At 70.6% G+C, this 41,009-nt stretch carries 33 protein-coding genes (1 of these 33 only partly in view); 25 read left to right on the top strand and 8 right to left on the bottom strand.

Translation table 11 applies throughout. The features are described 5' to 3' along the window. Positions 1 to 106: 106 nt before the first annotated feature. On the bottom strand, positions 107 to 1,225 hold the full coding sequence (locus tag QCD68_RS00405) for a polyprenyl synthetase family protein (protein ID WP_290157567.1): 1,119 nt from the start codon (positions 1,223 to 1,225) through the stop codon (positions 107 to 109). An 84-nt stretch (positions 1,226 to 1,309) separates the two neighbouring features. On the opposite strand from QCD68_RS00405, the gene QCD68_RS00400 reads away from it, so the two are divergent. The 21 genes from QCD68_RS00400 to dnaE all read left to right on the top strand — a co-directional run bounded on the left by QCD68_RS00400 (position 1,310) and on the right by dnaE (position 26,248). Further along, entirely contained in the window at positions 1,310 to 1,708 is a 399-nt protein-coding gene (locus QCD68_RS00400; RefSeq protein WP_301221607.1) for a DUF3040 domain-containing protein, read from the top strand. A 353-nt stretch (positions 1,709 to 2,061) separates the two neighbouring features. Then, positions 2,062 to 2,493, top strand: coding sequence for a division/cell wall cluster transcriptional repressor MraZ (gene mraZ, locus QCD68_RS00395; protein ID WP_111075069.1), 432 nt, complete (start codon positions 2,062 to 2,064; stop codon positions 2,491 to 2,493). 104 nt (positions 2,494 to 2,597) lie between these two features. Beyond that, entirely contained in the window at positions 2,598 to 3,551 is a 954-nt protein-coding gene (gene rsmH / locus QCD68_RS00390) for a 16S rRNA (cytosine(1402)-N(4))-methyltransferase RsmH (RefSeq protein ID WP_301221606.1), read from the top strand. A 1-nt stretch (position 3,552) separates the two neighbouring features. Further along, positions 3,553 to 4,260, top strand: coding sequence for a hypothetical protein (locus QCD68_RS00385; protein WP_301221605.1), 708 nt, complete (start codon positions 3,553 to 3,555; stop codon positions 4,258 to 4,260). A 34-nt stretch (positions 4,261 to 4,294) separates the two neighbouring features. Then, complete coding sequence (locus QCD68_RS00380; protein ID WP_111075072.1) at positions 4,295 to 6,064, top strand: peptidoglycan D,D-transpeptidase FtsI family protein; 1,770 nt, start codon at positions 4,295 to 4,297, stop codon at positions 6,062 to 6,064. A 35-nt stretch (positions 6,065 to 6,099) separates the two neighbouring features. Next, positions 6,100 to 7,722, top strand: coding sequence for a Mur ligase family protein (locus QCD68_RS00375; RefSeq protein WP_301221604.1), 1,623 nt, complete (start codon positions 6,100 to 6,102; stop codon positions 7,720 to 7,722). Further along, positions 7,719 to 9,185, top strand: a complete 1,467-nt coding sequence (locus tag QCD68_RS00370) for a UDP-N-acetylmuramoyl-tripeptide--D-alanyl-D-alanine ligase (RefSeq protein WP_301221603.1) — start codon at positions 7,719 to 7,721, stop codon at positions 9,183 to 9,185. Before QCD68_RS00375 ends, QCD68_RS00370 begins: the two co-directional genes overlap by 4 nt. Then, positions 9,182 to 10,285, top strand: coding sequence for a phospho-N-acetylmuramoyl-pentapeptide-transferase (gene mraY / locus QCD68_RS00365; protein ID WP_221849881.1), 1,104 nt, complete (start codon positions 9,182 to 9,184; stop codon positions 10,283 to 10,285). The genes QCD68_RS00370 and mraY overlap by 4 nt, the downstream gene beginning before the upstream one ends. Next, positions 10,282 to 11,811 carry a UDP-N-acetylmuramoyl-L-alanine--D-glutamate ligase gene (murD, locus tag QCD68_RS00360; protein ID WP_301221602.1) on the top strand — a complete coding sequence of 510 codons (1,530 nt, stop codon included), beginning with the start codon at positions 10,282 to 10,284 and terminating at the stop codon, positions 11,809 to 11,811. Before mraY ends, murD begins: the two co-directional genes overlap by 4 nt. Beyond that, on the top strand, positions 11,774 to 13,093 hold the full coding sequence (gene ftsW / locus QCD68_RS00355) for a putative lipid II flippase FtsW (protein WP_221849883.1): 1,320 nt from the start codon (positions 11,774 to 11,776) through the stop codon (positions 13,091 to 13,093). The genes murD and ftsW overlap by 38 nt, the downstream gene beginning before the upstream one ends. Next, positions 13,090 to 14,271: an undecaprenyldiphospho-muramoylpentapeptide beta-N-acetylglucosaminyltransferase gene (murG, locus tag QCD68_RS00350; protein WP_253462666.1), complete on the top strand. Its 1,182-nt coding sequence runs from the start codon at positions 13,090 to 13,092 to the stop codon at positions 14,269 to 14,271. Before ftsW ends, murG begins: the two co-directional genes overlap by 4 nt. Beyond that, positions 14,268 to 15,695, top strand: a complete 1,428-nt coding sequence (gene murC / locus QCD68_RS00345) for a UDP-N-acetylmuramate--L-alanine ligase (protein ID WP_301221601.1) — start codon at positions 14,268 to 14,270, stop codon at positions 15,693 to 15,695. The genes murG and murC overlap by 4 nt, the downstream gene beginning before the upstream one ends. Continuing rightward, entirely contained in the window at positions 15,692 to 16,981 is a 1,290-nt protein-coding gene (locus QCD68_RS00340; RefSeq protein ID WP_301221600.1) for an FtsQ-type POTRA domain-containing protein, read from the top strand. The genes murC and QCD68_RS00340 overlap by 4 nt, the downstream gene beginning before the upstream one ends. Before the next feature lie 175 nt (positions 16,982 to 17,156). Then, positions 17,157 to 18,323 carry a cell division protein FtsZ gene (ftsZ, locus tag QCD68_RS00335; RefSeq protein WP_110903099.1) on the top strand — a complete coding sequence of 389 codons (1,167 nt, stop codon included), beginning with the start codon at positions 17,157 to 17,159 and terminating at the stop codon, positions 18,321 to 18,323. Between the two features lie 9 nt (positions 18,324 to 18,332). Further along, entirely contained in the window at positions 18,333 to 19,055 is a 723-nt protein-coding gene (locus QCD68_RS00330; protein ID WP_301221599.1) for a YggS family pyridoxal phosphate-dependent enzyme, read from the top strand. Positions 19,056 to 19,097: 42 nt separating this feature from the next. Beyond that, entirely contained in the window at positions 19,098 to 19,676 is a 579-nt protein-coding gene (locus QCD68_RS00325) for a cell division protein SepF (protein WP_111075081.1), read from the top strand. Between the two features lie 118 nt (positions 19,677 to 19,794). Next, positions 19,795 to 20,091 (top strand): YggT family protein, encoded by a 297-nt coding sequence (locus QCD68_RS00320; protein WP_258376718.1) that lies wholly within the window; start codon positions 19,795 to 19,797, stop codon positions 20,089 to 20,091. Positions 20,092 to 20,308: 217 nt separating this feature from the next. Further along, positions 20,309 to 20,989: a DivIVA domain-containing protein gene (locus tag QCD68_RS00315; RefSeq protein ID WP_111075083.1), complete on the top strand. Its 681-nt coding sequence runs from the start codon at positions 20,309 to 20,311 to the stop codon at positions 20,987 to 20,989. A gap of 2 nt (positions 20,990 to 20,991) precedes the next feature. Then, complete coding sequence (lspA, locus tag QCD68_RS00310) at positions 20,992 to 21,681, top strand: signal peptidase II (protein WP_301221598.1); 690 nt, start codon at positions 20,992 to 20,994, stop codon at positions 21,679 to 21,681. Continuing rightward, positions 21,678 to 22,601, top strand: coding sequence for an RluA family pseudouridine synthase (locus tag QCD68_RS00305; RefSeq protein ID WP_253462675.1), 924 nt, complete (start codon positions 21,678 to 21,680; stop codon positions 22,599 to 22,601). The genes lspA and QCD68_RS00305 overlap by 4 nt, the downstream gene beginning before the upstream one ends. 164 nt (positions 22,602 to 22,765) lie before the next feature. Beyond that, entirely contained in the window at positions 22,766 to 26,248 is a 3,483-nt protein-coding gene (gene dnaE / locus QCD68_RS00300) for a DNA polymerase III subunit alpha (protein WP_441005159.1), read from the top strand. Between the two features lie 171 nt (positions 26,249 to 26,419). On the opposite strand, the gene QCD68_RS00295 is transcribed toward dnaE, so the two are convergent. Genes QCD68_RS00295 through QCD68_RS00285 form a run of 3 tightly spaced genes read right to left on the bottom strand, consistent with a single transcriptional unit; the run spans position 26,420 to position 30,688 of the window. Further along, on the bottom strand, positions 26,420 to 27,874 hold the full coding sequence (locus tag QCD68_RS00295; protein WP_301221596.1) for a glycosyltransferase family 39 protein: 1,455 nt from the start codon (positions 27,872 to 27,874) through the stop codon (positions 26,420 to 26,422). Further along, a complete protein-coding gene (locus QCD68_RS00290) occupies positions 27,867 to 29,321 on the bottom strand; it encodes a glycosyltransferase family 2 protein (protein WP_111075087.1) in 1,455 nt (484 codons plus the stop codon). The genes QCD68_RS00295 and QCD68_RS00290 overlap by 8 nt, the downstream gene beginning before the upstream one ends. Then, complete coding sequence (locus tag QCD68_RS00285; protein ID WP_301221595.1) at positions 29,318 to 30,688, bottom strand: glycosyltransferase; 1,371 nt, start codon at positions 30,686 to 30,688, stop codon at positions 29,318 to 29,320. Before QCD68_RS00285 ends, QCD68_RS00290 begins: the two co-directional genes overlap by 4 nt. Positions 30,689 to 30,864: 176 nt before the next feature. Here QCD68_RS00285 and QCD68_RS00280 point away from each other — a divergent pair, with 176 nt between their 5' ends. Genes QCD68_RS00280 through QCD68_RS00265 form a run of 4 tightly spaced genes read left to right on the top strand, consistent with a single transcriptional unit; the run spans position 30,865 to position 36,819 of the window. Further along, the gene (locus QCD68_RS00280; RefSeq protein ID WP_221850030.1) at positions 30,865 to 31,686 is read left to right on the top strand and encodes an ABC transporter permease; all 822 of its coding nucleotides are present in this window, start codon (positions 30,865 to 30,867) and stop codon (positions 31,684 to 31,686) included. After that, on the top strand, positions 31,683 to 32,411 hold the full coding sequence (locus QCD68_RS00275) for an ABC transporter ATP-binding protein (RefSeq protein ID WP_220039211.1): 729 nt from the start codon (positions 31,683 to 31,685) through the stop codon (positions 32,409 to 32,411). The genes QCD68_RS00280 and QCD68_RS00275 overlap by 4 nt, the downstream gene beginning before the upstream one ends. After that, entirely contained in the window at positions 32,411 to 35,119 is a 2,709-nt protein-coding gene (locus QCD68_RS00270; protein ID WP_301221594.1) for a bifunctional glycosyltransferase/CDP-glycerol:glycerophosphate glycerophosphotransferase, read from the top strand. Before QCD68_RS00275 ends, QCD68_RS00270 begins: the two co-directional genes overlap by 1 nt. Before the next feature lie 41 nt (positions 35,120 to 35,160). After that, positions 35,161 to 36,819 (top strand): glycosyltransferase family 2 protein, encoded by a 1,659-nt coding sequence (locus QCD68_RS00265; RefSeq protein ID WP_301221593.1) that lies wholly within the window; start codon positions 35,161 to 35,163, stop codon positions 36,817 to 36,819. Between the two features lie 42 nt (positions 36,820 to 36,861). On the opposite strand, the gene QCD68_RS00260 is transcribed toward QCD68_RS00265, so the two are convergent. The 4 genes from QCD68_RS00260 to QCD68_RS00245 form a co-directional block, all read right to left on the bottom strand. Further along, positions 36,862 to 37,965 carry a glycosyltransferase gene (locus tag QCD68_RS00260; RefSeq protein WP_301221592.1) on the bottom strand — a complete coding sequence of 368 codons (1,104 nt, stop codon included), beginning with the start codon at positions 37,963 to 37,965 and terminating at the stop codon, positions 36,862 to 36,864. 22 nt (positions 37,966 to 37,987) lie between these two features. Further along, positions 37,988 to 38,143: a hypothetical protein gene (locus tag QCD68_RS00255; protein ID WP_301221591.1), complete on the bottom strand. Its 156-nt coding sequence runs from the start codon at positions 38,141 to 38,143 to the stop codon at positions 37,988 to 37,990. Positions 38,144 to 38,248: 105 nt separating this feature from the next. Continuing rightward, a complete protein-coding gene (locus tag QCD68_RS00250) occupies positions 38,249 to 40,828 on the bottom strand; it encodes a glycosyltransferase family 2 protein (protein ID WP_301221590.1) in 2,580 nt (859 codons plus the stop codon). Continuing rightward, positions 40,828 to 41,009, bottom strand: partial view of a glycosyltransferase gene (locus tag QCD68_RS00245; protein ID WP_301221589.1) — the 3' portion only. The gene runs 1,258 nt beyond the window's last position; 182 of the gene's 1,440 nt are visible here — the last part of the coding sequence; the start codon falls outside the window, past its right edge; it ends in the stop codon at positions 40,828 to 40,830. Before QCD68_RS00245 ends, QCD68_RS00250 begins: the two co-directional genes overlap by 1 nt.

The raw sequence follows: 41,009 nt of genomic DNA, 5'->3' as shown, positions 1-41,009 counted from the left end.
GCGCGCCCCCGCCGCCCCGGGGGGGGGGGGCGGCCCCCCCCCCCCCCCCCCGGGCCCCCCGGCCCCCCGGCGCCCGGGGCCCCCCCGTCCGTCGGGGTGCGCTGGGTCAGGCGGACCGGCGGCTGACCGTGTCCGCGAGCGATGCGAGCTGCTCGCGCGCCGACGGCGTCAGCGGCGACGCGTCGAGTGCGGCCTTCGCGCGCTGCACGTGCCGCTCGATGGAACGCTCGACCGCGCTGACCGCACCGGAGTCGGTGAGGGTCGCCCGGAGCATCTGCACCTGGTCGTCGTCGAGGTCCGGGTCGCCGAGCAGCTCGTCGAGCAGCTGGCGGGCGCCGACCGGCAGGGACTTGCGGGCCGTGGCGACGAGGACGGTGCGCTTGCCCTCGCGGAGGTCGTCACCGGCGGGCTTGCCCGTCACCTCGGGGTCACCGAACACGCCGAGCATGTCGTCGCGCAGCTGGTACGCCACGCCGAGGGGCAGGCCGAACGACCGCAGGCCGTCGAGCTGGCTGGCACTGGCACCGGCGATGAGCGCCCCGATGAGCAGCGGCGCCTCGACCGAGTACTTGGCCGACTTGAAGACGATGACGCGCTGGGCCCGGACGAGCTGTTCGGCGTCGTCGACGGTCGGCCAGGCGGTCTCCTCGTGGATGTCGAGGTACTGGCCTGCGGTCACCTCGAGGCGCATCGTGTGGAACTCCTGGCGGACGACGCGGGCGCGCACCGGGTCGAGGAGTGCCAGGGCCTCGTCGAAGAGGGAGTCGCTGAGCGAGAGGAGCATGTCGCCGAGCAGCAGCGCGGCGTTGGTGCCGTAGAGGGCGCGGTCGCCGACCCAACCGGAGTCGGCGTGCTGCGACTCGAAGCGGCGGTGCGCTGCCGGACGCCCGCGACGGGTGTCGGAGCGGTCCATGATGTCGTCGTGCACCAGGGCGGCGGCGTGGAAGACCTCGAGCGCGGCGGCGGCGGTGACGATCGCTTCGGCGGTGGTCTGCCGGGCGCCTTCCGACAGCGGGTCGAACGAGCCCGAACGGCCCGCCACCGACTGCCAGCCCCAGTAGCAGAACAGCGCCCGGAAGCGTTTCCCGCCGGACAACAGGTCTCGTGCGAACGTGTCGAAGGAGACCAGGTCGGGACTGATCGCCGCGAGGCGGTCGCGCTGCTCGTCGAGAGCCCGATCGATCCGCGCCGAGACGAGGTCCACTAATCGCGTACTCTCAGCCACGGTCCTTACCTTAGTGGGTGGTCCGGTCGTAAGATCGATCCACCCCTTCCACCGCGTCGATCCCAGGAACAAGAGGGAACCAAGATGCCACTCTCGGAGCAAGAGCAGCGCCTCCTCGAAGAGATGGAGCGGAGCCTCTACCAGAACGACTCCGACTTCGTGGCGCGCGTCACTCGCCGCCAGGGCCGTCCGACGTACACCGCGATCACGATCGGTGTCCTGATCGGACTCGTCGGCGTCGGCGTGATCGTCCTCGGGCTCGTCATCAAGCAGCCCCTGATCGGTGTGCTGGGCTTCGTCGTCATGCTGGCCGGGGTGCTCTTCGCCCTGCGGCCCGGAGGTCGGACCCCCACCGCGCGACCGGCACGCGGCGCCTCCGCCCGACCTGCCCGCGGCGGCCCCCGCCCGGCACGCGGTTCCGGTGGCGGCTCCTTCATCGACCGGATGAACGAGCGCTGGGACAAGCGCAACCAGCAGGACTAGCTCCTCCACATCCCTCCACGGGGTCGGCCTTCCCAGGCCGGCCCCGTTTTTCGTGCCCCCGGCGCCCCCCGGGGCGCCCCCGGGGCGGCAAAACACCGGTGTTCGTCGGTCGCGCCGCTCCATGACGCGGCGTGACCGACGAACACCGGTGTTCCGCGCGCCCGGATCCCTCCACTGCGCTCCACCGGGACGGGAGGGCCGTGGTTGTGCGGATCGGGCGGCCCACGGCGGGGTGTGGGTGCCCCCAGAAGGGGTGCCGGAGGCTGAGAGTGGGGCAACAGAGCAGCGAAGTGGAGGGAAGTGGAGTAGCGTGGGGCGAGACGAAGACCGGTGGAGCTGACGGGAGGCCCCGAGTGCTGCTCGGTACCCATGCCCCGAAGCTCGACGAGAAGGGTCGCGTGATCCTGCCCGCCAAGTTCCGGGACGAACTCTCCGGTGGTCTCGTCATGACCCGCGGCCAGGAGCGGTGCGTGGTCGTCTTCAGCGCCAGGACCTTCGAGGAACTCCACGAGCGGATCCGCCAGGCGCCGATGACGTCGAAGCGCACCCGCGACTACATGCGCCTGTTCCTCTCCGGAGCGAGCGCCGAACAACCCGACAAGCAGAACCGCGTCACCATCCCGCAGAACCTCCGCGAGTACGCGGGGCTCGAGCGGGACCTGACGGTCATCGGCAGCGGTGACCGCGCCGAGATCTGGTCGACCAGTGCCTGGGAGACCTACTACGCGGAGACCGAAGAGGCCTTCGCCGAGAACGACGAGGAGGTGATCCCGGGGATCTTCTGATCCGTGGATCGAGACTCCCAGCCGTCCGCCCTGACACACCTTCCCCGGTGTCAGGTCGCATGGATGGGGATCCGGACCCACGGCCCAGGAGTCCAGGGGCGCACATGGCAGCACCGGAGAAGTTCCCGCACACCCCCGTCATGCTCGAGCGGATCGTCGACCTCTTCACGCCGACGCTCGGGGGCCCGGGCAAGGTCGTCGTCGACGCCACGCTCGGCATGGGCGGCCACTCCGCCGGTCTCCTCGAGCGCTTCCCGGAACTGACCCTCGTCGGGCTCGACCGCGACACCGACGCCCTCGGCATCGCGGGGGAGCGGCTCGCCCGCTTCGGCGACCGCGTGCACCTCGTGCACACCGTCTACGACGAACTGCCCGAGGCGCTCGACGGCCTGGGCATCGACGCGGTCGACGGCGTGCTGTTCGACCTCGGTGTCTCCTCGCTGCAGCTGGACCGGGCCGAGCGCGGGTTCGCCTACAGCCAGGACGCGCCGCTCGACATGCGGATGGACCGGACGCAGGGCATCACCGCCGCCGAGGTCCTCGCCGACTACGACGAGCGCGAACTCCGTCGGATCTTCCAGCGCTACGGCGAGGAGAAGCTCGCCGGCCGGTACGCGAAGGCGATCGTCGAGCGTCGGACCGAGCGACCGTTCACGATGTCCGGCGACCTGGTCCAGGTGCTCCACGACGCCACCCCGGTCGCGATCCAGCGGCAGGGTCACCCGGCCAAGCGGGTCTTCCAGGCGCTCCGCATCGAGGTCAACACCGAACTCAGCGTCCTCGAGCGGGCGATCCCGGCCGCGCTCGACCGCATCCGGGTCGGCGGCCGCCTGGTCGTCGAGTCGTACCAGTCCCTCGAGGACCGCATCGTCAAGCGGGCGCTGGTCGAACGGACCACCTCGAGCGCCCCGGCCGACCTGCCGGTGGAACTTCCCGAACACGCGCCGACCTTCGCGCTCGTCGTCAAGGGCGCCGAACAGGCCGACGACGCCGAACGCGCCGCCAACCCCCGAGCTACCCCCGTGCGCCTGCGCGCGGCCGAGCGGATCCGGAAGTGACATGAGCACGAACCTCGCACTCGTCGACCCTGTCGTCGCCCCGTCGCGCGCGCCGCGTCCCGACTCCGTCCGCCCCGAGCGACAGCGTCCCGAACTCGTCGAGGTCACCCCGACCAAGGCGCAGCGCCGTGCGCGGCCCCGGGTGGCGTACGCCATCGTCGCGATCGCCGCCCTCGGCCTGCTGCTGCTGGCCCAGCTCGGCATCAGCATGGCGCTCAGCCAGGGCGCGTACACGCTCAGCTCCCTGAAGACCGAGCAGACCGGGCTCACCCGCACCCAGGCGTCTCTGTCCGAGGGCCTCAAGGTGCTCGAGTCGCCGCAGAACCTGGCCCGCAACGCCCAAGCGCTCGGCATGATCGCGAACTCGACCCCGGTGTACCTCGACCCGAAGACCGGCACCGTCTACGGCACGCCGACCCCGGCCACCCCCGAAGAGGCGACCGGCAACACCGCGAACCAGGTCCCGAACTCGCTGCTCGGCGACGTCCCGCTCGCCGCCAAGCCGGGCGACACCGCGACGAGCAAGGAAAACGGCCCGGCCACTCCGGCCGCCGCTGCACCGGCACCGGCCGCAGCAGCGCCTGCTGCCGCTGCGCCCGCCGCCGCCGACACTGAGAAGGCGGGGACGGCCAGCGCGTCGGACCAGCCTTCGGCGAAGTCCTCCGTAGAGTCCGACGCGAACCAGCTCCAGGCACCCACGACCCGGTGACCGAGGGCTCAGCACCACCCCGGGAAGGCCGCTCGTGACGAAGACGCTCCGCAACCGACGACTGCGCTACAGCGTCGTGATGATCGCCGTGATCGCGCTCGTCGCGGTGTTCGTGGTCCGGCTGGTCGACATCCAGGTCGTACAGGCCGACGAGCTGTCGCAGGCCGCCGAGTCGAAGCGCAGCATCCCGGTCACGCTCTACGGCACGCGCGGGACGATCGTCGACCGTGACGGCACCGCGCTGGCCGAGAGCGTGGTCCGCTACAACATCACGACCTCGCCGCGCCTGGTGAAGTCGTTCGAGGGCAAGCTCGGCGGCACCCGCGTCAAGGACGTCTCGGTCGACCAGGCCCTCAGCGCGATCGCAAAGGCCTCCGGCGGCGACGTCGCCACCATGCAGAAGAACATCGCGGCCGACCCGAAGTCCGACTTCGCGTACCTGGTCAAGGGCATCGACGTCGCGCACTACGAGGCCGTCCGTGCCCTGCAGGTCCCGTGGCTCTACCCGGAGCAGCAGGCTGCCCGGTCCTACCCGACCGGCGCGGCCACCGGCAACGTGACCGGTTTCATGGGGACCGACGGTGCCCAGGCCGGCCTCGAGCTGGCGTACCAGAAGTGCCTGGCCGGCACGAACGGCTCCGAGACCTACGAGCGCGGTGAGGACGGCGTGCAGCTGCCGGGCAGCACCGTGACGCAGAAGCGCGCGAAGGACGGTGGGACGCTCGTCACCACGATCGACAGCGACCTGCAGTACATGGCGTCGCAGGACATCGCGGACGCCGCCCAGCAGCTCAAGGCCGAGTCCGCCACCGCCACCGTGGTGAACGCCAAGACCGGCGAGGTCCTGGCCGTCGCGGACTACCCGACCGTGGACCCGAACGACGTCGACGCGACGAAGGACCCCGGGGCCTACGGTTCCCGCGCCCTGACCGCCGCCTACGAGCCCGGTTCGACGATCAAGGCCGCGATCGCCGCCGCCCTCATCGACAAGGGCCTGGCGAGCCCGACGACCCAGGCGGTCGTGCCGTACTCGCGCACCTTCCCCTGGGGCGGGACGATCCATGACTCCGAGTTGCACCCGACCGAGAACCTGACGCTCACCGGCATCCTCCGGGACTCCTCGAACGTCGGCATCACCGAGCTCGGTTCCAAGCTGACGACCCAGCAGCGGTACGACGTGATGCGCGAGTTCGGCCTGTTCGAGCCCGAGCCCGCGATCGACTACCCGGGTCAGCCGACGATGAACTACGGCGCGAGCCCCCAGTGGGACAAGCAGACCGACATCAACTCGATGTTCGGCCAGGGCATCTCGACCACCGCCATGCAGGTCTCGAGCATCTACCAGACGCTCGCGAACCAGGGCGTCCGGATCCCGCTGCACATGGTGAAGGGCTGCCAGACCGAGGACGGCAAGACGATCGACGCGCCCGACGTGCAGAGCAAGCGCGTCGTGTCGGCCGCGGCGGCCACCCAGACGGTCGACATGCTGCAGAGCGTGGTGACCGGCGGGACCCTGGTCGGCATGAAGCCGATCTCGGGCTACAACATCGCCGCGAAGACCGGAACGGCCGAGGTCGCCGACGGCGCCAAGGGCTACGGCGCGGACCGTATCATCTCGGTGGCCGGAATGGCACCCGCCGAAGACCCCCAGTATGTTGTCACGGTGACGTTCACGAAGCCGCAGACCACCAAGTGGTCGAGCGGAGCGGCTCCGGCGTTCCGCACACTCATGTCCCAGGTGCTCGAGAAGTACCGAGTCGCCCCCTCCACGACACAGGCGCGGACCTACCCGTCGACCTGGTAGGACGACCCGTCCACGTGGAGAGGAAGAAGGAGCACTTGTCAGCACGGATCCCCCCGGTCCTCCGGCCCGAACACCCGACCCCGCGGCCGGTCGCCGAACTCGCGAACGCCTTCGGGCTCCGGGTCGTCGGCTCGCTCGACGGCGTCGAGACGACCGGCGTCACCCTGAGCGCCGCCGAGGTGCAGCCCGGTGACCTCTTCGTCGGCGTCCACGGCGCGAACCGCCACGGCGCCGAGTTCGCCGCCGACGCCGCCGAGCGCGGTGCCGTCGCCGTCCTCACCGACGCCGACGGTGTGGCCGTCGCCGAGCGGTCCGGCCTGCCGGTCCTGGTCGTCGACAGCCCGCGGGCAGCGCTCGGGGACGTCTCCGCGTGGGTCTACCGCACCAACCCGGACGAGGCCGAGCTGCCGCAGCTCTTCGCCGTCACCGGGACGAACGGCAAGACCAGCACCTCGTACATCCTCGAGGGCATCCTCAAGCAGCTCGGCCTGGTCACCGGTCTGAGCTCGACCGCCGAGCGGCACATCGGCTCGCTCAGCGTCACCAGCCGACTCACCACGCCCGAGGCCAGCGAGATGCACGCGCTCCTCGCCCGGATGCGCGAGAGCGAGGTCCGCGCCGTCGCCGTCGAGGTCAGCGCCCAGGCCCTCAGCCGGCACCGCGTCGACGGCATCGTCTTCGACGTCGTCGCGTTCACGAACCTCAGCCACGACCACCTCGACGACTACGCCGACATGGAGGAGTACTTCCAGGCGAAGCTGCCGCTGTTCCAGCCGGAGCACGGTCGTCGTGGTGTCGTCTCGCTCGACACCGACTGGGGCCACCGCGTCGTCCAGGACTCCCGGATCCCGGTGACGACCATCACGGTGCACCCCGAGGTCGAGGCCGAGTGGCACGTCGACATCGTCGAGGCGCACGCCGCGTACACCGAGTTCCGCCTGACCGGACCGGAGGGCCGCGAGCTCACCACCCGCGTCCCGCTGATCGGCTGGCACATGGCCGCCAACGCCGCCCTCGCCATCGTCATGCTCGTCGAGGGCGGGTTCGAGCTCGGCGCGATCTCGCACGCGCTCGAGACGAACCACCGCACCTACGCCGACGAGCGCGACGGCACCGTCGTCAGCGCAATCGAGTGCTACCTGCCCGGTCGCACCGAGCGCGTGTCCGGCCACGCCGGCCCGAGCGTCTACGTCGACTTCGGTCACAGCCCCGACGCCTTCCTCAACACCCTCGCGGCGGTGCGCCAGTTCACGCCCGGCAAGGTCGTCATGCTGTTCGGCGCCGACGGCGACCGCGACACGACGAAGCGGGCGGACATGGCCCGGGTCGCGGCCGAGGGGTCCGACATCCTCGTCGTCACCGACCACCACCCGCGCTTCGAGGACGCCGCGTCGATCCGGAAGACCCTGGTCGACGCCGCCCGTGCCGCGTTCCCGGAGCACGAGATCCACGAGGTGAGCCCGCCCGAGGCCGCCATCCGCGCCGCCGTGGCCCTGGTCGGCGAGGGGGACTCGATCCTCTGGGCCGGCCCCGGCCACCAGGACTACCGCGACATCCAGGGTGTCCGGACGCCGTACTCGGCCCGCGACGAGGCCCGTGCTGCGCTCCGCGAGGCCGGCTGGGAACCGAACACCGGCCCGGCGGAGGACGCCCGATGATCGCCCTGACCCTCGCCGAGATCGCCACCGCGGTCGACGGCGAGCTCGTCCGCGGTGCCGCCGACACGACCGTCGACGGTCCCGTGGAGACCGACTCGCGGCTCGTCGGCCCCGGCAGCGTCTTCTTCGCCCTGCTCGGCGAGGAGACCGACGGACACCGCTTCGTGCCGTCCGCCGCAACCGCCGGCGCCGGCCTGGTCGTCACCGAGCGTGCCGTCGACCTGCCGGAGGACTCCGCCACCGCCCAGATCGTCGTCGCGGACGGGTACGCCGCGCTGGCCGCCCTCGCGCACGAGGTCGTCGCACGCGTCCGTGCCGCCGGGTCCCTCCGCGTGGTCGGCATCACCGGCTCGAACGGCAAGACGAGCACGAAGAACATGCTCCGGACGATCCTCTCCCGCGCCGGCGAGACCGTGGCGCCCGAGGGCTCGTTCAACAACCACGTCGGCGCCCCGGTCTCGATGCTCCGGATCACGGCCGACACCCGCTTCCTCGTCGTCGAGATGGGCGCGAGCGGCATCGGCCACATCGCGAAGCTCGTCCGCATCGCCGAGCCGGACGTCGGCGTCGTGCTCAAGGTCGGGCTCGCCCACGCCGGCGAGTTCGGCGGGATCGACGCCACCGAGCGCGCGAAGTCCGAGATGGTCACCGACCTGCCGGCCACCGCGACCGCCCTCCTCAACGTCGACGACGACCGCGTCGCGCGGATGCGCGAGCGCACCGACGCCCGCGTGGTCGGCTTCGGCACGTCCGCCGGGGCGGACTACCGCATCAGCGGGGTCACCACGGACCGCGAGGGCACCCGCTTCACGCTCACCGCGCCTCCCGTCGGCGAGACCGCTCCGGCGCCCGACGACGTGACGGGAGGCCCGTCCGACGGCCTCGAGACCGTCGACGTCCGCCTCGCCATCCTCGGCGAGCACCACGCCATGAACGCGGCCGCCGCCCTGACGGTGGCGCACCTCTGGGGTGTGCCGCTCGCCGACGGCGCCGAGGCGCTCGCGTCGATGACGCGCGCCGAGCGCTGGCGCATGGAGCTGCTGCAGGGCCCGGACGGCGTCACCGTCATCAACGACGCGTACAACGCCTCGCCCGACTCGACCGCCGCCGCGCTGCGGACGCTCGCGCAGGTCGTCCGCCCGGGGGAGCGCACCGTCGCCGTCCTCGGCGAGATGGCCGAGCTCGGCGAGTTCTCGGTGGAGGAGCACGACACCATCGGTCGGCTCGTCGTCCGCCTGAACATCGGTCAGCTCGTGGTCGTCGGTCGCGGCGCCATGCCCATCCACCAGGCCGCCACCCTCGAAGGATCGTGGGACGGCGAGTCCGTGTTCATCGAGGACGTCGACGACGCCGTCCGTGCCCTCCAGGAACTCGTGCGTCCGGGTGACGTCGTCCTGGTCAAGTCCTCGAAGTCGGCCGGGCTGCGGTTCCTCGGCGACCGCCTCGGAGGTGTCCCCGAATGATCGCGCTCCTCGTCGCCGGCGCTGTGTCGCTGGTGTTCACACTGCTGCTCACGCCGCTGTTCATCAAGCTGTTCCACCGACTCGGGTGGGGCCAGTTCATCCGTGACGACGGCCCGCAGTCGCACCACACCAAGCGTGGCACCGCCACCATGGGCGGCATCGTCCTGATCCTCGGTGCGGTCCTCGGGTACTTCGTGGGACACCTGGTCGGCCGTGACCCGCTCACGCTGTCCGGGCTGCTCGTCCTGTTCCTCATGGTCGGGCTCGGCGTCGTCGGGTTCGTCGACGACTTCCTCAAGGTCCGGCGCCAGCGGAGCCTCGGGCTCGGCGGCTGGGCGAAGGTGCTCGGGCAGGTCATCGTCGGCGTGGTCTTCGCGACCATCGCCCTCGTCGTCCCCGCCGGCAGTGGCAAGCCCCCGGCGTCCACGATGATCTCGGCGATCCGGGACATCCCGTGGCTCGACTTCATGGCGCTCGGCACCGTCATCGGGACGATCCTGTTCCTGGCGTGGATCGTGCTGCTCACGGTCTCGACGTCGAACGGCGTCAACGTCGCCGACGGACTCGACGGCCTGGCCACCGGGTCGAGCATCCTGGCGATCGGCTCCTACGTCATCATCGGGTTCTGGCAGTCGAACCAGATCTGCGGTGGCGTCCGGATCGACGAGACCACGAAGCACGCCTGCTACACCGTCACCGACCCGCTCGACCTGGCCGTCGTCGCGGCCGCGGTCTGCGGTGGGCTGATCGGCTTCCTCTGGTACAACACGTCGCCGGCGCAGATCTTCCTCGGCGACACCGGGTCCCTCGGGCTCGGCGGTGCCCTGGCTGGTCTCGCGATCCTCAGCCGCACCGAGCTGCTGCTCGTCCTGATCGGTGGCCTGTTCTTCATCGTCACCGGCTCGGTCATCCTGCAGCGGGCGTACTTCAAGATCACGCACGGCAAGCGCATCTTCCGGATGAGCCCCCTGCACCACCACTTCGAGCTCAAGGGCTGGGCCGAGGTGACCGTCGTCGTCCGGTTCTGGATCATCGCGGGGCTCTGCGTCGCGGCCGGGGTCGGGCTGTTCTACCTGGAATGGATCGCACGAGTCCAATGAGCGAACGCCTGAACGGTCTCGACAGCTGGTACTCCGAGGGCTGGAAGGGGCTGCGGGTCGCCGTGCTCGGCCTCGGCGCCACCGGGTTCTCGGTGGCGGACACCCTCGCCGAGCTCGGCAGCGACGTCGTCGTGTACTCGACCGACGCCCCGGCCGACAGCGTGGAACTGCTCGACGTGATCGGTGCCCGCTTCGTGCAGACGCCGCTCGACACGGTGCCCGCCGCGCTCGTCGAGCAGGCACCCGACCTGGTCGTCGTGTCCCCGGGCCTCCCGCCGCACAACGCGACCGTCGTCTGGGCGCACGAGCACGGCCCCGTCTGGGGCGACGTCGAACTCGCCTGGCGGGTCCGCGACAAGGTCGTGAAGGGCCCGGTCGCCGCGCCCTGGGTGACGATCACCGGCACGAACGGCAAGACCACGACCACGCAGCTGACCACCGCGATGTACGCCGCGACCGGGCTGCGTGCCGTGGCCTGCGGCAACATCGGCGTGCCGGTGCTCGACGTGGTCCGCGACCCGGAGGGCTTCGACGTCCTGGTCGTCGAGCTCTCCAGCCACCAGTTGCACTCGATGGCGACGGAGGGCACGGGTGCCGTCGTGCCGCTCGCCTCGGCCTGCCTCAACATCGCCGACGACCACCTGGAGTGGCACGGTTCCGCCGAGGCCTACCGCGCTGCGAAGGCCAAGGTCTACGAACGCACCGTGCTGGCGTGCGTCTACAACACGGCCGACGACGCCACGCGTCGCATGGTCGAGGAGGCCGACGTCGTCGAGGGATGCCGCGCGGTGGGCTTCTCGCTCGGCCTGCCCGCTCCCGGCGACGTCGGGCTCGTCGAGGACGTGCTCTGTGACCGCGCCTTCACCGAGGACCGCCGCAACAGCGCGCTCGAGCTCGCCACCGTCGCAGACCTCGAGACGGCCGGGCTCGACAGCCCGCACATGACCGCCAACGTGCTGGCCGCGGCGGCGCTCGCCCGCGCCGGCTCGGTCCCGCCCAGCGCGATCCGCTCGGCGGTGCAGGCGTTCCGTGCCGACCACCACCGCACCGAGGCGGTCGCCAGCGCCGACGGCATCGCCTGGGTCGACGACTCGAAGGCGACGAACCCGCACGCGGCGACCGCCTCGCTGTCCGCCTTCGAGTCCGTGGTGTGGATCGTCGGCGGGCTCTTCAAGGGCGTCGACATCGACGGCCTGGTCGAGCGCTTCGGGCCCGGGGTCCGTGGCGTCGTCGTGATCGGCACCGACCGGACCCCCGTCCTGGAGGCATTCGCACGACACGCGCCCGCGGTCCCGGTCCTGCAGGTGGAAGCGCTGGACACTGAGCAGGTCATGCCCGAGGCGGTCCGGCATGCCGCATCGGTCGCGAGACCGGGCGACACGGTCCTCCTCGCCCCGGCCGCCGCGTCCTTCGACCAGTTCGGTTCCTACGCCGACCGGGGCGAACGTTTCGCGGCAGCGGTCCACGAGCACCTGGGAGGCGACGCCGATGGCGACACCGACGGATCTGCCGGCGAACGGGCGTAGCGCCCGGGCACGTGCCGGCGCAGCGGGAGCCGCGGCCAGCGCCCGCGTGGGTTCCGGCGTCGACGGTGCCCGCCGCCGCTCGAACGGCGCGGTTGTGGCCGTCAAGAACGTCTTCGTGGCCGAGTCCACGACGTTCTACACGATCCTCGGCGTCACGCTCTTCCTCGTCGTCTTCGGTGTCGTGATGGTCCTGTCGTCGTCGAGCGTCGAGGAGTACCGCTACAAGCACGGCTTCTTCGGTGCCTTCGCCAAGCAGGGCCTGTACGCGCTGATCGGTGTTCCGCTGATGCTCGTGGTCAGCCGCCTCTCCGCCGAGTTCTGGCGCCGCTGGGCGATGCGGATCCTCGGCGCGGGGCTCGTCCTGCAGCTGCTGGTGTTCAGCCCGATCGGCATCTCGGTGCAGGGCAACCGGAACTGGATCGGCATCGGCGGGTTCACCGCGCAGCCGTCCGAGATCCTCAAGCTCGCGCTCGTGCTCGGCATCGGCGCAGTACTGTTCCGGAAGCGCGAGAAGCTGCACGACTGGCGCGAGGTCTTCATCCCGGTCGGACTCGCGACCGCCGTGTCGATCGGGCTCGTCCTGGTCGGTGGCGACCAGGGCACCGCGATGATCATGATGATCCTGGTCTTCGGCAGCCTGTTCGTCGGCGGCGTCCGTCTGCGGCACCTGGCGGTCGGCGTCGCGGCGATCGCGGTCATGCTCCCGGTCGTCACCATGGCCTCCAGCTCGCGGCAGTCCCGCATCAGCGCGTGGCTCTCCGGCTGCACCGACTCGAACCAGGCGCAGGACCTGTGCTGGCAGCCGGTCCACGGCATGTGGGCGCTGGCGTCCGGTGGGGTGTTCGGGGTCGGCCTCGGCAACTCGAAGCTGAAGTGGTCGTGGCTGCCCGAGGCGGACAACGACTACATCTTCGCGATCGTCGGCGAAGAGCTGGGGCTCATCGGCGCGGTCGTCGTGCTCGCCCTGTTCGTCGTCCTGGCCATCGGCATGATCCGGGTCATCCGTCTTTCGCCGGACCCCTTCGTCCGCACCGTCACCGGCGGCGTGCTCGCCTGGGTGATCGGGCAGGCGCTCGTCAACATCGCGGTCGTCCTCGGGCTCCTGCCGGTGCTCGGGGTGCCCCTCCCACTCATCTCGGCCGGTGGATCGGCGCTCATCATGACGCTCGTCGCCATCGGCGTCGTGCTGTCCTTCGCCCGTGACCTGCCGAGCCGGTCCGGCAGCAGGGCGCGCGCCACCACCGTCCCGGAACCCGGGACACGGAACGGAGCCCTGCGGTGAGCCGCTTCCTCTTCGCCGGCGGCGGGACCGCCGGCCACGTGAACCCCCTGCTCGCGGTCGCCGACCGGCTGACCCAGCGGTCGCCGGAGGACGAGGTCCTGGTCCTCGGCACGGCCGAAGGGCTGGAATCCCGGCTCGTCCCGATGCGCGGCTACGAACTCGTGACGATCCCGCGCCTGCCGTTCCCGCGCAAGGTCAACGGTGCGGCCCTGCGGTTCCCCGGTGCCTTCTGGTCGGCCGTCCGACGCACCGAGCAGATCATCCGCGAGCGCGAGATCGCCGTCGTCCTGGGCGTCGGCGGCTACGCGGCCGCGCCGGCCTACATCGCGGCGAAGCGCACCGGCACGCCGATCGTCGTGCACGAGCAGAACGCGAAGCCGGGCCTGGCGAACCGGATGGCCGCCGTCCTGACCCGCCACGTCGGCGTGACGTTCTCGAACACGAAGCTGCCGCACTCCCGCGTCGTCGGGATGCCCCTGCGCCGTGAGATCGAGCGGCTGGACCGTCGGGCCGAGCGCGCGGCGGGCTTCGCCGAGTTCGGCCTCGACCCGGAGCGTCCGGTGCTGCTCGTCACCGGCGGCTCGTCGGGCGCGCGGAGCATCAACCGCACCGTCAACCAGGCCGCGGCGACGATCCTCGGGGCCGGGTGGCAGATCCTGCACGTCGTCGGCGCCGCGTCGGACATCGGCCCGAGCGACCTGGACGGCTACCACGTGCTGCCGTACTGCGACCGGATGGACCTGGCGTACTCGGCGGCGGACTTCGTCGTCTCGCGCTCCGGGGCCGGCATGGTCTGCGAGCTCACCGCCGTCGGCCTGCCGAGCGTCCTGGTGCCGTACCCGGTCGGCAACGGCGAGCAGCGGCACAACGCCCGCGACGTGGTCGCCGCCGGGGGAGCGGTGCTCGTCGCGGACCAGGAATTCACGCCGGAGTGGATCACGTTGCAGCTGCTGACGATCCTGGAGGACCGTGCCGGTATCGCGGACATGGCCGTCCGGTCCGGCAGCGTCGGACACCGCGACGGCGCCGACCGGATGACGGAGCTCGTCCTCAGCGCGGCGCGCACGAGCAAGCGCCGCAGCCGGAGCAACACCAGCAGCGACACCAGCAGCAGCGACACCAGCAGCACCCGCTCCACCAGCAGCACCCGCTCCACCAGCAGCACGGAGGAACCATGACCATCAAGCCGGACCTCACCCAGCCGATCCCCGACGACCTGGGCACGGTGCACTTCGTCGGCATCGGCGGGTCCGGCATGAGCGGCATCGCGCGGATGTTCCTGGCCGCTGGCCACCGCGTCACGGGCAGCGACTCCCGCGAGACCGCGACGACCGGCCGGATGCGCGAGCTCGGCGCCGAGGTCCGGATCGGGCACGACGCCGCCAACGTCGGCGACGCGGACACGATCGTCGTCACGAGCGCGCTGTGGCCGGACAACCCCGAACTCCTCGAGGCGCAGCGCCGCGGACTGCCGGTGCTGCACCGGTCACAGGCCCTGGCCGCGCTGATCTCCGAGCACCGCCTGGTGGCGGTCGCGGGCGCGCACGGCAAGACCACCTCGACGGGCATGATCGTCACCGCCCTGGTCGAGCTCGGTCTCGACCCGAGCTTCGTCAACGGCGGCGTCATCCAGTCCCTGGGCACGAGTTCGGCACCGGGCAGCAGCGACCTGTTCGTCGTCGAGGCGGACGAGTCCGACGGCTCGTTCCTGCTCTACGACGTGGCGATCGCGCTCATCACGAACGTCGACCCGGACCACCTGGACCACTACGGCAGCGAGCAGGCCTTCATCGACGCGTTCGTCGAGTTCGCCGCGAAGGCCCGCGAGCGCATCGTCGTCTCGAGCGACGACGCCGGTGCCGTCCGGGTCACCGAGGGCATCCGTGCCCGCCCGGACGCGCCGGAGATCGTCACCTTCGGCGAGGCCGAGGGCGCCGACGTCCGGATCGAGCGCGTCACCGAGGGTGCCGGGGTCACGGTCGACCTGCGCTGGGACGGCGCATCGCACCACATCGCCCTGCGCGTGCCGGGCCGTCACAACGCCGTCAACGCGGTGGGTGCCTTCGCGGTGCTCGTCGGGCTGGGTGTCGAGCCGGCCGACGCGGTCCGCGGCATCGAGGCCTTCGGCGGGACCGAGCGGCGCTTCGAGCTGCACGGTGTCGAGCGTGGCGTCTCGGTGTACGACGACTACGCGCACCACCCGACCGAGGTCGCCGCGGCGCTGCACGCGGCCCGCGACGTCGTCGGCGAGGGGCGCATCATCGCGATCCACCAGCCGCACCTGTACTCGCGGACGCGGCTGATGGCGGGCGACTTCGCGAAGGTCTACGAGGAGCTGGCGGACCACACGGTCGTGCTCGACGTCTACGGCGCCCGGGAGGACCCGGAACCCGGTGTCACCGGCGCCCTGGTGCAGGAGCGCTTCGCCGACCAGGAGCGGGTCGACTACCTGCCCGACTGGGCCGAGGCCTCGGCGCGTGCGGCTGCGGTCGCCCGCGACGGCGACATCATCATGACCCTGAGCTGCGGCGACGTGTACCGGATCATCCCGCAGGTCCTCACGGCCCTGCAGACGGACGACGCCGGAGCCGCAGGCCGGTGAAGCGCCCGGAGGGGTTCGACGACCGGGCCGGTGCCGACGAGCGGTCCGCCGGGACGGACGTTCCCGACGGCGCGGCGCGCTCCGGTCGGCCGGCTCGGAGCGGCGGCTTCCGTTCCGCACTGAGCGGCGCCCGGGAGGCCCGGCGTGCCTCGCGCACGTCGGCGCACCGTGACGACGTGGTCGCGTCCACCCCGGAGCCGGACGTCGACCCGCTCGACGCGCTCCTGCCCGCACTGCCGGAGGTCGACCTCACCGAGGACGACCGCACGCCGGACGATCGCGGCACCGACGACCGCACGCCGGACGAGCGCCTGACCGCTCCCGTACCACTGGACCGGCGCCTGACCGGGCCCGTCACGACGCGTGACGCTGCGACGGACGCCGGCGGGACGGAGCCGGGACGGGCCTCCCGTCCGGACGGCACCACGCGCACGGCCCTGACCGATGCGCCCGTGTCCACCCACGTGCCGCACGAGACCCCGATCGGCGCACGCGTCCGCGCTGCCGAGACCGCCCGCGAGGCGCGCATCGCCCGCAAGCGCCGCCGTCTGCTGGAGCGTGCCGAGGTCCGTCGGTTCACCCGACGTTCCCGGCACCGTCGTGCGGCGTGGATCACGGCGGGCGGTGTCGTCGTCGTGCTGGTGGTGTCGATCCTGGTCGCGGTCTTCTCGCCGCTGATGGCGCTGCAGACCATCGAGGTGAAGGGCACCGACCGCGTCGACGCGGCCGAGGTCCGGGCGGCGCTGTCGGGGCAGATCGGCACGCCCCTGGCCCGGATCGACCTGGGCGAGGTGAAGCAGCAGATCGCCGGCTTCCCGCTGATCGAGAGCTACGTCACGGAAGAGGAGCCGCCGCACACCCTCGTCGTCACCGTCACCGAACGGACGCCGGTCGTCGCCGTGAAGTCGGGGAAGTCGTTCGACCTCGTCGACCCGGCCGGCATCGTCGTGCAGTCGATGACGAAGCGGCCGAGCGGCATGCCGGTGGCGGACATCGGTCGGGCGAAGCTCGGCAGCACGGTGTTCCGGACCATGACCGAGGTCGTGCTGGCGATGCCGGCCAGTGTGCGCGACCAGGTGTCGGGCATCGCGGCCTCGACCTCGGACGACGTGACCCTGACCATGAGCGACGGGTCGAGCGTGGTGTGGGGGAGTCCGGACGAGTCCGCGGCGAAGGCGACGCTGTTGGCGGCTCTGGTCAAGGACCACGCGGCACGTGACAAGGGCTCGAAGGTCGAGTACGACGTGTCCGCTCCGGACAACGGGATCATCCGACCGCAGGGCTGACCGCGCCGAGCGGATGCGACGCCGACACGATCTGCGCCGCGATCGGCGACACGCGGCGTGGCGGGTCGTCAGCAGCAGGACGGCACCCGTAGCGTCGGGGCCAGCACCATTCGTAGCAGCTAGAACTCTGAACTTCAAGCAAAGGTTGAGGGTTCTGACCGGAGGCCGGACAGACGTGACCACGAACCACAACTACCTCGCCGTCATCAAGGTGGTCGGTGTCGGCGGCGGCGGTGTCAACGCCGTCAACCGCATGATCGAGCTCGGACTCCGCGGGGTCGAGTTCATCGCCATCAACACCGACGCACAGGCGCTGCTGCTCAGCGACGCCGACGTCAAGCTCGACGTGGGTCGCGAGATCACCCGCGGCCTCGGAGCCGGTGCCGACCCCGAGGTGGGTCGCCGCGCCGCCGAGGACCACGCCGAGGAGATCGAGGAAGCCCTCGCCGGGGCCGACATGGTCTTCGTCACCGCCGGTGAAGGTGGTGGCACCGGAACCGGTGGCGCCCCGGTCGTCGCCCGCATCGCGAAGTCGATCGGCGCCCTGACCATCGGTGTCGTCACGAAGCCCTTCGGCTTCGAGGGCAAGCGCCGCCAGTCCCAGGCCGAGAACGGCGTCGCGAGCCTCAAGGACGAGGTCGACACGCTCATCGTCGTGCCGAACGACCGCCTGCTCGAGATCTCCGACCGCGGCATCTCCATGGTCGAGGCCTTCGCCACGGCCGACCAGGTGCTCCTCGCCGGTGTCCAGGGCATCACGGACCTCATCACGACCCCGGGCCTGATCAACCTCGACTTCGCCGACGTGAAGAGCGTCATGCAGGGTGCCGGCTCGGCGCTCATGGGCATCGGCTCCTCGCGGGGCGCCGACCGTGCGATCAAGGCGGCCGAACTCGCCGTCGCGTCGCCGCTGCTCGAGGCCTCGATCGACGGTGCGCACGGCGTGCTGCTCTCGATCCAGGGTGGCTCGAACCTCGGCATCTTCGAGATCAACGACGCGGCCCGCCTGGTGCAGGAGGCCGTCCACCCCGAGGCGAACATCATCTTCGGTGCGGTCATCGACGACACCCTCGGCGACGAGGTGCGGGTCACCGTCATCGCCGCCGGTTTCGACGGCGGCGAGCCGTCGCAGCAGCAGCACCAGGAGCGTCGCTCGAGCTACGTCGACCCGGATGCCGGCGCCACCGTGCCCGTCACCACCGGTTCGTCCAACCGCATCGAGGACTCCGGCCACTCGACCCCGTCGTGGGCGTCGCAGGAGCACGAGCCGCCGGCGCAGCGCGCCGCCGACCCGGCCTTCGACGACGACGACGAGCTCGACGTCCCCGACTTCCTGAAGTAACCGACCCCTGTGGTCGCCGACACGCGCCTCCCGTCCTCGTCACCAGACGACGGACTGGAGGCGCGTCTCGCGTCCGTCCGGGAGGGCATCGCCGACGCGGCACGCGCCGCCGGCCGCTCCGTCGACGAGCTGACCCTCGTCGTCGTCACGAAGTACCACCCGGCCGCGCTCGTCCGGCAGCTCGCCGCACTCGGCGTGACGGACGTGGGGGAGAACCGGCACCAGGAGGCGCAGGCCAAGGCCGCGGAACTCGAGGAGCTCGGCCTGACCTGGCACTTCGTCGGGCAGCTGCAGTCGAAGAAGGCCCGGCAGGCGCGCCGGTACGCGCACGTCGTGCAGTCCCTCGACCGAGCGAGCGTCGTCGACGCCTTCGCCCCGACCGAGACCGAGCCGGACCCCCGCGTGCTCGACGGCTTCGTGCAGGTCAACCTCACGGACGACCCCGGTCGTGGCGGTGTCGTACCGGACGAGGTCGACGCCCTGGCCGAGCGGGTCCTGGCAACCGGGACCCTGCGCCTCCGGGGCGTGATGGCGGTCGCGCCGCTCGACGAGGAGCCCCGCGCGGCCTTCGCCCGGCTCCGTGCGGCCTCCGAGCGGGTGCGCCTGCTCGAGCCCGCGGCGACCGACATCTCCGCCGGCATGAGCGGCGACTACGCCGAGGCGATCGCGGAGGGCGCGACACACCTGCGGATCGGGAGCGCAATCACCGGGAATCGCCCCGCTGCCCCATAGCCTCGTCGCAGGGCATCAACGAGCACGACTCCCGGAGGAACCATGGCCAACCCGCTGAAGAAGACGATGGTCTACCTCGGCCTCGCCGACGAGGAACTCGACTACGAGGACGAGCAGCAGGCCGCGCCGGCGCAGGCGCGCCAGCAGGCCCCGGCAGCGCCGCAGGAGGCCCCGGCCGCCGCAGCGCCCGCTGCCGCTCCGGCCGCCGCAGCGCCCGCAGCTGCCGCTCCGGCCGCCGCGCCCGCGAAGCCCCAGCACACCTCCCAGCGCGGCGCGCAGGTCACCCCGCTCCGCCGCGCGCACACGACCGCACAGAAGGCGACCCCGGTCCAGGAAATGAACGAGATCCTCACCGTCCACCCGCGCGAGTACAAGGACGCCCAGTCCATCGCCGAGAGCTTCCGTGACGGCATCCCCGTCATCATCAACCTCTCGCAGATGACCGAGGGTGACGCCCGCCGGATGATCGACTTCGCCAGTGGCCTGTCGCTCGGCCTGTACGGCAAGATCGAGCGCGTCACGAACAAGGTCTTCCTGCTCTCGCCCGCACACATCGCAGTGAGCGGTGAGCCTGCTGAGGTAGAGTCCGACATCGAGGCGAACTTCTTCGCCCAGTCCTGAGCCGCCCCCGCGGTACGGGTGCCCGACGGGCTCCCGGACGACCGCTCGGCACCCAGGCCCACCCGCCCCGTGACCGGTGCCAACCGGCCCCGGTCACATGAGACGAGCGAGCCGAACCGTGTTCATCTTCACGATCCTCTCCTTCCTCCTCACGCTCTACTTCTTCGTGATGTGGGGGCGTTTCATCCTCGACATGGTCCAGGCGTTCAACCGCTCCTGGCGTCCGCAGCGTGCGCTGCTCGTGGTGGCGGAGTTCGTCTACACGATCACCGACCCGCCGATCAAGGCGGTGCGACGTGTCCTCCCGCCGCTCCGGCTCGGACCCGTCGCCCTGGACTTCGGCTGGACGATCGTGATGCTCGTCGTGATCATCCTGCGCGTCGTCGTCAACTCGTTGGCATTCCGCTTCATCTGATCCCTCGGCCGTCCGGGCACCCCGGTCGGCACGGCCACGACACGCGCCACGCGGGCCTCCGACACGGTTCGGAGCCGCCCTCGGTGTACGGTGGTCGGGATCGATGTCCTGCCCTGGCGGGACATCCGCACCGGGACCCCGGCTGGTACCTTCAGCTCGGACGGTCCAGCAGGGCCCCCGGTTCCACACGTTCAGCAGTTCTATTGAGGTGACGGCAATGGCTTTGACGCCGGAAGACGTAGTCAACAAGCGGTTCCAGCCGACCAAGTTCCGCGAGGGCTACGACCAGGACGAGGTCGACGACTTCCTCGACGAGATCGTGGCCGAGCTGCGTCGCCTGAACCAGGAGAACGACGAGCTCCGTCAGCGCCTCGAGTCGGCCGACTCGGCGCCGTCGCTCGCCAAGACCGACGAGCCCGCACCGGCCCCGACCCCCGAGCCGGCCCCGGTCGCCGCCGCTCCGGAGCCCGCACCGGTCGCCGCTGCCGCTCCGGCCACCACGGTGAACCCGGACGACGACACCGAAGGCACCACGAACCTCCTGACGCTCGCACGTCGTCTCCACGAGGAGCACGTCCGCGAAGGCGTCGAGAAGCGCGATGCACTCATCGCCGAGGGCCAGGCCCAGGCCGCCCGTCTCGTGTCCGAGGCCGAGGCCAAGCAGCGCCAGGTCCTCGCCGACACCGAGAACCAGAACCGCCAGCGCGTCGCGGTGCTCGACCAGGAGCGCACGCAGCTCGAGGGCAAGATCGACGAGCTCCGCACGTTCGAGCGCGACTACCGTGCGCAGCTCAAGAGCTACATCCAGAGCCAGCTCTCCGAGCTCGACTCGTCTGCCAGCACCGAGCAGTCCGGCTTCGCGCCGGCCCCGGCCTCGGCGCAGGGCTTCGGCAACTGACGTTGGACCGACCCGTCCCACGAGCGAAGGTCAGTGCACGCGCTATCGCGGCACTGGCCTTCGCCGCTGTCGTGGTGGTGACGCTCGACCAGGTCACGAAGGCGCTCGTCGTCGCGAAGCTGCCCGAGGGCGTCGTCGTCCCGGTGCTCGGCAACGCGCTGCAGTTCCTGTCCGTCCGGAACCCCGGTGCGGCGTTCTCCTTCGCGGTGAACATGACGTGGGTCTTCTCGCTCATCTCGGCCGCGGTCGTCGTCGCGATCGTCGTCTACGCACGGCGCATCCGGTCGATGTGGTGGGCGATCGTCCTCGGCATGCTGCTGGGCGGCGCGCTCGGCAACCTGTTCGACCGGTTGTTCCGTGAACCGGGCTTCGGGCGCGGACACGTCGTGGACTTCATCTCGACGCCGTGGATGATGCCGGCGATCTACAACGTGGCCGACTCGTTCATCTGCGTCAGCATGGTCGTGTTCGTGTTGCTCGTGATCCTCGGGGTGAACCTCGACGGCACGCGTGCCGTCTCCGAGAAGCAGCAGCGCGCGATGGCCGAGGCGTCCGCGACGGACGCCGGGAAGTCCGCTGCGGCGGGCCCCGGGTCGGCCGCCCCCGAGTCGGGGACCGGCGCCGACGGGACGGACGCGGAGCGTGCCTCCCGGCCCGCCGCCGACGGCGCCCTCGGGCACGACGCGACGTGAGCGAGCAGCGACAGCTGCCCGTCCCGGACGGGCTCGCCGGTGAGCGTGTCGACGCCGCCATCGCCAAGCTGCTCGGTTTCAGCCGGTCGTTCGCGGCCGACGTGGTCGCCGCCGGCGGTGTCCGGGTCGACGGTGTCGTCGCCGAGAAGTCCGACCGACTGCACGCCGACGCGTGGCTCGAGGTCGAGTGGACCCCGAAGGAAGCCCCGCGGATCATCCCGGTGGAGGTCCCCGGCATGACGGTCGTGCACGACGACGAGGACATCGTCGTCGTGGACAAGCCCGTCGGGGTCGCCGCACACCCGTCGCCCGGCTGGGACGGACCGACCGTGCCCGGAGGCCTCGCCGCCGCCGGCTTCACGATCGCGACCTCCGGTGCAGCCGAACGCGCCGGCATCGTGCACCGACTGGACGTCGGGACGTCCGGCCTGATGGTCGTGGCGAAGACCGAGCTGGCGTACACGCACCTCAAGCGGGCGTTCAAGGAGCGCACGGTCGAGAAGGTCTACCACGCGCTCGCACAGGGGCACCCCGACCCGACCTCCGGCACCGTCGACGCTCCGATCGGTCGCCACCCCTCGAGCGACTGGAAGTTCGCGGTGACGGCCGACGGCAAGCCGAGCGTGACCCACTACGTGACGCTCGAGGCCTTCCGGTCCGCGACGCTGCTCGAAGTGCACCTGGAGACCGGGCGTACCCACCAGATCCGCGTGCACATGGCGGCGACCCGGCACCCGCTGGTCGGCGACACGATGTACGGCGCGGACCCGGTGCTCGCCGAGGAACTCGGACTGACCCGGCAGTGGCTCGACGCGGTCCGACTCGGGTTCGCCCACCCGCGCACGGGGGAGTGGGTCGAGTTCCAGGCGTCCTACCCGGATGACCTGCAGCTCGCGCTCGACCGCATCCGCGCGGCCTGACGAACGGCGCGCCGAGCGGCCACGCCGGGCGCCCGAGCGACACGCTCGGGATCGTCGTGCGTCGCGGTTAGGCTGTCCACACCCCACCGCAGACCGTACGAACCGGAGGTTCCGTGTCGGATTCCGACTCCTTCGTCCACCTGCACGTGCACAGCGAGTACTCGATGCTCGACGGTGCCGCCAGGCTCTCCGACCTCGTGGCGGAGACCGCCGCACAGGGCATGCCGGCCGTGGCGGTGACGGACCACGGCAACATGTTCGGCGCCTTCGAGTTCTGGAAGACCGCGAAGGCCGGCGGGGTCAAGCCGATCATCGGGACCGAGGCGTACATCACGCCACGCACGCACCGCACCGACAAGACCCGTGTGCGCTGGGGTGACGGCGGTGGCGACGACGTGTCCGGCTCCGGCGCGTACACGCACATGACGATGTTCGCCGAGAACACGACCGGCATGCACAACCTGTTCCGGTTGTCGTCGCGGGCGTCGATCGAGGGCTACTACTTCAAGCCCCGCATGGACATCGAACTGCTGCAGGAGTACCACCAGGGCATCATCGCGACGACGGGCTGCCCCTCGGGCGAGATCCAGACGCGCCTGCGCCTGGGGCAGTACGACGAAGCCGTGCAGGCCGCCGCCGACTACCGCGACATCTTCGGCAAGGAGAACTACTTCGCCGAGGTGATGGACCACGGGCTCGAGATCGAGCGGCGCATCATGAGCGACCTGATCCGGCTCGCGAAGGACCTCGACATCCCGCTCGTCGGCACGAACGACCTGCACTACACGCACGCCCACGACGCCACTTCGCACGCGGCCCTGCTCTGCGTGCAGTCCGGTTCGACGCTGAACGACCCGAACCGCTTCAAGTTCGACGCCGACGAGTTCTACCTGAAGACGCCGGCGCAGATGCGGCACGTCTTCCGCGACAACCTCGACGCGTGCGACAACACGCTGCTCATCGCCGAGCGGTGCAACGTCGAGTTCGACACCGCCGCCAACTACATGCCGAAGTTCCCGGTCCCCGAGGGCGAGACCGAGCACTCCTGGTTCGAGAAGGAGGTCGCGAAGGGGCTGGACTACCGGTACCCGGACGGCATCTCGCAAGAGGTCCAGGAGCGCGCTGACTACGAGGTCGGCATCATCAACCAGATGGGGTTCCCGGGCTACTTCCTGGTCGTCGCGGACTTCATCAACTGGTCCAAGAACAACGGCATCCGGGTCGGACCCGGCCGTGGTTCCGGTGCCGGTTCGATGGTCGCCTACGCGATGCGCATCACCGACCTCGACCCGATCCGGCACGGCCTGATCTTCGAGCGCTTCCTCAACCCGGACCGCGTCTCGATGCCCGACTTCGACGTCGACTTCGACGACCGGCGCCGCGGTGAGGCGATCAAGTACGTCACCGAGAAGTACGGCTCCGAGCGCGTCGCACAGATCGTCACCTACGGCACCATCAAGGCGAAGCAGGCGCTGAAGGACTCCTCGCGCGTCCTCGGCTTCCCCTTCGGCATGGGCGAGAAGCTCACCAAGGCGATGCCGCCACCCGTGATGGGCAAGGACATCCCGCTCACCGGGATCTTCGACAGGGACCACCCGCGGTACAAGGAAGCCGTCGACGTCCGTACCGTCGTCGAGACCGACCCCGAGGCGAAGACGGTCTTCGACACCGCCCTGGGGCTCGAGGGGCTGAAGCGCCAGTGGGGCGTCCACGCCGCCGGCGTCATCATGTCGAGCGACCCGCTGATCGACATCATCCCGATCATGAAGCGGGAGCAGGACGGCCAGATCGTCACGCAGTTCGACTACCCGGCAGCGGAGTCGCTCGGCCTGATCAAGATGGACTTCCTGGGGCTCCGCAACCTCACGATCATCAGTGACGCCCTCGACAACATCAAGACCAACCGCGGCATCGACCTGGACCTCGAGCACATGGGGCTCGAGGACCCCGAGGCGTACGCGCTGCTGCAGCGTGGTGACACCCTCGGCGTCTTCCAGCTCGACGGTGGGCCGATGCGTGGGCTGCTCCGCCTGATGAAGCCCGACAACTTCGAGGACATCTCCGCACTCATCGCCCTGTACCGACCGGGGCCCATGGGTGCGAACTCGCACACGAACTACGCGCTCCGCAAGAACGGCGAGCAGGCGATCACGCCGATCCACCCGCAGCTCGAAGAGCCCCTGGCGGAGATCCTCGGCGGCACCTACGGTCTGATCATCTACCAGGAGCAGGTGATGGCGATCGCGCAGAAGGTCGCCGGCTTCTCGCTCGGCCAGGCGGACATCCTCCGCCGTGCGATGGGCAAGAAGAAGAAGTCCGAGCTGGACAAACAGTACGCGGGCTTCCACCAGGGCATGATCGACAACGGCTACGGCGAAGCGGCGATCAAGACGCTCTGGGACATCCTGCTGCCGTTCTCCGACTACGCGTTCAACAAGGCGCACTCCGCCGCGTACGGCGTGGTGTCGTTCTGGACCGCGTACCTGAAGGCCCACTACCCGGCCGAGTACATGGCCGCACTGCTCACCAGCGTCGGCGACGCCCGCGACAAGCTGGCGCTGTACCTCAACGAGTGCCGCCGGATGGGCATCAAGGTCATGCCGCCGGACGTCAACGAGTCGATCGGGTTCTTCGCGGCCGTCGGCGACGACATCCGCTTCGGCATGGGCGCTATCCGCAACGTCGGCTTCAACGTCGTCGACGACATCGTCGCCGCCCGCAAGGAGAAGGGCGCGTTCGAGTCGTTCCACGACTTCCTCCGCAAGATCCCGATCTCGTCAGCGAACAAGCGGACCGTCGAGTCGCTCATCAAGGCCGGTGCCTTCGACGAGTTCGGCGACAGCCGCCGGGCGCTCGTCGAGATCCACGAGGGCTCGGTCGAAGCGGCCGTGAAGGTGAAGCGTGACGAGGCCCACGGCAACGTCGGCTTCGACTTCGACTCGCTGTTCGCCGAGGTCGCCGAGGAGCACCCCGCGTCCCTGACGGTGTCGCAGGTGCCGGAGCGCCCGGAGTGGTCCAAGCGCGACAAGCTGGCGTTCGAGCGGGACATGCTCGGGCTCTACGTCTCCGACCACCCGCTCGCCGGGCTCGAGATCGAACTGGCGAAGCACCAGTCGGTCACCATCGCCGACCTGCTCGCCGCCGACGACTCGATCGAGGGGGAGACCGTCACCGTCGCCGGCCTGCTGACCAGCGTGCAGCACCGGGTGGCGAAGACGAGCGGCAACCCCTACGGCATCGTCGACATCGAGGACTTCGGCGGCCAGATCGGCGTGATGTTCCTCGGCAAGACGTACCAGGAGTTCGGGCCGTCACTGGTGCCGGACTCGATCGTCGTCCTGCGCGGCCGGGTCAACGTCCGCGACGACGGCAAGGCGCTGCACGCGGTGAGCATGTTCCAGCCGAACGTCGGCGACGCGATGGGCTCCGGCCCGCTGACGCTGTCGCTGCCCGAACGGCAGGCGACCACGCAGACGGTGACCGAGCTGGCGGCCGTCCTCGGTCGGCACCAGGGGGACACCGAGGTGCGGTTGAAGCTCCTCAAGGACGACGTCGCGCGCACCTTCGAGTTGCCGTTCCCGGTGAACCTGACGCCGGACCTGTTCGGGGAGCTGAAGAGCCTGCTCGGGCCGCGCTGCCTGGTCTAGCGTCGGCGCAGGCCCAAGGCGCGGGGTCGGGGCGTCCGGTCAGGACGGACGGGAGGCCCGTGACGGGTCCGCCACGGGCCTCCCGTCCTGACTGGCCCGCGTCCTGACGGGCCCCGTCCGGTGCGGCCGGGTTGCGGTCGTGGCCGGGTCGCGGTGGTGGGTCCGGCGACCTCAGGGGACGACGGTGAGCCGGCCGGCGCGCTCCGCGACGCTGCCCGTGCGGGGGATCCACACGGTGAAGCCGTCGACCTCGGCGCGCTCGAGCTGGTCGGCGTCGGACCGGAGGAAAGCGCGGACCTCGTCGCTCGGTGGGAACCGCCGGTCGTCACCGACCACCACGGCGGCGAACGGGCCGTCGTCGGGTTCCATCGACCCGCGGCCTGCGAAGTACGGTTCCGTGAGCGTCGGGGTGGCGGCGACGAACAGCACGCTGCCCCCAGCGTGCCCGTGGTCGTCGAGCCACTGGTCGACGCGTGCGATGCCGCTCGGGTGCGTGCGGGCGATCGTGACGCTCTCCCCGACCGCCGGCGCCACGAGGGTGACCACCAGGACTGCCGCCACGACGCCGCCGACGGGCGACGGCAGGACGGTGTCCAGGCGGCTGATGCCGATCGCCGCGAGTGCGATGAGCAGCGGCATCCAGGCGGCGTAGTAGTTCGCGAGAGCGATGTGGGCGACGAACGCGTAGAAGACGACGAGCAGGCCTAGCGCCGTCCCGAGGTACGCCACGAGCCTGCCCGGCCGGAGCACGAGGGCTGCGGGCAGCCCGACGACGAGCACGACGGTGGTGACCGCGCCGACCCCCGACCAGAGGAACCAGGCGTCTGCCCACCACGGCGCGAAGGTGTGGATCCGGCCCGCGATGCTGATCGGGTGTCCGTGCTCGTTCTGGCCGGCCTGGAACGTGACCATGGTCGTGATCGCAGAGCGGATGCCCATCGGCGCGTACAGGGCGACCGTGACCAGGACGAACGCGATCACCCACAGGCCGCTGCCGACCAGGAGCGAGCGTGTGCGACGGAAGAGCAGCGGCAGCAGCAGGAACGCCGGCAGCAGCACGACGGTGGACACCTTCGAGGTCACCGACATCGCGAAGAGCGCGCCCGACACCGGCGCGAGCCAGGACCGGTCCGTCCTGGTCCACGCCCACGCCGCCGCGAGGGCGAGGACCGCAAACGCGATCATCACCGGGTCGAGCAGGGCGTACCGGTCCACCCGGGTGCCCAGGAAGCCGCGTGGCGTCAGGAGCCACATCGCCGCGACGAGCACACCCGTCCAGAACCCGACCTCGCGGCGGAGCCACCAGAACAGCGTCACGCCGACCGCGACGACGAGGACCCCCACGACGATGCGCGGACCGAGCACCCCCTGGCCGAACAGGACCTGCGCAGCCCCGAAGAGGTACTTCGCGGTCGGCGGGTGCTCGCGGTTGGCCGAGAAGTCGCCGTGGAGGTACGCCCAGCCGGCACGGACGTAGATCGACTCGTCGCCGTGGACGTTGTGGCCGAGCAGGTTCCAGAACGTCTGGTGGAGGGCCCACACGGCCAGGACGACGAGCGCACCCAGTCGGACGGGTCGGGACGTGGTCAGCGTGCCCCGCGGCCTGCGGTCGGCGGTGTCACGCACCGCGACCCGTGATCGCGCGGATCCGGGCCACGATCCGCGGGTTGCGGGCGCCCAGGGAGAGCGCGGTGAGCCGACGGAACGACACCGTCGAGCGGTGCACGAGCAGACCGGTGGCCTCGGCGATGTCGGTCACCGCCTGCCAGCGCGCACGGAGGGCCGACGGGTCGATCTCGGTCTCGGCGACGACCTCGACGAGGCGGACCAGGTCTGCCCCACCGGTCCAGGTGGTGCTGCGGTTCTCGTACCGGCGGAGCAGCCGGTCGAGGGCCGAGGCACGGTGGTTCTCGACCGCGTGCGCCCACCGGACGTCCTGCGCCACCGGGTCCACGAGGAGCCACCGGGGCGCGTTCGCGTTCAACGCCGAGAGCTGGGCGAACGTCGTCAGCGCGCCGAGCGCCACCGCGATGTCGAAGACCTGGCGGGGGCGGCCGCCGACCGCGATCGCCGCGCCGGGCAGTTCCTGCCGAGCGCGACGGATCTGCTTGGACGACACGACGACGGTGATGACCACGTGGTCGGGTGCGGCGGCGAGGACGTCCCGGACGCGCGCGAGGACCTCGTCCGTCAGGTCCAGGGGGACGTGCAACGCGGCTCGGACGACCTCGTCGTCGGGCAGGAAGGTGTCGGCGAAGACGTCGACGGCGTCACGGTAGCGGGCCAGGAACAGCGCGAGCGCGCCGGCGTAGAACGGGTACCGCTCGAGCAGGACCCGCTCGTGCTCGAGCCGGAGCGACGGGCCGCGGTCACCGCTGAAGCTCGTCGACCCGGCGTGCAGGACGAGAGCGCGGTTCGCGAGCACGGCGGTGTAGCCGTGCTCGTTGATGCGCAGGCAGAAGTCGTTCTCTTCGCCGTAGCCGGGGGAGAACACCTCGTCGAAGAGCCCGAAACGCTCGACCATCTCGCGGCGGATGAGGAAGCAGAACCCCATCGCGACCGGGGCGACGGTCCACCGGGGCAGCAGGTACTTGGTCCGACCGTGGAGTTCACGGGTGCGCCGCGGGGCGATCGTCGACCGGGGGTTGCGTCGTGCGAACGGGTAGGAGGCGATGGTCGCGTTGTCGCTCCGCGCACAGACGACGCCGATCGTGTCGTCGGAACCGAGCACGGCGGTCATCTCGTCGAGGAACCCGGGCATCGGGACGGTGTCGCTGTTGAGCAGCAGGACGTCGTTGCCGGTCTTGTCGAGCTCCAGCACGGCGCGGTTGCAGTTGCCGACGAAGCCGAGGTTCCGGTCGTTGCGGACGTACTCGAACCCCGGGTGGTCGCCGACGAGCTCCAGCAGGCGCCGTTCGACGGCGTCGACGTTCGGGCCGACGTCGTTCGCGAGCAGCACACGGTCGCGGTCGAAGTCGACCGTGTCGAGCAGTGCCTCGATGCAGCGTTCGAGGCCGGGCAGGTCGTCGTAGACCGGGACGACGATCGTCACCGGGCGGCGGGCGTCGTTCATCGGCCGGTGACCTTCCGGAGCGCCGCACCCGGTCGGGCCAGCAGCCGTCCGACGGCCCCGGTCCGGCTCCGCAGACGGGAGGCCAGCAGGCCGGCGGCGGCGCGGGCGCTCGTCGCCCCGAGGGACGCGTACGCACCGGGGAGTTCGAACCAGTAGCGGGCCATCTGCGGGAGCCGGTAGCCCTCGGTCCCCACCAGGGCGGTGAGCCGGGCGATCGCGGCGGCGTTGTCGTGACCGGCGCCGGTGACGGACGCGAGCCGGTCCGGGGCGGCCGCACCGTGCCTCCTGGCCGTGTCGGGGTCGGCCGCGTAGGCCGCCAGTGCGTCCGCGAGACCGGCGGTGTCGTCGGCGTCGACGAGGTGACCGGTGGCGCCGGGGTCGACGAGTTCGGCGCTGCCGCCCTCACGTGTGGCGACGACGGGCTTGCCGAGGGCCATGTACTCGGCGGTGGTGCGCCCGAAGGCCTCGATCGTCGACGCGGTGACGCACACGTCGGCGGCGTCGATGTACGGGGCGGGCGTGGTCTGCTCGCCGGTGAAGACGACGTGGTCGGCGACGCCGAGCGCACGGGCACGGTCCGTCAGGCGCTGGTCCTCGCCGGGGTGCTTCCAGCTGCCGACGAAGCAGACACTCGCGGTGACGCCGCGGTCGCGGAGCATCCCGAGTGCGTCGACGACCCGCTGCTGGCCCTTCGAGGCCTCGACCCGGCCGACGACGGTGATCCGGAGGCCCGGGTCTGCCTGGGGGAACGGCGGGACGGCGGGTGTGTCGCTGCGGGTCGCCTGGAGTCGAACGACGTCGACGGACGGGTAGGCGATCGAGATCTCGTCGGCGGGCATGTACTGCGCCAGGTGGTCGCGCATCGCGCCGGAGTTCGTCACCACCGCGCTGGCGAGCAGGCCGATGTCACCGAGGGTCGCGGCGCGTCCGGTCTGGAAGTGCAGGCCGTGGTCGAGGTCGCCGTACTCGCGGACGAACCACGCCTGGGGGATCCCGAGCACGGCGGCGGCGAAGGACGCCCACGGCGCGACGAGGGTGTTGACGACGACGAGGTCCGGTCGCTTCCGCTCGTAGAGGCGGATGATCGCGTTCACCGCGGCGTAGTCGACTGTCCCGAAGGCGGCACGTTCCGCCGCCGGAGCCGGCTGCGGGCTCGGCAGCGCCCAGCCGCGGAACCGGAACGCGTCGTACTGCAGTCCGCGTTCCTCGAGCGCCTCGATGAACTTGCCGCGAGGGGCCTTCGTGACGAAGTGCGGGGTGAACTCCGGGTCGATCGCCGCCCAGTCCTCCACGAAACGGAGGAGGGAACGCTCTGCGCCACCCAGGTTCGCCGGGGCGGTGGAGTGGTTGGCGAAGCTGACGAGCACCTGTCGACACTACTTGATTCATCGAAAGTTGTTCAGCAATGCACCTGCTCGCCATCAAGTCGGCCTTGCGGTTCCGGCGCGAGCCGGTCGTGCGCAGCACTGTGCGAGAATGTCTCGTCCCCGAAACCTGCACCAGGAGCGCTCCGCTGCGCCCCGGAGGAGTCAGCAACCGCAGCATGACGTACTTCAACGACCTGATGGCGTCGCGCGAACTGCTGGCCAACCTCACCGCACGCGAGGTCAAGGGCAAGTACCGCCGCACCGTGTTCGGGCAGCTGTGGTCGCTGATCAACCCGCTCGCGACGATGCTGATCTACACGATCGTGTACTCGTTCATCTTCCGGGCCCGGCTCGAGGTCGGCGACCCGAGCGGCCTGCAGATCTACCCGCTCTGGCTGATGTGCGGACTGCTGCCGTGGATCTTCGCCCGCAACGTGATCAACGCCGGGATGACCTCGATCGTCGCCAACGGGTCGCTCATCAAGAAGGTCTACTTCCCCCGGATGACGCTGCCACTCGCAGCCGTCGGGTCCTTCGGTTTCACCTGGCTCGTCGAGATGGGCGTCCTGCTCATCGCGCTGGCGATCTTCGGGTCGAAGTGGTTCGTGTTCCTGCCGGTCATCGCGCTCACCATGGTCTTCCTGGCGATGTTCTCCGCCGGGCTCGGACTCGTGCTGTCGATCGTCAACGTGCACTTCCGCGACATGCAGCACCTCGTGGGCATCGGCCTGCAGATGTGGATGTACCTGTCGCCGATCATCTACCCCCTGTCGCTCGTCCAGAACGCCGCGGACAAGGCCGGACATCCGTGGATCATCACGATCTACAAGCTCAACCCGATCGAGCGCTTCTCCGAGGTCTTCCGGAACCTGATGTACGACAACCGACTGCCGGAATGGGGCGACCTGGTCGCGTGCGCACTCGCCGGGTGCGTCTCGCTCGCGATCGGCTACGTCGTGTTCTCCCGCAACGAGAAGAAGTTGGCCGAACTCCTGTGAACGATGCTGCTGTCACCGTCGAGAACGTCTCCAAGCGCTTCCGGATGTACCACGAGCGCAACGACTCGCTGAAGAGCATGGTCATGCGCGGCAAGAAGTCCGTGCACGAGGACTTCTGGGCACTCAAGGACGTCTCCTTCGAGGTGCCGCAGGGCACGACCTTCGGACTCATCGGCAAGAACGGGTCCGGCAAGTCGACCCTGCTGAAGTGCCTGGCGAAGATCCTGTGGCCCGAACAGGGCTCCATCACCGCCCGCGGCAAGCAGGCGTCCTTGCTCGAGGTCGGCTCCGGCTTCCACCCCGAGCTCTCCGGCCGCGAGAACGTCTTCCTGAACGGCTCGATCCTCGGGATGAGCCGGAAGGAAGTGACCCGGAAGTTCGACGAGATCGTGTCCTTCTCCGGCGTCGGGCACTTCATCGACCAGCCGGTGAAGAACTACTCGTCGGGCATGTACGTCCGGCTCGGGTTCTCCGTCGCGGTCGCCGTGACGCCCGACGTCCTGGTCGTCGACGAGGTCCTGGCCGTGGGGGACGCGACGTTCCAGAAGCGCTGCCGGACGAAGTTCAAGGAGATGAAGGCGGAGGGCCGCACGGTCATCCTCGTCTCGCACTCGATGGCGACCGTGAAGGACATGTGCGACGAGGTCGCCTGGCTGAACGAGGGCGAGCTCCAGAAGATCGGCAAGACGGAAGACGTCGTGGCCGCGTACAACAAGACCGTCTGATGGTGGAGAACATGGGCAACGGAGCCGACGGCAGCGCAACACCGACCGGACAGCAGGACGCAGCGGTCCATGACCAGGGGAGTGCGTTCCTGGTCAGCGCGGTCATCGCCACCTACAACGTCGCGCGCTACCTCCCTGCGTTCCTCGACTCCCTCGCCGCCCAGGCGATCGGCATCGCCAACGTCCAGTTGGTCTTCGTCGACGACGGCTCCACCGACGGCGGCCACCAGATCATCAGGGACTGGGCGGTAGGACGCGAACACCACGTCGTCGTGCTCGCCCAGGAGAACCGCTGGGTCGCCGAGGCACGCAACGCCGGACTCGAGCACGCCGTCGGGGAGTGGATCACCTTCACCGACCCCGACGACGTCCTCGACGAGCAGTACTTCACCGAGGTCTTCAAGTTCATCGCTCTCTACGGCGACAGCAGTCGAGACGAACCGGTGAACCTGCTCGCGGCGCACCAGATGCGTTTGCTCGAGTCAGGCGAGATCCGCGACAACCACCCGCAGCGCCGGAAGTTCGGCAAGGGATCGCGCATCGTCAACCTGCACGCGGACCCGATCATCCAGCTCAGCGTGAACTCGTCCTTCATGCGTCGTTCGCTCATCCAGGAGCACGGCCTCCGGTTCGACGACCGGGTGCGACCCAACTTCGAAGACGGACACTTCATCGCGCGGTACATGCTGCTGTCGAGGAGCGACCGGACCGGACTGATGGCCTCGGCGAAGTACCTGTACCGGACCCGCGGAGACGGCTCGTCGCTGCTCGAGAAGAGCTTCCGGATGCGCGAGAAGTACACGGCCGTGCTCGAACACGGCTACCTCGACGTTCTCCGGCTGGCCGGGGTCGTCCACGACGCGGTGCCCCGGTGGGTCGAGAACACCGTGTTGTACGACCTGTTCTGGTACTTCAAGGAGCAGCTCGCTGTGCAGTCGCTCTCCGCAGCTGCTCCGTTGGACGTCCTGCCGCGTTTCCACGAACTCGTCGGTGAGATCCGTGCATTGATCGCTGACGATGCGATCCGGAGCTTCGACCTCATGCACGTCGAGTTCGCGGTCAGACAGGCGCTGCTGCGCGGGTACTCGGGCGAGCCGATCCGACAGGACTACGTGCGGTTGTCCGATGTGGACGAAGGCAGACAGCAGGTCAAGGTCTCCTACTGGTTCTCCGGGTCGCTGCCCGAAGAGGTCTTCGAGGTCGACGGCCTGGTCGTCGAGCCGACGCACGAGACCGTTCGCGACTACACGTTCTACGGGCAGACGCTCATCCGAGAGCGTCACCTGTGGTTCGAGCGCGGCCAGCGGACGAAGATCCGCCTCGACGGGACCCTGATGCAGGTGACCCGCGGCGACGTGGTTGCCGGCCCGGAAGGGCTCACCAACCGGCAGATCAACCCGGCGATCATGGGGATCCGGCGCCAGGTGCGCGACCGCTTCGCTCCCGGTGACGTCGATGCGGTCCGGCACGGCGTTCGCCGGTTGCGTCAGTCGTGGCGGAAGACGCGGAGGAACTTCAGCAAGACCGTGATCAGTGATGAGATCCTCGAGTTCTCGCTCAAGACCTCGCGCGTCCGGAGCCGCTACGAGCACGCCTGGGTCTTCATGGACCGGGACACCGACGCGAACGACAACGCCGAGCACCTGTACCGCTGGGTGCGCGACAACCGGCCCGACATCAACGCCTGGTTCGTCCTGAGCGAGGGGTCAGCTGATTGGTCGCGGTTGCACGCTGACGGCTTCCGCCTGGTCGCCCACGGCAGCTGGCAGTGGAAGATGCTCCTGCTGCATGCCGACCACCTCGCCTCGTCCCACGCGGACGCGTACGTGACGCAGCCGTTGAACCAACGTCGGTACGGCCGATCACGCTTCCGGTACACGTTCCTCCAGCACGGCGTCATCCACAACGACCTGTCACGGTGGTTGAGCTGGAAGAAGATCGACGTCTTCGTTACCACCACGCCCGCCGAGTTCGAGGCCATCGCCGGACACGGGCCGTACTCGTTCTCGTCACACGAGGTCGTGCTCACCGGCCTTCCCCGGCACGACGCACTCCTCCGTCGGCGGCAGGCAGTCGACGCCGAGGACCGTGATCTCATCCTGGTGATGCCGACCTGGCGTCAGGGTCTGCTCGGCGAACGAGTCGAGGGCTCGAACAAGCGCCTCCCGATCAAGGACTTCGGCTCCAGCGAGTACGCGAAGCGGTACCGCGCGCTCCTCGCTTCCGACACGTTGCGGGATCTGGCCGCGCAGCACGGCAAGACACTCGCATTCATGCCACATCCGAACATGCGCGCCTACCTCGATGAATTCGACCTCCCCAGCGACGTCCGCATCCTGGACTTCTCTCGGGACAACGTCCAGGACGTCCTGGCCAAGACGGCGATGTTCGTGACGGACTACTCGTCGCTGGCTTTCGACGCGGCGTACCTCGACATCCCGCTCGTCTACTTCCAGTTCGACCGCGCGTCCTTCTTCGACGGCACGCACGTCGGCCGTCAGGGTTACTTCGACTTCACGCGGCACGGCTTCGGCCCGGTCGAGCAGGACGAGGCAGCCGTGATCTCGGCGCTCGAAGCACATGCGGCGGCTGGTTTCACGAACGCAGCGCCCTACGCAGAGCGTGTCCGCGAGACGTTCGCGTTCCGTGACGGTGCGAACTGCGAGCGCGTCGTCGCAGCGATGGAAGCGCTCGACCACACTCCCTGACGTCGCCGCGACCCGCTGTCACGGCGAGCTGGAGGTCTGCCATGTCCCTGTCCGTCATCGTCCCCGCACACGACAGCGCCCCCTGGATCACGGACCTCCTCGAGACGGTCCTGGCCCAGGGCATCGACGACATGGAGGTCCTCGTCGTCGAGAACGGCTCGACCGACGACACCGCCGCGGTCGTCGCAGCGGTGTCAGCCGGGGATCCGCGCATCCACCTGCTGCGCTCGAGCGCGGGCAGCGCCGCAGCCGCCCGGAACGAGGGAATCGACGCCGCGACGGGGGAGTACCTCGTCTTCGCCGACGCGGACGACCTCGTTCCGGACGGGGCGTACCGGGCGATGCTCGACGCCATCTCGACGAGCGGCTCGGACATGGTCGTCGGCGACCACCTGAAGTTCTCGCCGACCGAGACCTGGAGCCCGACCGCTCGGTGGCAGCTCTTCGACGCCCCGCGGCGCTCGGTCGCGCCGGGGGAAGCCCCGGCGCTCCTGGCTGGCCGAGCCTGCTGGAACCGGGTGTTCCGCCGCTCGTTCTGGGACCGGGCCGGACTCCGCTTCCCGGAGGTGCCGAGCCTCGAGGACATCGAACCGATGACGCGTGCCGTCGCCGCAGCTTCACGGATCGACGTCGTGCAGGACTGCGTCTACCTCTACCGCGACCGCGGTGACGCCTCATCGCTCTCACTCCGAGCGGATGCCGCGGTGACGATCCGGTACCTCGAGCAGGAGTTGCGGTGCGCGACGCTGGTGGCCGAGGACCCCGCGCTGCGACGCCAGCACGCCGAGGTCGTGTTGGACGCCGACGGGTGGGCTCATCTGCACCGCTTCCTGCTCGGCCGTCCGGACGCTGCGGCGACGGCAGCCGTTGCAGAGGCACTGGCTCCGCTCGTGGCGGCGATCGGTCTCGGCGGGCTCGCGGACGTCGCTCCACAGCGTCGGGCGCTCTGGCACCTGGTCCTGGACGGTGGATGGGTCGCCGCGGTGCGCTTCGCTGTCGGCACCGGGAGCGCTGACGCAACTGAGCGGACAGCGGCCTGGATCGATGCACTGACGATGCTCGGCGGAGCAGACCGCACGAGCACGGACGCGGTCGCCACCCTGGTGACCGACGGATTGCTCCCGGCTCTGGTCAACGCCGCGGACGACGTCGAACCCGACGTCATCGGGGCCTGGTTGCCGCGGCTCCGCGCGCTCCCGCTCCCCGACGACGGGGAGGGTCTGGTCGGCGTCATGACGGACGCGATCCGGGCAGGAGGCCCGGAGGCCCTCGTCGTTGCGTCGCGCCTCCGCCACGTGGTGCCGCTGGTCGTCGATCGGGCCGAACCGACCGGCACCGGTCTCGGGCTCGGGGGTCCGCTCCGGGGCCAGGCCGCGCCTCCCGGCTTGACGCTCGTCGTCTCCGGCGGCGAGGCCCGCCTGCCGGTGACGGTCGAGGACGACGGGCGACGGTGGCATGCCGACCTCGGAGCGGACGGCCTCGCTGTCGGCCGCCACACCGTGGAGGTCGTCTCCGAGCCGTCCGGGGTGCGGCTGCCGGTCGTGACGGCACGGATGCCCCTGCCGCCGTTGCCCGCAGCGGACCCCCTGCAGCCGCTGGCCGATCGCCGTGACGGATGGCGGTTCCTCGTCGAGCGACGAGCGGCACCGCAGCGGGGGCTCGGTTCGGTGTTGCGGCGTGTCACCCGGCGCCTGCGCTGACGATTCGCGGGCTCGCTGACGACCTGTCGTGCTCGTCGGGGATCAGCGGGCGGTGGTCCGCGGGACGTCGGAGACCTGGTCGAGCAGGTCGGCGTACCGGCGGGAGACCTGGAACGGCGCCAGCCGTCGACTGAACTCCGTCGCGGACCGCCCAGCTCCGGCAGGCCAGGTGTCGCCCACCACCCCGTCACCCACCGCCCCGAGCACCCCCGCCAACGACCCCGCCGCATCCCCGGTGTCGAACCACCGGATCCACCCTTCGTCCCCGAACTCCGCCCGCAGGTGCGCCTCGTCCGGCAGCACGGCGGGCACACCGAATGACGCGGCCAGGTGCAGGCTGCCCGAGTTGAGGACGCGCCGGTAGGGGAACACCGCGGTGTCGGCGGTGCGGAACCACCGCTGCACGTCGACGTCGTCCACGTGGTCGTGCTCGCGGACGGCGCGGAGGTCGTCGCCGAGCAGCCGGTCGATCTCGGCGCGGTCGTCCTCCGACGTGCGGCCGGCGAGCAGCAGCACGGGCCGCTGGTCGGCGGGCAGGCGTCGGACGGCGTCGACGAGCACGTCGAGACCCTTGTAGGGCCGCATCTGCCCGAACGCCAGGACGGCGTGGTCGTCGGGTCCGAGGCCGAAGGACGCGCGCGCGTCGTCCCGCGTCGTCGACCCCGGGTAGACGCCCTGGTAGCTCGGGTGCGGGATGTGCACGACCCGGGCCGGGTCGAGCGGGTAGTGCGGTGCCACCGCAGCGACGGTCGCGACGTTCATCACGTGCACGGCGTCCGCGACCTCGGCCAGGTACCGGTTCAGCTCGACTTCGAGCTCGAGGTGTCGTGCGTCGTGCGGCAGGACGTTGTGGACGGTCCAGACCAGCGACGCACCACGTCCGCGTGCCGCGTCGACGGCGGTCCGGAATCGGTCCAAGCGGGTCCGTGCGGTGTGGAGGTCGTCGTCGGTGCGCTGGACGATCGGTGCGGTCCAGTGCATGTGGAAGACGTCGCCGGTCCCGAGACGGCCGAGGTGCTGCTCGAGCGCCTCGAACCGCAGGCTCTCGAGGACGTGCCACCCTCGCGCGCGCGGCGCGAGCAGCATGAGGTTCAGGTAGGGGTTGTCGCGGTAGGCGGGGAACACCGCGAGCTGGCGATCGGGCACCGCCCGATCCTACGGGGGACGGTCAGTCGAGCGTGGCGACGATGTGTTCGGCTTCGTGGAGGACCGAGCAGAACGACAGTCCGTCGAGGCCGAGCGCGTCGCGCTTGCTGATGACCGCACCGCAGACGACGCACTGGGTCGTGGAGTGCGACCGGATCACATCGGAGAGGAGCGACATGGACTGATCATGCGCGTGGCAGGTGAACGGGAGGCATCGCTCACCTCGGAACGTGGTGAACGTCCGACAAGCCCACGTTCAGGTGACAGTGGCCCGACGGTCCATTCAGACCGCCGACAGCACCCCGTCCACGCCTTCTGAGACGGACACGACGACCGCGAAGTCCCCGTCCGTCACACGCTGCCCCGCCGCGAGCCACACGACGTTCCGGGCACCCGGCTGCGGCACGAACGACGACCGACCAGGAGCCGCACCGCCCCCGCTGACCAGCACCGTCACGTCGTCCAACCCGCTCGACCCTCGGTACCAGGACGTCGGCATGTCGACCTGCACGGCATGCCCCGCACCCTCGAGCGCCGCCACGAGGGCGGTCACGTCGGCGGTCCGGCTCCCGTCGTGCTTCACCGCGACCCGGAGGCCGGTGGCACCCGGCGCACGGACCACGACCGGCCGCGACGAGCGCACCATCACGGCGTGCCCCTTCGGCAGCCCCGGCTCGACGCCGAGGTACCGCAGCCCGGCGTCCTCGTACCGCGCCGCCGCGTCGGCCGCCGGCCAGCGTCCGCGCCACCGTTCGTCGAACACGCGGCGGTTCTCGATCCGTGCGTCGTCGCGGCCGGGGGTCCGGCTCTCGTGGTGGACGACGACGGAGGCCGGTTCGACGACGAACGCCGCACCCGGTCCCGCCGCGGCGAGGGCACGGAGACACAGGTCGACGTCCTCCAGCCCGTTCGCGTACACCGGGTCGAAGCCGTGCCAGCGGATCAGGTCCTCGGCCCGGAACGCGGCGGCGGCTGCGGTGATCGCCGTGAACCGCCGGGAGGCCGTGGTCCGGAACGCACGGTCGGCGTCGTACCGCGGGTGGTCACCGAGGAAGTGCCACGGCAGGACCTTGTCGCCACCGGAGACTGTGCCGGCGGCCTGGACGACCCCGTCCGGGTAGACGAGGAGCGGTTGGACGCCGAGGACCGTCGGGTCCTCGAGGGCGGTCACGAGGGGCCGGAGCCAGCCGGACGTCACCTCGGTGTCGTTGTTGAGCATCACGACGGTCGCGCCGGTGGTGCGGGCGAGACCGAGGTCACTGCCGAGCGCGAAGTTCCGGTTGCGGTCCTCCCGCAGCAGCACCACGCGCGGGTCGCCGCGGAACCAGGCGTCGAGCACGGCGGAGACCGAGCGGGGGGAGCCGTTGTCGACGACCACCACCTCGACGTCGTCGCCGTCGTGGTCCGCGGCGCCGAGCACGGTGTCGACGGCGCGGCGGGTCATCGTCCAGTCGCGGAACACCGGCATCACGATCGACACCCGGCCACGGACCCGGTCGGGTGCGGCGGCGGCGAGGGCGTCCCAGTCGATCCGGTGTCGGGCGAGCGCGACCTCCTGCCAGGAGGCCGGCTGCCCCGACGACAGGCGGCGGGGGTCGCGGACGTTGTCGTAGTCCACCCCGATCACCGGGACGTACTCGGGGACGGCCGCGTGCTCGGCGATGCGGAGCAGCCACTCCCAGTCGATCCAGCGCCGCAGGTCCTCGGCGAACGGCCCGACGGCGTCGGCGACGTCACGACGGACGACCAGCGCGTTGAGGTCGATGAAGTTGCCGGCGAGCAGGTCCTCGGCGGTGCCGTCCTCGCCCCGGAACGTCTCGACCGGTGCGGTGGCGTCGTCGGCGTTGTTCGCCCCGACCATCCGGAGGCCGGTGTGCACGCCGGGTGCGTCACCGTCGAGCAGGGCGGCGAGGGCTGCGCTGAGGTGCTGCGGCCGCCAGGTGTTGTCGGCGTCCAGGAAGGCGATGAACGCCCCCGTGGCGGCGGCCAGACCGGTGTTGCGTGCCGCGGCGGCGCCGCCGTTCTCCCGCTCCAGCAGCCGGATGCGCGCGTCGCCCCCGGCACGGGCGCGCACGACGTCGACGGTGTCGTCACCCGAACCGTCGTCGACGACCAGGAGCTCCCAGACGCCGTGCTCCTGGGCGAGGACCGAGTCGATCGCCGCTCCGACGACGTCGGCGCGTCGGTGGACCGGCAGCACGATCGAGACGAGCGGCTGCTCGGCGTCGCGGCGGTCGTTCCCGCGCGGGTAGCGGGCGGCCAGGTCGAGCGTCTCCGGCCCGTCCCAGGTCGACCGGTAGCGTCGCCGGGTCCGGTGCTGCGCGGCGGCGAAGTCCTGCGCACCCTGCAGGGCTGCGGCGCGTGCGGCTCCCCAGGTCGGGGCCGGTCCGCGACGGCCGGGAGGCACGGGGAGCGCCGTCTCGTCGGTCGCGTCCCGCAGGAAGCGGCGGAGCGCCTCCAGTGTCGACGCCGGACGGTCGGCCGCCGGCACCGAGGCGGCGTACACGCCGGCATCGAAGAGCGGCCCGGTCTGGAAGAGCTCCGGCCCCTCCTGGTGCAGGGCGTCGTACCAGGACATCGCGGGCACGGGCTGGTGCTCGCGCATCCACTCGTGCTCGATGAGCGGACTGAGCGACAGGCCGCGCTGCCCGTCGTTGTGGACGTAGAACGCGATCGCCTCGTCGTCGGAGGCGAACGCCCGGCCGGTCTGCGCCTCGAGGTACGCGCGGTCGAGCACACCGAACTCGGCGATGCGTCGGGCCCAGCGGTCGAGCCGGTCGGTGACGGTCAGCGGCTTCTCGGGCCCCCGTAGCTGCCGGGCGAACCGCCGGGCGACCCGGCCGATGCCCCCTCGGTCGGCCATCAGCGGCGACCCGGCAGACGCGCGGCGACCTTGGCGATCGCCTGACCGGTGCGGAACGACCGGCTGCCGCGCAGCTCGTCGAGTTCACGGCGCAGGCGTGCGACCTCGTCGGAGGCACGGTCCGCAGCGACGTCGGCCGCGGTGACGTCGAGGGGCAGCAGGGCTGCCCACCGTTCCTCGA

Source organism: Curtobacterium sp. PsM8 (assembly GCF_030433875.1).
Taxonomy (GTDB): Bacteria; Actinomycetota; Actinomycetes; order Actinomycetales; family Microbacteriaceae; genus Curtobacterium.
The sequence above is the reverse complement of the archived record's forward strand: the minus strand, read 5'-3'. Positions and strand labels throughout refer to the sequence as shown.

What these genes read in the sequence shown, in the direction of transcription:
- mraY (WP_221849881.1), top strand. Translation starts at nt 9,182, where the DNA reads ATGATCGCGCTCCTCGTCGCCGGCGCTGTGTCGCTGGTGTTCACACTG.
- rsmH (WP_301221606.1), top strand. Translation starts at nt 2,598, where the DNA reads ATGGCAGCACCGGAGAAGTTCCCGCACACCCCCGTCATGCTCGAGCGG.
- QCD68_RS00400 (WP_301221607.1), top strand. Translation starts at nt 1,310, where the DNA reads ATGCCACTCTCGGAGCAAGAGCAGCGCCTCCTCGAAGAGATGGAGCGG.
- QCD68_RS00250 (WP_301221590.1), bottom strand. Translation starts at nt 40,828, where the DNA reads ATGGCCGACCGAGGGGGCATCGGCCGGGTCGCCCGGCGGTTCGCCCGG.
- QCD68_RS00385 (WP_301221605.1), top strand. Translation starts at nt 3,553, where the DNA reads ATGAGCACGAACCTCGCACTCGTCGACCCTGTCGTCGCCCCGTCGCGC.
- QCD68_RS00280 (WP_221850030.1), top strand. Translation starts at nt 30,865, where the DNA reads ATGACGTACTTCAACGACCTGATGGCGTCGCGCGAACTGCTGGCCAAC.
- QCD68_RS00315 (WP_111075083.1), top strand. Translation starts at nt 20,309, where the DNA reads ATGGCTTTGACGCCGGAAGACGTAGTCAACAAGCGGTTCCAGCCGACC.
- QCD68_RS00370 (WP_301221603.1), top strand. Translation starts at nt 7,719, where the DNA reads ATGATCGCCCTGACCCTCGCCGAGATCGCCACCGCGGTCGACGGCGAG.
- QCD68_RS00270 (WP_301221594.1), top strand. Translation starts at nt 32,411, where the DNA reads ATGGTGGAGAACATGGGCAACGGAGCCGACGGCAGCGCAACACCGACC.
- QCD68_RS00255 (WP_301221591.1), bottom strand. Translation starts at nt 38,143, where the DNA reads ATGTCGCTCCTCTCCGATGTGATCCGGTCGCACTCCACGACCCAGTGC.
- QCD68_RS00265 (WP_301221593.1), top strand. Translation starts at nt 35,161, where the DNA reads ATGTCCCTGTCCGTCATCGTCCCCGCACACGACAGCGCCCCCTGGATC.
- murC (WP_301221601.1), top strand. Translation starts at nt 14,268, where the DNA reads ATGACCATCAAGCCGGACCTCACCCAGCCGATCCCCGACGACCTGGGC.
- ftsW (WP_221849883.1), top strand. Translation starts at nt 11,774, where the DNA reads ATGGCGACACCGACGGATCTGCCGGCGAACGGGCGTAGCGCCCGGGCA.
- murD (WP_301221602.1), top strand. Translation starts at nt 10,282, where the DNA reads ATGAGCGAACGCCTGAACGGTCTCGACAGCTGGTACTCCGAGGGCTGG.
- dnaE (WP_441005159.1), top strand. Translation starts at nt 22,766, where the DNA reads ATGCTCGACGGTGCCGCCAGGCTCTCCGACCTCGTGGCGGAGACCGCC.
- QCD68_RS00325 (WP_111075081.1), top strand. Translation starts at nt 19,098, where the DNA reads ATGGCCAACCCGCTGAAGAAGACGATGGTCTACCTCGGCCTCGCCGAC.
- QCD68_RS00290 (WP_111075087.1), bottom strand. Translation starts at nt 29,321, where the DNA reads ATGAACGACGCCCGCCGCCCGGTGACGATCGTCGTCCCGGTCTACGAC.